We start from the raw sequence: 57,671 nt of genomic DNA, 5'->3' as shown, positions 1-57,671 counted from the left end.
TGAGCCTCGCCGGCGTGGCGCTGACGACGCTCGCCATGGCCGGAGCCGGCCATCCTGCCCCGGCCCTGCTCGGCGCGGCCTTGCGGGGAGCGGCCGGGGTGTTCAGCGCCTGGGCCCTCGTCTGCGCCAGCGGCTGGTGCCTCGCCGAGCTCGCCCGGCGGCAGGCGCCGCGTCTCGGCGCCTGGATCTATACCGGTGTCGGCCTCGGCATCGCGCTCGCCGGGATTCTGGCTTGGCTCGGCGGGCGCCAGCCGGCGGCGCGGCTGTGGCTCGAGCTCGGGGTGGTGGCCGCCCTCGGCGCGCTCATCGTCGGGCTCCTGTCGCGCGGGCAGGGCGCCCACCCGCCCGGCCTCGCGGAGCGCGAGGCCGCCGCCGGCACCCGGGGGGCCGGGCAGGGAGCCCTCATCCTGTGCTACGGCACCTTCGGCTTCGGCTACATCGTGCCGGCGACGTTCCTGCCGGCGATGGCACGGGAGCTGACCCCCGACCCGCTGGTCTTCGGCCTGGCCTGGCCGCTCTTCGGCCTCGCCGCCATGGTCTCGGTCGCCGTGGCGGCGCGCCGCCTCGCGGGTGTGCCGCGCCGGCGGCTCTGGGCGGCGGCACAAGGGATCATGGCCCTCGGCACCGTCCTGCCGCTCACGGTCCACGCCCTCTGGGCGGTGGCGGCCTCGGCGCTCCTCGTCGGCGGCACCTTCATGATCGCCACCATGGCGGGGCTGCAACTGGCCCGCGAGGCGCGGCCCGACGCGCCGACGCCGCTCTTGGCCCGGATGACCGCCGCCTTCGCGGCCGGGCAGATCCTCGGCCCGCTCCTGGTGCGCGCCTTCGGGCCCGGGCGCTGGGCCGGCTTCGACGCCCTCGACCTGACCGGCGCCCTCGCGACGCTGCTCCTGGTGCTCACGGCGTTCTGGCTGTGGCGGGCCGGCCGCGCCCCGGCCTGAAGGAGGGCCAGAAACGAGAACGGCGCCCGCGAGGGGCGCCGTCATCCCGTGCCGGTCATCGGCGGCGCTGGATGCGCCGCCACACCGGATCACGCGTCGGACTTGACCTTCAGCACCTGGCGACCGCGATACATGCCGGTCTTCAGGTCGATGTGGTGCGGGCGGCGCAGCTCGCCGGAATCCTTGTCCTCGACATAGGTCGGGGCCTTGAGGGCGTCGGCGGAGCGGCGCATGCCGCGCCGCGACGGAGAGGTCTTTCGCTTCGGAACGGCCATTGGAACTACTTCCCGTGCAACAAAACAGGCGCGAGGCCGCCCCTGCGGGGGAGCCGCGCGCGTCGCGATCCTGATCGGAGCGGGGTCTATAGAGGAGACACGCCGCCTTGGCTAGGGGACCCGCTCCGGAAAACCGTAGACGAAAACCGTTCGCTGCGACACGGATCCATTAAGCCGCCGTTCAACGGCGAAGGCCGCATGATGGCCTTGCCGCTCCGGTCCCGAGACCCGAACCCGAGGGCGGCACGATCGGAGTGTCCCGATGACGCGCCTTCTCCCCCGCCTGACCCGCGCCCTCGCCGTCGCCGCCCTGCTGGGCGCCGGCCCCGCCCTGGCCCAGACGCCCGCACCCGCCACACCGACGACCCGGCCGGCGCCGACCGCACCGGCCCCCGCGGCGCCGGCGGCCCCCAAGGCACCCGAGGCCAAGGCACCCGAGGCCCCCAAGGCCGCGCCCGCCGGCAAGCCGGCCCTCCTCGACCTCAACAGCGCCTCCAAGGAGGAGCTGGAGACCCTGTCGGGCATCGGGCCGGCGCGCTCCGAGGCGATCATCAAGGGGCGGCCGTATCGCGGCAAGGACGAACTCCTGTCGAAGAAGATCGTGCCGTCGAACGTCTACGAGGGCATCAAGGACAAGGTCATCGCCCGCCAGAAGTCCTGAGCCGTCCGCATCCTTGCCGGCTCAAGGGAGGGGTGATAGGCGCCGGGGAGCCTCTTGACGCTTCCCCGGACGCTCCTCCCATGCCCCACCGCCTGCATCGCGGCGACCTGCCCGACGATTACGTGCCGGGCCCGGCCATCGCGGTCGACACCGAGACCCTCGGCCTCCAGCCCCACCGCGACCGGCTCTGCGTGGTGCAGATCTCCCGCGGCGACGGCGAGGCCGACCTGGTGCAGATCCCGCGGGTCGGCCCCGAGCCGGTGGTTCTGAAACGGGTGCTGGCCGACCCGGCGGTCACCAAGATCTTCCACTATGCGCGCTTCGACCTCGCGGTGCTCTCTCACCGTCTCGGCGTGATGCCGGGACCGGTCTACTGCACCAAGATCGCCTCGCGGCTCGCCCGCACCTATACCGACCGGCACGGCCTGAAGGACCTGGTGCGCGAGCTGATCGGCGTCGACCTGTCGAAGCAGCAGCAATCCTCGGATTGGGGCGCCGAGACCTTGAGCCAGGCGCAGATCGACTACGCCGCCTCCGACGTGCTCCACCTCCACGCCCTGCGCGAGAAGCTCGACATGATGCTGGCCCGCGAGGAGCGCACCGCCATCGCCCAGGCCTGCTTCGACTTCCTGCCGACCCGCGCCCGCCTCGACCTGCTCGAATGGGACGAGACGGACATCTTCGCGCATAGCTGAGGCGTACAGCCCGTGCGGCGCTTGAGCGAAGCCGGTTTCCGCATGGCGAAGCGATCCATCGGAAGCCGTGTGATACCGCCACGCCTTCGCATCGACGTGTCGACGCGAAGGCGTGGCGGTATGAGAGCATCGAGACGAAGCGTCGCCGTTCTGTTAACCTGCCGGCCATAACTTCGACACCGGGCCGGAGCAGGGAGGGAGCGCGAAACCCGCGCATTCCGCGCCGGGCCTCGGCACGATGCAGGTGGCCACGACCTTGCTGCAAGCTTCCTCGCTCGATGCGCTTCCCTCCGCGGCCGGCCCGGGGCTCGATCCACGGCGGCTGCGCGCCCATGCGAGGGCGCGCCGGCACAGCGCCCTGGTACGCTGGCTGCGGCGCGCCATCCCCCTCGGGGCGGGGGCGGCGGGGCTCGCCATCGTGGTCGGCACCTGGCTCAATCCCTTCGCCGATCTCGGCGTCTCGGTCAGCCTCGGCTCGATCGGCGTCTCGGGTTCGAAGGTGACGATGGAGAGCCCGCGCCTCTCGGGCTACCGCTCGAAGGACAACCGCCCCTACGTGGTCACCGCCAAGGCGGCGCTCCAGGACGTGCGCAAGCCCTTCGTGATCGAGTTGCAGAACATGCTCGGCCGCCTCACCACCGACGAATCGGGGGGCTTGGCCCATATCGAGGCGACCGCCGGCATCTTCGACACCCAGAAGGAGGCGCTGGACCTGAGCCAGCACATCCGCCTGTGGACCGACAAGGGCCAGGAGGCGCGGCTGACCTCGGCCCATGTCGACTTCAAGGCCGGCGCGATGTCGTCGCGCGAGGCCGTCACCGTCACGATGCCGACCGGCTCGATCAAGGCCGACGGGCTCGAGGTGACCGAGAGCGGCAAGACCATCTCGTTCGTCGGCAACGTCAAGGCGGTCTTCTCCCAATCCACGCCGTCGCAAGACTCCTCGGAGCAGGATCCGCCGCTGCGGACCACCGAGGCCCAGATCAAGGACGATTGAGCCCGTGCGTCCCCGTCTCCCGGCCCTCGCGGCGCTCGGCTGCCTCACCCTCGCGGCCCTCGCCCTTCCATCCGTCCCGCGGGCCGAGACCCCGGCTGCGCCTGCCGCCGAAAAATCCGCCACGAAGAAGAAGGAGGCCGGCTCCGGCTTCGGCGCCTTCGGCAGCGGCGGCGGCAAGGAGCCGATCAAGATCGACGCCGACCGGCTCGACGTGTTCGACCGCGAGAACAAGGCGATCTTCGCCGGCAACGTCGTGGCGGTGCAGGGGGAGAGCACCATCCGCTGCTCCAGCATGACGGTGCACTACCAGCGCAAGGAGAAGGACCCGAAGGGCAAGGCCGCGGAGACCAAGGGCGCGGAGACCAAGGGGGCCGAGACCAAGGGCGCCGAGGTGAAGGCCTCCATCGCCCAGCCGGCGGAGGCTAAGCCCGTCGAGAAGGCGGTGAAGGTCGAGGCGAAGCCCGAGCCCAAGGCTGAGGCGAAACCCGAAAAATCCTCCGACCCGACCGACGGCAGCGCGATCCGCCAGGTGGTCTGCGCCGGCCCGGTCACCGTGGTGTCGAAGGACCAGGTGGCGAGCGGCGACAACGCGGTATTCGACCGGGTGGCGAACCGGGTCGTGCTGACCGGCAACGTGGTCCTGAGCCAATGCCAGAACGTCACCCGCGGCTCGCGCCTCGTCTACGACATGAATACCGGCCGGGCGAACATGGACCCGGTCGCTGGCGGGCGCGTCTCCGCGATGTTCGTGCCCGGCGGCAAGGACGACAGCGCCAAGGGCAAGCAGGCGGGATGTGCGCAGCCGGCGGGGCAGGCGGGGAAGGCGGCGCCGAAGCCGAGGGGGTAGGCGGGGCGTCGAGGGGGATTGATCCCTGACGGGACACCCGGTCTGAAACCAGAAAGCTCGGCCATGCGAATGGCTGCCACGGCAAGCTTGTCTCGACCGGCGCATTGGGTGCGGGGGCTTGCCTCTCCCTGTCGGGTCTCCTGGCTACGTGTTCGACACGGCGGACGTGACAGCCTGCCAGGGGAAGATGTGCGATGGCCGCTTGGGTAGGGAGCGGCCCTCGGCTTTGCTCGCCGATAGCGGCCGTTCGACCGTGAACAAGCTGCGCATGCTGCCTGTCGAGGGGTCATCCGCGACGCCACCATCACCCGACGGCTCAGGACGCTGGCGATGATGGCGAGATGCGGTTTAGAGGGTTCGCCTCTGCCGCCAGGTGAGACAGCTTGTCCGGGTTCCTGACGATGTAGATCGCGGTGATCCCATCCTCGCGGATATCGAGCGCGGTCGTCTGAAGCACGCCGCCTCGATCGAGGCTGACATAGCCTGGCAGGCCGTCGATGGTGACGACGCGAAGCAGCGTCGGCGATACGGAATTCTTGCGACGCAGCCCGGCGAAGAGGCGCAGGACCCGCTCGATGCCGTGGATGACATTGCGGAAGGCGAGGACCTTGCCGCCGCCATCGGCATGGATCTCGACGTTCCTCGCCAGCAGCGCCGACAGGGCCGCAACGTCCCCGTCGCGTGCGGCGACGAAGAAGGCGTGGGTGATCCGCTCCGCATCCGACGGTGCAATTTTGAACCGGGGACGCGCCGCCTGCACGTGCTTGCGGGCGCGCGACGCGAGCTGGCGGACCGCGGCCGGCTCGCGGTCGAGAGCGATGGCGACCTCGGACAGCGGCACGTCGAAGATGTCGTGCAGGAGGAAGGCCGCTCGTTCCAGGGGCGACAAGCGCTCCAGCGCCAGCATCAGCGTGACCGTGATATCGTCTGAGACCGTCTCGTCCGGTTCCACGGACCCGACCAGCGGATCGGGCAGCCAGGGGCCGACATAGGTTTCCCGCCGCCCCCGTGCCGAGCGGTGCCGGTCGAGGCAGAGACGCGTGACGATGCGGGTGAGATAGGCAGGAGGCGAATCGATGACGCCTTCGGCTCCGACCCACCTCAGCCATGCGTCCTGCACGACGTCCTCCGCGTCGGTGAGCGAACCCGTCATCCGGTAGGCCAGTCGTGTCAGGCGCTTGCGCTCCGCCTCGAAATCGGCGGTCCGTCGATCCTCCATCGCCTCAACCCGCACCATCTCCGCTGTCCCGATCGCTCGGGCGTCCCGATCCCAAGGACAAGACGATCGGACGGGCCTGAATGTGACATCGACCGCGGCGAGCGGAAATGCTGCGCGGCATGTCACACCTGATCCGGTTGGCTCGTCATGGCTTCGAACGTCGATCTCCGCCGTTCCGAGCCTAGAGATTCGTCATGAGCGAGAACACACGGCTGGTCTGGAACGAGGTGGCGCCGCAGGGTGCGAAGGCACTGTTCGGCATCCACCACTACATCACCACGGGCACCGACCTACCCCACGAACTGATCCACCTCGTCTTCCTGCGCGTGTCGCAGATCAATGGCTGCGCGCACTGCATCGACCTGCATACCCGTGACCTCCTCAAGACGATGCAGTTCGAGAAGGTTGCCCTGGTCCCGGTCTGGGCCGAGGTGCCCCACCTCTTCCCCGACCAGTACCGCGCCGCGCTTGCATGGGCGGAGGAAGTCACGCTGGTCAGCGAGACCCGCGCTTCCGACGAAGCCTATGCGGCCGCAAGCGCGGCCTTTACGCCCAAGGATCTCGTGGACCTCACGATCGCCATCGCGGCGATGAACGCGTTCAACCGGCTTGGCGCGCCCTTTCGGCTTCCGGTCATGGCAAAGGCCTGATTCGCGTCTTCGCGCGGTCTTCGATCAGGCAATGGCAGCGTTCCGGGCCCCTCCAACGATGAGCGGACCGGACGCTCTCCACCTGCGCCGGTCGTGGCCCATTGTCCACTCCACTGCCGACAGGCAGACCTTCCGGACGGTGGTGAAGGGTCGAGGTCGAATCCGCAATCGATCAAGCTGATGGGGTTTGGGCCCGGATTCCGGGTGTCGCGGTTCTCTCTCCCGTACGGGAGAGACAACAGCGCATCACGTTGCAATGTCCTTGCAGGATGGGACGGCCCGGCGATCGTCTCGCCGGGCCTGTGTCGGCCCGATTACGCCGACACCAGCGGCGTCCCCGCCTCCGCATTGCTGTCGGCCTCGACGGTCAGCACCTCCTGCCCCTGCGCCTCGACCACGGCCGCGGCCGTGATGTTGACGATGCCGCGCGCGGTCACCGACGGGGTGAGGATGTGGGCGGGCCGCGCCGGCCCGAGCAGCAGCGGGCCCACCGGCAGCGCGTCGGCGAGCATCTTCGAGAACTGGAACGCGATGTTGGCCGCGTCCAGGTTCGGCATGATCAGCACGTTGGCCTCGCCCTTGAGGCGCGAGCCCGGCAATACCTTGTCGCGGATCGCCTGCGACAGGGCGGTGTCGGCCGCCATCTCGCCGTCGACCTCGAGGTCGGGGGCGCGCTCGCGCAGCAGGGTGAGGGCGTGGCGCATCTTGCGGGCCGACGCCGTGTCGAACGAGCCGAAATCGGCGTGGCTGACCAGCGCGATCTTCGGCGACAGGCCGAAGCGGCGGGCGGTGTCGCCGCAGGCGATGGCGACGTCGGCGATCTCCTCGGCGCTGGGGTCGGGCCGCACATGGGTGTCGGCCAGGAAGTAGGCGCCCTTCGAGGTGACGATCAGGCTGAGCGCCGCGAAGTCCCGGGCGCCCGGCGCGAGCCCGATGATGTCGCGGATCACCCGCAGCTTGCTCTCGAACCGGCCTTCCAGGCCGCAGATCAGCGCGTCGGCCTCGCCCCGGCGCACGGCGAGCGCGCCGATCACCGCGTTGTTGGTGCGCACCAGCGTGCGGGCCGCGTCCGGCGTGATGCCGCGGCGCCCGGCGAGGTCCATGTAGGTGGCGACGTAGGTGCGGTAGCGCGGGTCGTCGTCCGGGTTGATCAGCTCGAAGTCCTGGCCGGCCCGGATGGCGAGGCCGAAGCGCTTCAGGCGGGTCTCGATCACGTTCGGACGGCCGACCAGGATGGGCTTGGCCAGCCCCTCCTCGACGATCGCCTGGACGGCGCGCAGCACCCGCTCGTCCTCGCCCTCGGCGTAGATGACCCGGCGCGGATCCTCCTTGGCCGCAGTGAAGACCGGCTTCATGATGAAGCCGGAGCGGTGCACGAACCGGTCGAGGGACTCGGTATAGGCCTGCACGTCCGGCAGGGGCCTCTTGGCGACGCCGGACTCCATGGCGGCCTGCGCCACGGCGGGCGCGATGCGCAGGATCAGCCGCGGATCGAACGGGCTCGGGATCAGGGAATGGGGGCCGAAGGGCCGCGCCTCGCCGCCATAGGCGCGGGCGACGACGTCGGACGGGGTCTCGCGGGCGAGCCCGGCGATCGCCTTCACGGCCGCCGCCTTCATCGCCTCGTTGATCGTGGTCGCCCCGACATCGAGCGCGCCCCGGAAGATGTAGGGGAAGCACAGGACGTTGTTGACCTGGTTCGGGAAGTCCGACCGGCCGGTGCAGATCATCGCGTCCGGCCGCTTCTCCTCGGCGAGATTCGGCATGATCTCCGGATAGGGGTTGGCGAGCGCCATGATCAGCGGCTTCTCGGCCATCCGCTCGAGCATCTCGGGCTTCAGCACGCCGCCGGCCGAGAGGCCGAGAAAGACATCCGCCCCCGGGATCACCTCGGCCAGCGTGCGGGCCTGGGTGTCCTGGGCGTAGACCGCCTTCCAGCGGTCCATGAGCGTGTCACGGCCCTTGTAGACCACGCCCTCGATGTCGGTGACGAAGATGTTTTCGCGCCGCGCCCCGAGCGACACCAGCTGGTTGAGGCAGGCCAGAGCCGCGGCGCCCGCGCCCGAGGTGACGATCTTGACGTCGGCGATCCGCTTGCCGGCGAATTCGAGGCCGTTGAGGACTGCGGCCGCCACGATGATCGCGGTGCCGTGCTGGTCGTCGTGGAAGACCGGGATGTTCATCCGCGCCCGGCAGCGCTCCTCGACCTCGAAGCACTCCGGCGCCTTGATGTCTTCCAGGTTGATGCCGCCGAAGGTCGGCTCCAGGGCCGCCACCACGTCGACGAGCTTGTCGACGTTCTTCTCGTTGAGCTCGATGTCGAAGACGTCGATGCCGGCGAACTTCTTGAACAGGACCGCCTTGCCCTCCATCACGGGCTTGGAGGCGAGCGGGCCGATATCGCCGAGGCCGAGGACCGCGGTACCGTTCGAGACCACCGCGACGAGGTTCTGGCGCGCCGTTAGGGTCGCGGCCTCCTCCGGATCGGCGGCGATCGCCTCGCAGGCGGCGGCGACGCCCGGGGAGTAGGCGAGCGCGAGGTCGCGCTGGTTGCCGAGCGGCTTGGTCGGCTGGATCTCCAGCTTCCCGGGTCTCGGATGACGGTGATAGAACAGCGCGCCGCTCTTCAGATCGTCCGAAATGTTGCTGCTCACCGCGTACTCTCCCCGGATCGCCCGAAAGCTCGGGCCCGCCGCCCCGCCCGCGACTCACGACGGTGCCCGCGGGTGAAGGATTTCCTGCACCGCCTGCGGCAGGGGCGCAACCCTCACAACGAGACCCGCCTGCATCTGGCCAAGCTCGCCGCCCGCTACGGCTTCCAGATCGGTCCGTACTCCTACGGCAGGCCGAAGATCCGCTTTCCGGAATCGGGCGCGCGACTGTCGATCGGCCCCTATTGCTCGATCGCCGACAAGGTCGAGATCCTGCTCGGCGGCAACCACCGCACCGACTGGGTCTCGACCTATCCGTTCGCGGCGATGCGGGGCCTGTGGCCCGACCTCGACGCACCGGAGGAGTACCATGCGTCCCGGGGCGACGTGGCGATCGGCGCCGATGTCTGGCTGGGCTCGGGCTGCCTGATCCTGTCGGGCGTCACGGTCGGCCCCGGCGCCGTGGTGGCGGCCCGCGCGGTGGTCACCCGCGACGTGCCTCCCTACGCCATCGTTGCCGGCAATCCCGCCCGGGTGATCCGCCACCGCTTCCCGCCGGAGATCGTGGCGGCCCTGGTCGAGACCGCCTGGTGGGCGCTGCCGCCGGAGCGGGTGCGGTCCCTGGTGCCGCTCCTCCAGGGCGGCGAGGCGGAGGCCCTGGTGCGGGCCCTGCGGGCAGGGGATCCGGTATCCCGGGATCCGCGGCCGCGAGCCCGGGGGTGACACGATCGCCCCGGTCCGGCAGGGTCGCCCTCCCGCCCGCGAAGGACGCCGATGAGCCGCCGCCCCGATCCCGCGCCCCGTCGCGCGCTCCCCACCCGCCGCGAGGCGGTGGAGGCGGCGCTCTCCCGCCTCGCGCCCCGGGTGCCGGATTTCGAGGCGGAGGCGATCGTCGACCGGGCCTTGGCGAGCCCGGGCCTGCGCGGCGCGGCGCCCGAGACCGCCGCCTGGCTCGGCCTGGTGTCCTACGCCCGCCACGTCTTCACCGAGTACGATTCCCTCCTGGAGGAGGGCTACGACCAGGACAGCGCCCGCCACTTCATCCTCGACGACCTCAATGCCGTCCTGGCCGAATGGGGCGTGCGGCGGCGCATCGGCGAGGACGAGGAAACGCCGGGATCCGGGGCGCACGGATCCGCGGCGGCCGGGGGCGAGCCGGCGTGACCGTTCCTATATGAACGGACGATGCCGTCCGCTCCGAAGCCCCGATGACCGCCCCGATCGCCGACGTCCTGATCCCGCTCGCCCTCGACCAGGCCTATAGCTACGCCGTGCCGCCCGAACTCACCCTCCAGGAGGGCGACGTGGTGCAGGTGCCGCTCGGGCCGCGGGAAACCGTCGGGGTGGTGTGGTCCCTGCGCGACGGCGCCGGCTCCAACCTGCGCCGGGTGAGCGGCCGGATCGGCGTCGAGGCCCTGAGCCCGGCGCTCCGCCGCCTCGTCGAGTGGATCGCCCGCTACACCCTGGCGCCGAAGGGCTCGGCGCTCGCCATGGCGCTCCGCCTGCCGGAGGAAAGCCGCACCGAGACCGCCCGGATCGGCGTGCGGGCGACCGGGATGCCGCCGAGCCGGATGACCCCGGCCCGGGCCAAGGTGGTGGCGGTGGCGGCCGACGGCGTGGTGCGGGGCAAGCGGGCGCTCAGCCTGGAGGCCGGGGTCAGCGCCGGGGTGGTCGACGGGCTCATCGACGACGGCGTGCTGGAGACCGTGGCGCTGGCGCCCGAGCGGGTCGCCGAGCCGCCCGATCCCGACCACCCGCACGACGCCCTCTCCGAGCCCCAGGCCGAGGCGGCGCGCGCGCTGATCGCCACCCTGACCGCGCCGCCCCCCGGCGGAGGCGCGGCGGGGGAGGGCGGCGTGACGCTGCTCGAAGGCGTGACCGGGTCGGGCAAGACGGAGGTCTATTTCGAGGTCGTGGCCGAGGCCCTGCGCCGGGGCGTGCAATCCCTGGTGCTGATGCCGGAGATCGCGCTGACCGCCCAGTTCCTCGACCGCTTCGCCAAGCGCTTCGGCGTGCGGCCCGCCGCCTGGCATTCCGGGGTCGGCGGGCGCCGGCGCGAGCGCATCCGGGCCGGCGTCGCCTCGGGCGAGGTGCAGGTGGTGGTGGGCGCCCGCTCGGCCTTGTTCCTGCCGTTCCGCAAGCTCGGCCTGATCGTGGTCGATGAGGAGCACGAAGGCGCCTACAAGCAGGATGATGGCGTCTGCTACCACGCCCGCGACATGGCGGTGGTGCGCGGCAAGCTGGAGAACGCCGCCGTGGTGCTGGCCTCGGCCACCCCCGCGATCGAGACCCGGGTGAATGCCGAGCGCGGCCGCTACCGCCGGGTGGTGATGCCCGAGCGCTTCGGCGGAAGGCGGCTGCCGGAGATCCGCGCCATCGACATGCGCACCGAGAAGGTGCCGCGCGGGCGCTACCTGTCGCCGAGCCTGGTCTCGGCCATCGCCGAGACCAACGCCCGGGGGGAGCAGGCGCTGCTCTTCCTCAACCGTCGCGGCTACGCGCCGCTGACCCTGTGCCGGGCCTGCGGCCACCGCTACCAATGCCCGAACTGCTCGACCTGGCTCGTCGAGCACCGCTTCCGCCGGGCGCTGGTCTGCCACCATTGCGGCCATGCCGAGCGGCGGCCCGAGGCCTGCACCGAGTGCGGCACCTTCGACAACCTGACCGCCTGCGGGCCGGGCGTCGAGCGCATCGCCGAGGAGGTCGCCGCCACCTTCCCGGACAAGCGGGTGATCGTGCTCTCAAGCGACTTTCCCGGCGGAGCCGAACGCTTGCGGGCCGAACTCCAGACCGTGGCCGAGGGCGGCTGCGACATCGTCGTCGGCACCCAGCTCGTCGCCAAGGGCCACAACTTCCCGCACCTGACCCTGGTCGGCGTGCTCGACGCCGATATCGGCCTCACCTCCGGCGATCCGCGCGCCGCCGAGCGCACCTTCCAGCTCCTGCAGCAGGTCACCGGCCGCGCCGGGCGCGGGGAGAAGCCGGGCCGGGCCCTCGTCCAGACCTACCAGCCCGAGCACCCGGTGATCGCCGCACTGATCTCGGGCGACGCCGAGCGCTTCTATGCCGAGGAGACGGCGGCGCGCGAGGTCGCCGGCCTGCCGCCCTTCGGGCGCCTCGCGGCCCTCGTGATCTCCTGCACCGACCGCGAGGCCGCCGAGGCCCATGGCCGGGCGCTCGCCCGCGTCGCCGAGCCGCCGCCCGGCGTGATGGTGCTCGGTCCCGCCGAGGCGCCGCTGGCCCTGGTGCGCGGCCGTTATCGCTTCCGCCTGCTGGTCAAGACCGAGCGCGAGATCGACCTCCAGAGCTACCTGCGCGACTGGCTCGCCCGGGGGCCGAAACCGCGGGGGAATCTGAAGGTCGGGATCGACGTCGACCCGCAGAGCTTCCTGTAGCCGTCACGGCGGCCTGGCCGCCGCACTTGCCGACCGGCCCCACCGCTCCCGCCGAGCCGCCGGTCCACCGCCGCGTCGCGCTGCGGGTCGCGCCGCTCCGTCCCGTCAGGCTTGGCGAAGGCCACCTCGACCCGACAATGCTTCGCGCGGCGCAGCCGGCGTTGAAGGCCGCACTTCTCCGGCACGGACTCGCCGCCGATCGTCATGCGGGCCCTGGATGGTCGGTTTTATGCCACCCGCTTCGGCGCCGCGATCCCGCCGCGGCCATGCACGCGCTCGAACAAGTCGTTGAGCTCGCTGCCGACGGTACGGGCGATGCGGGTCGAGGCGGCCCCCTCGCTCTGGTCCGTCACGATCGCCCGGAGCGCGTCCGCGGTGCGCTTCTCGATGGCGTAGAACAGGCTCTCGGCCGCCTTGGCGTTGGCGCTGAGCAACACCGAGGCGAGATCCTGGTAGGCCTCCTTGAGAAGATGGTGGGCCAGGCGCTCGGCTGCCTGTTCCTCCGTTAGCGCATCATGGCTCACGGCGCGATACCTCCTGTCAGTCACTCTGGAGCGTGCCTCCGCTGGATTGTGCCGGGCTTGTGTGCCGCTACGTCAGTTCGTCCGGCCCGAGGGTCGTGCGGTCCGTGCGGCCGGGCACGGACCGCCAGAGCCGCCGCCATCATCGTTCGGCGAGCGGCGAGCGGCGAGCGGCGCCCGCGCACCCGTCCGCGAGTTCGGCAGCATAGCAGTATGCGAAACGATGCGTTTCGGTCGTTTCCATTTTCAAGTGGAATGCAAGGCCTCAAGGTAGGGCCGTTCGGACGCACCCGGCCCGACACGATGCATCGGGCGCCGCGAGAAGGAGCATGAGCGATGAGCTGGCACAGTGCCGACGACCCGGTCCCGGGCGACCGCTTCAGCTGCGACGCGATCCAGACCCTGATCGTGCCGCGCTCGCGCGACCTCGGCTCGTTCGCGGTGAGGCGGGCGCTGCCCTCGACCCAGTGCCGGATGGTCGGCCCCTTCATCTTCTTCGACCAGATGGGCCCGTCGGAATTCCTGCTCGGGCAGGGCATGGACGTGCGGCCGCATCCGCATATCGGCCTCTCCACCGTCACCTACCTGTTCGACGGCGAGATCATGCACCGCGACAGCCTCGGCACCGAATTGCCGATCCGTCCGGGCGAGCTGAACTGGATGACGGCCGGGCGCGGCATCACCCATTCGGAGCGCACCGGCGGCGCCCTGCGGCAGACGGGCTCGCGGCTGTTCGGCCTCCAGAGCTGGGTCGCCCTGTCGGCGCAGGACGAGGAGACCGCCCCGGCCTTCGAGCATTACGACGCCGCCTCGCTGCCGATCGTCTCGGCCGAGGGCAAGACCGTCCGGCTGATCGCCGGCGAGGCCTATGGCGCGCGCTCGCCGGTGCGGACCTCGACCCCGATGGTCTATGCCGACGTGGCGCTTCAGGCCGGCGCCGTCCTGCCGCTCGACCCCGATTACGACGAGCGCGCGATCTACACGGTGTCGGGCGCGATCGAGATCGCCGGCGACGGCTTCGGCCCCGGCCAGCTCCTGGTCTTCCGCCCCGGCGACCGGATCAGCGTGCGGGCGACCGAAGAGTCCCGCTTCATGGTGCTGGGCGGCGAGCCGATGGACGGGCCGCGCCATCTCTGGTGGAACTTCGTCTCGTCGCGGCCGGAGCGGATCGCGCAGGCCAAGGAGGATTGGCGCCAGGGCCGGTTCGACACGGTGCCGAACGACGCCGAGTTCATTCCGCTGCCCGAGGACCCGCCGCCGGTGCGCTACCCGTAAGGGATGGGGCTCGGCGGGGCCCCGTCGGCTTCCGCGTCGCATAGGGACCCGTTCGTCGCCGCCGGGCTCACCGTCACGCCGCGTCGCGCGCCACGCCGTCGCGCGCCGGCTCCAGCGCCGCCGCGAGCACCTGGGCGACGTGGACAGCCTCGCGGCCGAGCCCGTCGCGGATCTGGTGGCGGCAGCTCGTCCCGTCGGCGACGACGAGGTCGGCGGGACCGGCGGCGCGCAGGGCCGGAAAGAGCGCGAGCTCGGCCATGGCGCGGGAGACCTGCTGCGTGTCGGCCCGGTAGCCGAAGGCGCCGGCCATCCCGCAGCAGCCCGACTCGATCACCCGCACATCGAGGTCCGGCACGGCGCGCAATACGGCCTCGACCGCGCCCATCGCCCCGAAGGCCTTCTGGTGGCAATGGCCGTGAAGGTGCGCGACCCGCCCGCCCTGAGGCGCGAGGGGCAGGGCGACGCGGCCCCGCGCGAGGTCGGCGGCGAGGACCTCCTCGAACAGCAGGGCCGCCTCGGCCAGCGCCCGGGTCTCCTCGCCCGGCAGGAGCGCCGCGACCTCGTCGCGGAAGGTCAGCAGGCAGGCCGGTTCGAGCCCGACGATCCGGGCGCCGGCCCGCACGAAGGGCAGGAGCGCGTCGCGGCTGCGCCGCGCCTCCGCGCGGGCGCGGTCGGTGTCGCCCGTCGCCAGGTAGGTGCGCCCGCAGCAGAGCGGCCGCGCCCCGCCCGCGGCGGCCACCCGGTGAAGCCGGTAGCCGGCGGCGCGCAGCACCCTGTCTGCCGCCTCCAGCGTCTCGCGCTCGAAGGCGCGGTTGAAGGTGTCGCCGAACAGGACGAGGTCGCGGCCGTCGCCCGCGACGTCGCCGGGATGGGCGATTTCGCCCGCCTCGCGCCAGGGCCGGCGCCAGCGCGGCAGCGGGCGCGCGGCGGAGAGCCCCAGCACCCGCTCCGACAGGCGCGCCAGCGCCGGCACCCGGTCGCGCAGGTTGAGGAGGGGAGCCAGCGCCGCGGCGGCCCCCGCATAGGCCGGCAGGTGGGCGAGCACGCGCTCGCCGAGGGAGCGCCCGTGGCGGGCATGGTAGTGGTGCAGAACCTCGATCTTCATCCGCGCCATGTCGACGCCGGTCGGGCATTCGCGGCGGCAGGCCTTGCAGGAGACGCAGAGGTCGAGCGCCCGCTTCGTCTCCGGCGCGGTGAGCGCGTCGGGCCCGAGCTGGCCCGAGAGGGCGAGGCGCAGGGTGTTGGCGCGGCCCCTTGTCAGGTGCTCCTCGGCCCGGGTGACCCGGTAGGACGGGCACATCGCCCCGCCGGCGAGCGTCCGGCAGGTGCCGTTGTTGTTGCACATCTCGACCGCGCCGCCGAGCCCGCCCCAGTCCGACCAGTCGAGGGCGGGTTCCGGCGCGGCGATCCGGTAGCCGTCCGAGAAGCGCATCAGGCTGCGGTCGTCCATCCGGAGCGGACGGACGATCTTGCCGGGATTGAGCCGGTTGCCGGGATCGAAGGCGTCCTTGACCGCCTCGAAGGCGCGGGCGAGGCGGGGGCCGAACATCGGCGCGACGAACTCGGAGCGCGAGATGCCGTCGCCGTGCTCGCCCGAATACGAGCCCTTGAAGCGGCGCACCAGCTCCGCCGTCTCCTCGGCGATGGCCCGCATCGTGGCGACGCCGCCGGCGCGCTTCAGGTCGAGGATCGGGCGCACGTGCAGGCAGCCGACCGAGGCGTGGGCGTACCAGGTGCCGGTGGTGCCGTGGCGGGCAAAGCACGCCGTGACCGCGTCGGTGTAGTCGGCCAGGTGCTCGAGCGGGACGGCGCAATCCTCGATGAACGACACCGGCTTCGCGTCGCCGCGCATCGACATCATGATGTTGAGGCAGGCCTCGCGCATCTCCCAGATCGTCCGCTGGCGTGCGGGCTCGCGGACCTCCACCACGGCGTCGGGAAAGCCGTGATCGGCCATGCAGGCGTCGAGTCTGCGCAGGTCCGCGGCCAGCGCCGAGGCCTCCTCGCCCGCGAACTCGACGAGCAGCAGGCAGTCCGGCTGCCCGCGAGTGATGTCGGCGAGGGTCGCGCGAAAGAGCGGGATGTCGGCGCCGAGCACCAGCACGTTGTTGTCGACGAGCTCGACCGCCGCAGGTCCCAGGGCGACGAGGGCCGTCACCGTCTCCATCGCCGCGCGGAAGGAGGGGAAGTGGCACACCCCCATGACCCGGTGGGCCGGCAGGCGTGCGAGCTTGAGCGTCACCGCGGTCGTCGCCGCGAGCGTCCCTTCCGAGCCGACGAGGAGATGGGCGAGGTTCGGGTGGGCACCAAGGAGCGCGTCCAGGTTGTAGCCGCCGACCCGGCGCTGCACCTGAGGGAACATCCGGAGGATCTCGTCGCGCTCGTCTCGCGCCAGCGCCAGCATGCGGCGCGACAGGTCTTCGATGCCGGACACGGCCTGCGACGAGAGCCGGAACGCGGTCCCGTCGGCGAGGAGCCCGTCGAGGCCGAGCACGTTGTCGACCATCTTGCCGTAACGCAGCGAACGGGCGCCGCAGGAATTGTTGCCGGCCATGCCGCCGATCGTGCAGCGGCTCGCCGTCGAGGGCTCGACGGGGAAGAACCAGCCGTCGGCCTTCAGGCGCGCGTTCAGGCGCTCCAGCACCGTGCCGGGCTCGACCGTCACCGTGCCGGCCTGCGCGTCGTAGGCGAGCACCCGGTCGAGGTGGCGCGTGCAATCGACCACGATGCCGTCGCCGATCGGCTGCCCGTTCTGCGAGGTGCCGCCGCCGCGCAGGATCACCGGCACGTCCTCGGCCGCGGCGACTGCCAGCACGGCCGCGACCTCCTCAGGGTTTCGTGGCAGGACCACGGCGCGGGGAAAGATCTGGTAGATCGAGGCGTCGGTGGCGTAGCGGCCGCGGTCGAAGCGGCTCGTCAGCACCTCGCCCGAGACGGCGCCGCGCAGGGCCCGCTCCAGGGCGCTCCCGTCGGTGGCGCCGGCTGGGTCCAGGGTCCCGTGCATCGCGGCCTCCCCTCTCGGCCTCTCTGCGGGCGGGCGTCGGGCCGGCTCCCGTCTTGTCTGGTCTTCATGATACAGGATTCGCGCCGTTACACAGCGGCGGAACGCGGCGTCGGTTCCGGGCGGCTCATGGCGTGCTCGACGGGCCGCCGGTCTCCTCGCGCAGGAACCGCGCGAAGCGCGGATCACCCAGATACGCGACGTTGACCCGCATCATCGGCGGGCCGGCCGCGCCCTCCGGCAGAAAAAGGCCGCCCGGCGCGATCAGGATGCTGCGCGCGGCGGCCCTGCGCGACAGGGCGTCGAGATCGCACGCCTCCGGCAGGCCGCACCAGAGATAGAAGCCGCCCCGGGGCTCCCCGAAGACCGGCAGGCCGAGGCCGTGCAGGACCGCCCGGCCCTGGAGCGTCGCCGCCTCGATCCGGCCGCCGAGCCGGCGCAGGTGGCGGCGGTAGCGCCCGCTCTCGATCAGGTCGTGGACGACCCGCTCGACGAAACCCGAGCTGTTGACGCTCGTCAGCATCTTGAGGTCGCGCAGGGCTTCCCGCACCTCGGGCCGAGCCGCAACGTAGCCGCAGCGCAAGCTGGCCGAGAGGGTCTTGGCGAAGGTGCCGACGTAGATCACCCGGTCGAGCTGGTCGAGGGCGGCGAGCCGGGGCTGCGCCGCCGGCAGCACGTCGGCGAAGGGATCGCTCTCGACGATCCGGAGATCGAGGGCGCCGGCGCGCTGGAGCAGCCGGTGGGCGACCGGCAGGGTGAGCGAGCACCCGGTCGGGTTGTGGGCGAGCGAGTGGGTGAAGAACAGCCGCGCGCCACTGGCCCGTGCCATCGCCTCCAGATGGGCGACGTCCGGCCCGTCCGGGTTGCGCCGCACCCCGACGATCCGGGCCTTGGCGAGCCGCAGCTTGCCGAAGAGCGGATAGTAGCCGGGCGAGTCGACCAGCACCGGCTCGCCGGGCGCCACGAACTGGCGGATGATCAGGTCGAGGGCGTGGTTGGCGCCCGCGGTCAGCAGCACGTCCTCCGGGGCGGCGTGGATCGACCGCTCGGCGAGCCGCAAGGCGAGGCTCCGGCGCAGCGGCAGGTAGCCGTCCGGGCTGCCGTAGCTCTCGCTCGCCGCATGGCGCGACGGCCTCGCATGGCGGCCGACCTCCGCGCTCTCCATCCAGGCCGGCGGCGGGCGCCCGTCGCCGACGCGCACGTCGTAGTGCCGGTCCAGCTGCTCGCGCAGCAGCCAGATGCTGTCCACCGCTTGGAGCGGGACAGGCGGCGGCGGCGCGACCGGGGCTGGGCGGCGCCCCGAGACGTAGAAGCCCGAGCCCGGCCGGCTCTCGACCCGGCCCGAGGCGACGAGGCGCTCATAGGCGTTGACGACGGTGTTCTTCGACACCGCGAAGGCGGAGGCCGCCGCCCGGATCGAGGGCAGGCGCTCGCCTTGGCGCAGGAGCCCGCGGTCGATCCGCTCCGCCAGCCCGGCGACCACCTGCTCGACCCGGGTCCGGGGCTCGGGCGTCACGATCGTATCCATCGGACTGAGGGTACGGTCACTCCGGAAAAGGCGCAAAGCGTTCCTTGTGGGGAGGATACGGATGGGTACGGTGCAGGCAACGGGCAGGTTCTTACAAGCCCGGACGAGGGAGAGCGACGCCCCGGCCACCGTGCCCCATCCGGGCCTCCGGGGTCCCCCTCGTCCGGCGCGTGCGGACCGCCCGATCGCGATGCCGATCGACGAGACACCCCATGCAGGACACGACCCGGGCGAACCGCACCTCGCGCATCGCCGGCTTCCATAAGAAGACCCCGCGCGAGCGCCTCGACCTCGTTGCCGCCTTCGCCGACCTCTCGGAATCCGAGGTCGCGCATCTCGCCGAGTTCGGCAACCTCGCCCCCGATCTCGCCGACCGGCTGATCGAGAACGTCGTCGGCACCATGAACGTGCCGGTCGGCATCGCGACCAACATGCGGATCGACGGCGAGGACGTGCTGATCCCGATGGCGACCGAGGAATCCTCGGTGGTGGCCGCGGTCTGCAACGCGGCGCGCCAGGTCTACGAGGACGGCTTCACCACCTCGGTCTCCGGCAACCTGATGATCGCACAGGTGCAGGCGGTCGGGGTCAGCGATCCTCACGCGGCGCGCCTGCGCATCCTGGAGCAGCGCGAGGTCTTGCGCGCGCTCTGCGACGCCTGCGATCCGGTGCTGGTGCGCCTCGGCGGGGGCCTGCGCGACGTCGAGGTGCGGGTGCTCGACAGCTTGAGCGGCCCGATGGTGGTGACCCACCTGATCGTCGACACCCGCGACGCGATGGGGGCGAACGCCGTCAACACCATGGCGGAGGCGGTGGCGCCTCACATTGCCGGCTGGAGCGGGGGCCGCGTCTACCTGCGCATCCTCTCGAACCTCGCCGACCGGCGCCTCGCCCGCGCCCACGCCGTCTGGCGCACCGACGCGATCGGCGGGCCCGAGGTGCGCGATGGCATCATCAGCGCCTACCACCTCGCCGAGGCCGATCCCTACCGCGCCGCGACCCACAACAAGGGCATCATGAACGGGATCGACGCCGTCGTGCTCGCCACCGGCAACGACACGCGGGCGATCGAGGCCGGGGCGCACGCCTACGCGGCGCGCTCGGGCCGCTATACCAGCCTCACCCGCTACGAGGTCACGGCCTCGGGCGACCTCAGCGCCTCGATCGAGCTGCCGCTGGCCGTCGGCCTGGTCGGCGGGGCGACCAAGCTCCATCCGACCGCGCAGGCCTGCCTGAAGATCCTCGGCGCGACGACGGCCGAGCGCCTGGCGCGGATCATCGCGGCGGTCGGGCTGGCGCAGAATTTCTCCGCCCTCAAGGCGCTCGCCACCACGGGCATCCAGAAGGGCCACATGGCGCTGCATGCCCAGAACATCGCCATGATGGCCGGCGCGGTCGGCGAGGAGATCGAGGCGGTGGCGCGGGTGCTGGTCGAAGGCCATCGCGTCCGCCTCGACGTGGCGCAGGAGGTGCTGGCCGGGATCCGGCGGGGGTGAGGGGCGCATCGCCCTCTGCCGCAGCCCTGTCCAGCCCGCGGCCTCGTCCTGAGGTGTCAGCCGATTGAACATCGACTGACCCCGAAGGAGGTCTCCAGATTGCGCCGAGACTTCTGGACCCTCCTTCGAGGCCTCCGCTTTGCGCGCGATATTCGATCGCCTGCACCTCAGGATGAGGTTGCGGGTGGGGCAAGCAGGGCCTTTCAGGCCTGCAACAAGATCCGAGCAGCCACCGATCCGCCAATCAACAAACACCAGAACGGGAGGAGAACCATGCCGAAAGCCAGCCGCACCCGAACCGCCCGCCTCGCCGCCCGCCTGCTCGCCGGCGCCGCCCTCCTCGTCGCGGCCGGTGCCGCCCGCGCCGAGGTGAACGTGGTGAAGCTCGGGGTGCTCACCGACCTCAGCGGATTCGCCGCCGATTCCACCGGCGAAGGCTCGGTGGTCGCGGCCCGGCTCGCGGTGGAGGACTTTCTCAAGGAGCAGCCCAGGATCAAGGTCGAGGTGATCCAGTCCGATCACCAGAACAAGCCCGATATCGGCTCGGCCACCGCCCGCCGCTGGATCGCCGAGGGCCAGGTCGATGCCATCCTCGACGTGCCGTTCTCCTCGGTGGCGCTCGCCGTGCAGGAGGTGGTGCGCGACTCGAAGGCCGCCTTTATCGCCTCGGGCCCCGGCACCTCGGACCTGACCGGCCCGAAATGCTCGGCCAACACCGTGCACTGGACCTACGACACCTGGGCGCTCGCCCACGGCACCGCGCTCGCGCTCGTGCGCGCCGGCAAGACCAAGTGGTTCTTCCTCACCGCCGACTACGCCTTCGGCCACGCGCTCGAGGCCGATGCCGCGCGCGTGGTCAAGCAGGAGGGCGGCACGGTGGTCGGCGGCGTGCGCCATCCGACGGCGGCGGCGGATTTCTCCTCGTTCCTGCTCCAGGCCCAAGCCAGCCGCGCCCAGGTGATCGCCCTGGCCAACGCCGTCGGCGACACGGTCAACTCGGTCAAGCAGGCCGCGGAGTTCGGCATCACCGGCGGCGGCCAGGACCTTGCGGCCCTGCTGATGCAGCTCTCCGACGTGCACGCGATCGGCCTCAAGGACGCGCAGGGGCTCTACCTGACGGAAGGGTTCTACTGGGACACCGATCCCGGCACCCGCGCCTTCGCCGACCGCTTCGCTCAAGCGATGAAGGGCCGCCGGCCGACCGCCAACCAGGCCGGCGTCTATGCGGGCGCGCTCGCCTATCTGCGCGCCGCGGCGGCGTCCGGCAGCACCGACGGGCGCACCGTCGTCGCCCGGATGAAGGCGGAGCCGACCAACGACCCGCTGTTCGGCGAGGGCCGGGTGCGCGAGGACGGTCGCCACATCCACCCGATGTACCTGTTCCAGGTGAAGACCCCCGCCGAGTCGAAGGGCCCGTTCGACTACTACAAGCGCGTGCAGACGATTCCCGCGGCCGAGGCGTTCCGGCCGCTGGCCGAGGGGCGCTGCCCGCTGGTCAAGGCGCCGTGACCCTCCCGTCCCGGGTCCGGATCGTCGAGGTCGGTCCGCGCGACGGGCTGCAGAACGAGCCCGTCACGGTGCCGGTCGCGGTCAGGGTCGGGCTGATCGAGCGCCTGCGCGCCGCGGGCCTGACGTCGATCGAGGTCGGCAGCTTCGTCTCCCCGCGCTGGGTGCCGCAGATGGCCGACACCGCCGCGGTGATGGCCCGGCTGCCGCCCAACCCGGGCGGCCGCTACACCGTGCTGGTGCCGAACCTGAAGGGGTTCGAGGCGGCGCGGGCGGCCGGCGCCGACGAGGTCGCGATCTTCGCCTCGGCCTCCGAGGCGTTCTCGCGGGCCAACATCAACTGCTCGATCGCCCAGAGCCTGGAGCGGTTCGTGCCCGTGGCGGAAGCGGCCCGCGCCGCCGGGATCGCCTTGCGGGGCTACGTCTCCTGCGTCCTCGGCTGCCCCTACGAGGGGGCGGTGGCGCCGCAGCCTGTGGCGTCGGTGGCCCGCCGGCTCGTCGAGATCGGCTGCCGCGAGGTCTCGCTCGGCGACACGATCGGGGCCGGCGCGCCGGATCAGGCCCGGGCCTGCGTCGCAGCGGTGGCGGCGCTGGTGCCGCCGGAGCGGCTCGCCCTGCATTTCCACGACACGCGGGGCCTGGCGCTCGCCAATATCCGCGCCTGCCTCGACCTCGGGGTGAGCGTGGTCGATGCCGCCGTCGCGGGCCTCGGCGGCTGCCCCTACGCGGCCGGGGCCACCGGCAACGTCGCCACCGAGGGCGTGGTGGCCGACCTCGCCCGCCTCGGCATCGACACCGGAATCGATGCCGCCCGTCTCGCCGAGGCCGGCCACTTCATCACCGACCATCTGGCCGAGGCCCGTGCCGATGCGGTGCGGCCCGCGGGCATCCGGTAGAGGGTTGGGAGCGGAAGCGTTGCGGCGATGCGAGCCAGGCGGCCGGACCCGGTCACGACAGCTCCAGGACCAAGGTGGACCTGACCCGACCGGGCAGGCTCGACCCGCCGGAGGCCTCTGGGCCGGAGGCCTACGGGATGGAGCGGCGCCGGGCGCCGCCGACGCGACTCGGGGCCTGCCCCTGCAACCACTCCGCCAGCTTCGTGAAGCGCGGACGCGCCCCGGCCCGCACCGCGATCGCCACGGCCCGGCTCTGCGCCACCAGCACCACCAGCCGTTTGCCCCTCGTCACGCCCGTATAGAGGAGGTTGCGAGCGAGCATCGTGTAGTGCTGGAGCGCCAACGGGATCACCACGGCGGGGTATTCCGAGCCTTGCGACTTGTGGATCGTGATGGCGTAGGCGGGGCTCAAGGCGTCGAGCTCCTCGAACGGCCAGGTCACCTCGCGCAAAGTCACGTCCGGGCCCTCGAAGCCCGCGACCAGCAAACCCTCCTCGGGATCGACCCGCAAAACCACTCCGAGATCGCCGTTGAACACCTCGCGGTCGTAGTCGTTCTGCCCCACCATCACCCGGTCGCCCGGGGCGAAGACCCAGCCGAAGCGCTCGACCGAGACCGGCGGGTTCGGGTTCAGCACCCGCTGGAGCGCCTGGTTGAGGTGGCGGCTCCCCAAGGCGCCGCGGGTCATCGGGCAGAGCACCTGCACGTCCTTGACCGGGTCGAGGCCGAAGCGGCGCGGGATGCGCTTCGCGACGATCTCGACCAGCTTCTCGGCCCCGGCCTCCGGATCGTCGATCTTCACCACGAAGAAGTCGCCCTCCGGCGTGTCGGCGCCCTCGGGCATTTTGCCCGCGTTGATCCGGTGGGCGGCCGTGACGATCCGGCTCTCGGCGGCCTGGCGGAAGACTTCCGTCAGGCGCGCCACGGCGACGCGGCCGGAGGCGATCACGTCGGCGAGCACCCGGCCCGGCCCGACGGAGGGGAGCTGGTCGACATCGCCGACGAGCCAGAGGGCGGCGTGGCGCGGCAGGGCCCGGGTGAGGGCGTTCATCAGCGGCACGTCGATCATCGAGGCCTCGTCCAGGACCAGCAGGTCGCAGGACAGCGGGCTGTGCTCGTTGCGCTGGAATCCGCCGTGGCGCGGATCGATCTCGAGCAGGCGGTGGATGGTCCTGGCCTCGCGCCCGGTCTGCTCGCTCATCCGTTTGGCCGCGCGGCCCGTCGGGGCGGCGAGCAGCACCTCGGCACCCGCCTCGTCCAGCATCCGCAGCAGCGCGTCGAGGGTGCTGGTCTTGCCGACGCCGGGCCCGCCGGTCATCACCGCCACCTTGGCGTTGAGCAGCGTCGCCGCGGCGGCCCGCTGCGAGGGCGAGAGCGGCCGGCCGGTCCCGGCCTCGACCGTCGCCAGCGCCGCCCCGGTGTCGATCTCGTCCCAGGGCAGGGGCGCGTCGTCGAGGGCGATCAGCCGCTCGGCGATGGCCTGTTCCGCCGCGTGCAGGCCGCGCAGGAAAAGGTGGGGCACGTCGGAAATCGTGTCCATCACCACCGACTCGCCGCCGACCTCCTCGACGAGGGCGGTGCGCAACAGGCCCGCATCGACCGCCAGCAGCTCGGCCGCGCGGGTAATCAAGTCCGGCACCGGCAGGGCGCAGTGGCCGTCATCCATCGCCGCCTGGAGCGCGTAGGCGAGGCCGGCGCGCAGGCGCTCGGGCGCGGTCGGCGACAGGCCGAGCCGGGCCGCGATGGCATCCGCGGTGCGAAAGCCGATGCCGCGCACGTCGCGGGCGAGGCGATAGGGGTCCTCGGTCATCACCGCGACCGAGTCGGTGCCGTAGGTCTTGAAGATCCGCACGGCCCGGGCGGTGCCGACGCCGTGGGCGTGCAGGAACACCATGATCTCCCGCACGGCCTTGTGCTCGGCCCAGGCCGCCGTGATCCGCGCCGCCCGGGTCGGGCCGATGCCCGACACCTCGGTCAGGCGCTCCGGCTGTGCCTCGATCACCCCGAAGGTGTCGGCCCCGAAGGCCGCGACGATGCGCTTGGCCATCTCCGGCCCGATCCCGCGCATCTGGCCCGAGGCGAGGTAGCGGGCGATGCCCTCCACGCCGGTGGGCGGCGTCGCCGCGAGCGTGTCGGCACGGAACTGCAGCCCGTGCTCGCGGTCGCTGACCCAGGCGCCCGTCGCGGTCACCCATTCGCCCGCGGCCACCGCCGGGGCGTGCCCGATCACCGCCACGAGGTCGCGCCGGCCCCGCGCCTTGACCTTCAGGACGCAGAACCCGCTCTCGGCATTGTGGAAGGTGACGCGCTCGATCGACCCGGCGAGGGCGTCGGGCGAGCGGGAGCGCGGGGGAGCGGCGAAGGCGGCCATCGGCACGCCCTCAGATCGGAAAGGAGCGGGGGCGCCGCAAGGGCCGGCCCGCTACCCCTCCCGCTCGAAGATCAGGTTCAGCCGCGTCTTGGCGATGCGGCGGTAGCCGTGGCGGGTGAGGAGGGCGTCGAGGTCGGTCTGCCACAGGTCGGTGCCGTCCTCGACGACGAGGAGGCGCGGGTGCAGGGATGGCGGCGCCTGGCGCAGGAAGGGCTCGAGGATCAGGTCCTCGGCGCCCTCGACGTCGAGCTTGATCGCGTCGATCCGGGTCAGGCCCTCGCCGCGCACCAAGTCGAGGAGCGGGACCGCCGGCACCCGGATCGCCGCCCCCTCGTTGGTGCCCACCACCTTCAGGCTCGATTCGCCCCGGTTGCGGGGATCGACGAACAGGGTCATCTCGCCGGCCTTGTCGGCCACCGCGCAGGCCACCGCCTTGACGCTGCCGAACGGGTTCTGGGCGATGTTGAAGGTGAGCTTGTCGAAGATGTCCGGCTGCGGCTCCACCGCCAGGATCCGCGCGCCCGGACCGGCGGCCGCCGCCACGAACAGCGCGTAGGCGCCGACATTCGCCCCGATATCGAGGAAGACGCAGTCCGGCCCGATCCGCTCGGCCAGGATCCGTCTCTCCAGCGGATCGAAGAACTGCGGGGTGAAGAGCACCTTCTTCTCGCAGTTGTTGTTGTAGGGGTGCAGCCGCATGCGCGCGCCGTAGCGCTCGACGTCGAGGGGCCGGCCGCGCAGCAGGCGGATGGCGCAGCGGCGCAGGAACAGGGCGAGGCGCCGGGCGCGCCAGCTCTCGTCGGGCAGGCGCTCGGTGCGCGAGAGGATCCAGCGCACGAGCCCGGCGGGCGCGAAGGTGCCGAAGGGATGGGTGGTCTGTGTCATCGGGCCGGTTCGAAGCCGCGGCGCACCGCGGCCGCCCCGCGCGACGGCGAGGCGGGTGAAACATCGTGACGTCAAAGTCTCTCGGCGCGCCTCATGCCACCGGTCGGCGCGGGCGGCAATGCGCGCGGCGTCAGGCGAGGGGGCCGGGGATCGCCTGCTCGGCCTCGTGGGTCAGCCGCGCCTCGTGCCGGCGCACGAACAGCCACAGGGCGATGCCGCCGAACACCACGAAGGCCAGGAGGCCGAGGCCGATCGGCCCGACGACGTGCTCGATCGAGCGCCCGCACAGATAGGCGCCGAAGCCCATCAGCGAGGCCCAGGCGATGCCGCCGGCGGCGTTGAACAGGAAGAAGCGGCGGGCGTCGAACTGGTTCACCCCGGCGAGCAACGCCGCGTAGGCGCGCAGCATGGCGGTGAAGCGGCCGAAGAACACGATCTTGCCGCCGTGGCGCTGGAACAGATACTGGCCGAGCTTGAGCCGGCGATGATCGAGGGCGATCTTCGCACCGTGCTTGAGCAGCAGCGGCATGCCCCAACGCCGGCCGACCCAGTAGCCGACATTGTCGCCGATGATCGCGGCCGCCGCCGCCGCCAGCACCACGAGCCCGATGCGCAGCTGCCCGGTCGAGCCGGCATAGACGGCCGCCGAGATCAGCGCGGTCTCGCCCGGCATCGGCACGCCCGCGCTCTCGAGGGTGATGACCAGGAAGATCGCCCAATAGCCGTAATGGGAGATCAGGTCGGCGACCGGCAGGTCGTGGAGAAAGTGCATTCTGGTTCCGCTGGCACGCGATGCAGGGCGGCGCCATGTCGCGCCCCGATCCCCTGAGATAAGGGGATCGATCGTGGCTCTTCCAGGGCAGCGCGCGGGCGTCGTTCAGCAATCGTGAGGCAACATGGTCGTCGTACTGGCGACGCATTGCCGTGCGGAATGCCTGCGGGGGCCCGCGTCCGCGGGCGACCGGTCGGAAGGCGACGTGCCGCAGGCGCAAGTCTGCCCGGTCGGCACGACATGAGGGGCGTCGCGGGGGCGAGGTTGGTGTTTCCAGGTCCGGGCTGTCCAGATCGATGAACGAATTGTCTCCCATCCGGACCGACGACGCGGTCGAGGCGCCACCCCGCCGGCGCGGTCGCGGGCTGGTCTGGTTCCTGGTGCTGCTGGCGCTCGCCGGCGGCGGGTACTGGGCTTACCGGACTTACTTTCCCGACGGGTTCAGGAAGCCCCAGACGCAGCAGGCCGGTGCCGGCCGGCGCGGCGGCGGTCGCCGGGGCGCGGGCGGGGAGGGACCGCAGGCGGTCGGCGTCGCCACCGTGCAGAAGGGCGACATGCCGGTGGTGCTGTCGGGCCTCGGCACGGTGACGCCGCTCGCCACCGTGACGGTGCGCTCGCAGGTGAGCGGCTACCTGACCCAGATCGGTTTTCGCGAGGGCCAGACCGTCAAGGCCGGCGACTTCCTGGCCCAGATCGACGTGCGCCCCTACGAGGCTTTGCTCGCGCAGTACCAGGGCCAGCTCCTGCGCGACCAGGCATTGTTGCAGAACGCGCGCCTCGACCTCGTTCGCTACCAGACCCTGAACCGGCAGGACTCGATCTCGAAGCAGAACGTCGACACGCAGGCCGCCACGGTCAAGCAGTACGAGGGCGTCGTCGCCTCCGACCAGGCGCAGATCGACCAGCAGAAGCTCAACATCCAATACGGCCGCATCACCTCGCCGGTCGAGGGCCGGGTCGGCCTGCGCCAGATCGACCAGGGCAACTACGTCACCGCCGCCTCGACCGGCATCGTCGTCGTGACGCAGCTCCATCCGATCTCGGTGCTGTTCACCCTGCCGGAGACCGTGCTGTCGCGGGTGATGGACCGGCTGCGCGCCGGCGCCACCCTGCCGGTGCGGGTCTTCGACCGCTCCGACACCACCGAGATCGCCCGCGGCACCCTCGACACCGTCGACAACCAGATCGACGTCACCACCGGCACGGTGAAGCTGCGGGCGCTGTTTCCCAACAAGGACGACCGGCTGTTTCCCAACCAGTTCGTCAATGCCCGCCTCGACGTCGATACGGTGCGCGACGCGGCGTTGGTCCCGGCGGCGGCGGTCCTGCGCGGCACGCCCGGCACCTACGTCTACCTGCTCACCGGCGAGGACAAGGTCGCGGTGCGCCCGATCGAGATCGGCGAGAGCGACGGGGTGCGGACCGTGGTGACGAAGGGGCTGGCGGTCGGCGACCGGGTGGTGGTCGACGGGACCGACCGGCTGAAGGACGGGGCGCAGGTGCGGGTGACCGGCGGCCGGCCCGAGAAGGCGGCCGGGCCGGAGGCGGAGGCGAAGCCCGTGCAGCCGACGGAGGGGGAGGGCGCCGCCCCGCCGCGTCAGGACGGGCAGCGCCAGGAGGGGCCGCGTCCCGAGGGTGAGCGCCCGCACCGCCGCCGGCAGCAGAGCCAGAACCCGTGACTTTGACGTGGCACGCCGCCGAGAACCCTCCCCCCTCTGCGGGGGAGGGTGCCCCGCGGAGCGGGGCGGGAAAGGGGAACCCCGTTTCCGGGAAGGTCGCGCTTGTTCTGATGGGCGCCATCTGGAGCAGCGTCACGCTGCCCCTCTCCCGGTTCACTGCGTTCGCCACCCTCCCCCGCAGAGGGGGGAGGGTTAGGGGCGGCGCGCCCTTCGAGGGGGCCGCCCGATGAACCCGTCCCGCCTGTTCATCCTGCGGCCGGTCGCCACCACGCTCCTGATGCTGGCGATCCTGCTCACCGGCCTGATCTCCTACTTCAACCTGCCCCTCTCGGCCCTGCCCTCGGTCGATTACCCGACGATCCAGGTCCAGACCTTCTATCCCGGTGCCAGCCCCGAGGTGATGACCTCGGCGGTGACGGCGCCGCTCGAGCGGCAATTCGGCCAGCTCGCCAACCTCAACCAGATGACGTCGCAATCCTCGGCCGGCGCGTCCGTCATCACGCTCCAATTCAGCCTCGACCTCGGCATCGACATCGCGACGCAGGAAGTCCAGGCCGCCATCAACGCCGCCGGCAACCTCCTGCCGAGCGACCTGCCGGCCCCACCGGTCTACGCCAAGGTCAATCCGGCCGACGCGCCGATCCTGACGCTCGCGCTCACCTCCAAGACCCTGGCCCTGACGCAGGTCCGCGACCTCGCCGAGACGCGGCTCGCGCAGAAGATCAGCCAGGTCTCGGGCGTCGGCCTCGTCTCGATGGCGGGCGGGCAGCGGCCGGCCGTGCGGGTGCGGTTCAACGCGACGGCGCTCGCGGCCTACGGGCTCAACATCGACGATCTGCGCACCACCATCAACAACCTCAACGTCAACACCCCGAAGGGCTCGATCGACGGGCCGACCCAGTCCTTCACCATCAACGCCAACGACCAGATCCGCGACCCCAAAGCCTATCGCGACGCGGTGATCGCCTACCGCAACGGCGCGCCGGTGCGGCTCTCGGCGGTGGCCGAGGTGGTGGAGGGGGCGGAGAACACCCAGCTCGGCGCCTGGATGGACACGACCCCGGCGGTGATCCTCAACATCCAGCGCCAGCCCGGCGCCAACGTCATCGCGGTGGTCGACCGGATCAAGGCGCTGCTGCCGCAGCTCCAGGCAACCCTTCCGGCCGCGATCCAGGTGACGCCGCTCACCGACCGCACGGTGACGATCCGCGCCTCCGTCGAAGACGTGCAGGTCGAGCTTCTCCTCGCCATCGCCCTCGTGGTGCTGGTGATCTTCCTCTTTCTGCGCTCGCTGTCCGCCACCCTGATCCCGAGCCTGTCGGTGCCGCTTTCCCTCGTCGGGGCGCTCGCGGTCATGGACCTGTGGGGCTTCTCCCTCGACAACCTGTCCCTGATGGCGCTCACCATCGCGACCGGCTTCGTCGTGGACGACGCGATCGTGGTGATCGAGAACATCGCCCGACACGTCGAGGAGGGCGACAGCCCGATGGAGGCGGCCCTCAAGGGCTCGCGAGAGATCGGCTTCACCATCATCTCGCTCACCGTGTCGCTGCTCGCGGTGCTGATCCCGCTCCTGTTCATGGGCGAGGTGGTCGGCCGGCTCTTTCACGAATTCGCCATCACGCTCGCCGCGACCATCGTGATCTCCGGCGTGGTCTCCCTGACCCTGGTGCCGATGCTGTGCGCGCGCCTGCTGCGCCACCAGCCGCCCCAGGCCCGCGCCGCCGGGCGGATCGCCAGCGCCGGGCGCCGGCTGATGGAGGGCGGCATCGCGTTCTACGGCCGGACGCTCCGGGGCGTGCTGGCCTGGCAGGGCCTGACGCTTCTGGTGGCCTTGGGCACGCTCGTCGTCACGATCTACATGTACGTCGTGATCCCGAAGGGCTTCTTCCCGGTCCAGGATACCGGGCTGATCCAGGGCATCACCCAGGCCGACCAGACCGTGTCGTACCGGGCGATGGCCGAGCGGCAGCAGCGCCTGGCGGAGGAAGTCCTGAAGGACCCGGACGTGGTCAGCCTGTCGTCGTTCATCGGCGTCGACGGCCAGAACGTGACGCTCAATTCCGGCCGCTTCCTCATCAACCTCCGCCCGCGCGAGGAGCGGGCGGAGAACGCGAGCGCGATCATCCGGCGGATCAACGCCCGGGTCGCCGACGTGCCGGGCATCGCCCTGTTCATGCAGCCGGTCCAGGACCTCACCATCGACACGGCGGTGAGCGCCACGCAGTACCAGTTCATCCTGGAGAACCCGGATCTCGGCGCCTTCGACATCTGGGTCCCGCGCCTCGTCGAGCGCTTGAAGCAGATCCCCGACCTCGCCGACGTGGCGAGCGACCGGCAGGCAAGCGGGTTGGCGGCCTACGTCACCATCGACCGCGCGACGGCGGGCCGCTACGGCATCACCCCGGCCTCGGTCGACAACGCACTCTACGACGCCTTCGGCCAGCGCATCATCTCGACGATCTTCACCCAGTCGAACCAGTACCGGGTGATCCTGGAGGCCGATCCGGACCTGCACCGGACGCTCGATTCGCTGTCGCGGATCTACCTGCCGTCCTCCACCGCCACCAACGGCCAGGTGCCGCTCACCGCGATCGCCCAGGTGAGCGAGCGCCGGGCGCCGCTCCTGATCAGTCATCTCGGCCAGTTCCCGGCGACCACGATCTCGTTCAACCTCGCCCCCGGCGCCTCGCTGGGTCCGGCGGTCGCGGCGATCAAGGCGGCGGAGGCGGAGCTCGGGATGCCCGACAGCTTCCGGCTGATCTTCCAGGGCTCGGCGCTGGCCTTCCAGGCCTCGCTCGACAACACCCTGTTCCTGGTGCTCGCCGCCATCGTCACGGTCTACATCGTGCTCGGCGTGCTCTACGAGAGCTTCGTCCACCCGATCACGATCCTGTCGACCCTGCCCTCGGCCGGCATCGGGGCGCTGGCCGGCCTGATGCTGTTCAACCACGACCTCGACATCATCGGCATCATCGGCATCGTTCTGTTGATCGGCATCGTGAAGAAGAACGCCATCATGATGATCGACTTCGCGCTCCAGGCCGAGCGCGAGGAGGGCATGAGCCCGCGGGAGGCGATCTACGAGGCCTGCATCCTGCGCTTCCGCCCGATCATGATGACGACCTTCGCGGCCCTGTTCGCGGCGGTGCCGCTCATTCTCGGGACCGGCACCGGCTCGGAGCTGCGCCAGCCGCTCGGCATCTCGATCGCCGGCGGCTTGATCGTGAGCCAGGTGCTGACGCTCTACACCACGCCGGTGATCTACCTCGCCTTCGACCGGCTCGGGCGCCGGTTGAGCGGACGGCGCCGGAGCGGGCTGGCGCCCGGGGAGGCGGTGCCGTGAGGGGCACGAGGCCTGAGCGCATGAACCTTCCCCCCTCCGCGGGGGAAGGTGGCGAGCGAAGCGAGCCGGGAGAGGGGCAGCGCGACGCTTATCCAGCTCGCGCCCGTCAGAACGGTTCAGTCCGTTCCGGAAGCGTGGTTCCCCTTTCCCGCCCCGCTCTGCGGGGCACCCTCCCCCGTGGAGGGGGGAGGGTTGTTGGCGGTGCGCCCGGGGTCCACCGCCCGTGAACCTCTCCGCCCCCTTCATCCTGCGCCCGGTCGCGACCACCTTGCTCACCCTCGGGGTGCTGCTCGCCGGCCTGTTCGCCTTCGTGCGGCTGCCGGTGGCGCCGCTGCCGCAGATCGACTTCCCGACCATCCTGGTCCAGGCGCAGATGCCCGGCGCCAGCCCCGACACCATGGCGACCACCGTGGCCGCGCCCCTGGAGCGGCGCCTCGGCCAGATCGCCGATGTCGACCAGATGACCTCGACAAGCTCGGTCGGGTCGACCCGGATCGTGCTGCAATTCGGGCTCGACCGGGACATCAACGGCGCCGCCCGCGACGTGCAGGCGGCGATCAACGCGGCGCGGGCCGACCTGCCGACGGCGCTCCGCTCCAACCCGACCTACCGCAAGTTCAACCCGGCCGATGCGCCGATCCTGATCCTCGGCCTCACCTCCAAGACCCTGAGCCCCGGCGCGCTCTACGATTCCGCCGCGACCGTGCTCGCCCAGAAGCTGTCGCAGCTCGAAGGGATCGGCAATGTCGAGATCGGCGGCTCGTCGCTGCCGGCAGTGCGGGTCGAGCTCGATCCGCACGCCCTGTTCCATTACGGCATCGGGCTCGAGGGCATCCGCGCGGCGCTCGCCAGCGCCAACGCCAACTCGCCGAAAGGCGCGATCGAGGCCGGCGAGCGGCGCTACCAGCTCTACGCCAACGACCAGGGCCGCAAGGCCGCGGATTACCAGGACATCGTCGTCGCCTACCGCAACGGGGCGGGCGTCCGCCTGCGCGATGTCGGCCAGGTGGTCGACGGCGTCGAGGACCGGCGCAATCTCGGCCTCGTCAACGGCCAGCGCGGCGTGCTCTTGATCGTCTACAAGCAGCCCGGCGGCAACGTCGTCGAGACGATCGACCGGCTGAAGGAGGCGCTGCCGCAGCTCAAGGCGGCGCTGCCGGGCGACACCGAGCTGATCGTCACCGGCGACCGCTCGCTCACCATCCGGGCGTCGCTGGCGGAGGCCGAGCGCACGCTGATCATCTCGGTCGGCCTCGTGATCCTGGTGGTATTCTGTTTCCTGCGCTCGGCCCGGGCCACCCTGATCCCGGCGGTGGCGGTGCCGATCTCCCTGGTGGGCACCTTCGCCGCGATGTGGCTGTGCGACTACAGCCTCGACAACATCTCGCTGATGGCCCTCATCATCGCGGCCGGCTTCGTCGTCGACGACGCGATCGTGGTGCTGGAGAACATCCAGCGCCACATCGAGGACGGGCGCTCGCGGGTCGAGGCGGCTCTGCTCGGCGCCCGCGAGGTCGGGTTCACGGTCCTGTCGATGAGCCTGTCGCTCATCGCGGTGTTCCTGCCGATCCTGCTCGCCGGCGGCCTGATCGGGCGCTTCTTCCAGGAATTCGCCGTCGTCCTGTCGCTGTCGATCCTGATCTCGCTCGTCGTCTCGCTCACCACCACGCCGATGATGTGCGCCCGGTTCCTGAAAGCCGAGGTCCCCGGCGCCCGGCCGGGCCTGCTGGCGCGGATCCTGGAGGGGGCCTTCTCGGGGCTGCTCGGCTTCTACCGCGTCACCCTCGACCGGGCGCTCCGCCACGGCGTGACCGTGATGCTGGTGCTGCTTGGGGCGGTCGTCCTCAACGTCTACCTCTACGTGATCGTGCCCAAGGGGTTCTTCCCCCAGCAGGATACCGGCCAGATGATCGGCGGCATCCAGGCCGACCAGCGCATCTCGTTCCAGGCGATGAGCGCCAAGCTGCGCCGCGCCGCCGCGATCGTCCAGGCCGATCCGGCGGTCGAGAGCGTGGTCGGCTTCACCGGCGGAAGAGGCACCAACTCGGCCAACGTGTTCGTGGGCCTGAAACCCTTGGGACAGCGCGACCCGATCAGCGACGTGATGGGCCGCCTGCGGCCGAAACTCTCAGGGATCCCGGGCGCGCGGCTCTACCTGTTCCCGCGCCAGGACTTCATGGTCGGCGGGCGCCAGAGCTTCTCGCAGTACCAGTATACCCTCCAGGGCGACACCAGCGAGGACCTCTACACCTGGACCCCGAAGCTGCTGGAAGTGATGCAGAAGGACCCGACCTTCACCGACGTTACCTCCGACCAGCAGCAGGGCGGGCTGGAGACGCGCCTCGTCATCGACCGCCCCACCGCCTTCCGCTACGGCCTGACCCCGGACCAGATCGACAACACCCTCTACGACGCCTTCGGCCAGCGCCAGGTCTCGACGATCTACAACCCGCTGAACCAGTACCACGTCGTGATGGAGATCGCGCCGCGCTACCTCGACAACCCCGAGACCCTGAAGCTCATCTACGTCTCGACCTCCGGCGCGCGGGCCCGCGGCGCGGCCACCACCAACGCGGTGGCCGGCACGGTCGCGAGCGCCGCCACCGCGACCACCGACGCGAACGCCGCCGCCGCCCAGGTCGCCACCGATTCGGCCCGCAACGCCGCCACCAACTCCATCGCCTCGGCCGGGCGCTCCAGCGCCTCGTCGAGCGCCGCGGTCAGCAGCGCCAAGGAGACGATGGTGCCGCTCTCGGCGTTCGCCAGCTTCGAGGCCGGCTCGACCCCGGTCCAGGTCAGCCACCAGGGCCTGTTCGTGGCGACCACGCTGTCGTTCAACCTCGCGCCGGGCAAGAGCCTGAGCGACGCCACCGCGGCCATCGACGGCCATATGCGCGACCTGCGGATGCCGGCGACCATCCACGGCGAGTTCGCCGGTGCGGCGAAGAGCTTCCAGTCCTCGTCCTCGCGCCAGCCGCTGCTCATCCTGGCGGCCCTGCTCGCGGTCTATGCCGTGCTCGGCATCCTCTACGAGAGCTGGGTCCACCCGCTGACCATCCTGTCGACCCTCCCGTCGGCCGGCATCGGGGCGATCCTGGCGCTGATGATGGCCGGCGAGGAGTTCGGGGTGATCGCGCTCATCGCGGTGATCCTGCTCATCGGCATCGTGAAGAAGAATGCGATCATGATGATCGACTTCGCGCTCGACGCCGAGCGCACCCGGTCCTTGAGCCCGCGGGAGTCGATCCGCGAAGCCTGCCTCTTGCGCTTCCGGCCGATCATGATGACAACCCTGGCCGCACTCCTCGGAGCTTTGCCGCTGATTCTCGACGGCGGCGAGGGCTCCGAGCTGCGCCGTCCCCTCGGCATCGCCATCGTCGGCGGCCTCATCGTGAGCCAGGTCCTGACCCTCTACACCACCCCCGTCGTCTACCTGTACCTCGACCGGTTCCGGCTCTGGGTCGGCCGCCGCCGGGGCTCCGCCACGCGGGCGCTGCCGGCCGAATGACCGCTCTTTCCGATTTCATTGTCCTGAACGATCGCGCGCAGCCGAACCCTCTTCCCACGGATCTCGGGCTTGCCCGAGATCCGCATCCACGTGCCCAAGCCGGGCAAGCCCGACTTGGGTCGGGGGAGGGTGCCCCACGAAGTGGGGCGGGAGAGGGAACCGCGACGCTGATCCAGCTGGCGTCCTTCATGAAGCGCGAGCCCTCACCGGAAGCGCCATCCCCTCTCCCGATCCGGCCTCACGGCCGGGCCACCCTCCCCCGAAGAGGGGGGAGGGTGGGTGGTGGCGCCCCGCATCTGGCGGCAGCGACCCTGCTTCCCCTTCTCCTCGCCGGCTGCCTCGTCGGGCCCGACTATGCCCGTCCCACCGTCGAGACGCCCCCCGCCTTCAAGGAGGGCGGCGCCCGGCCGATGCCGCCGCGCAACTGGCGGCCGGTGCGGCCCCTCGACGAGGCGGAGCGCGGCGACTGGTGGCGGGTGTTCCGCGACCCCGCCCTCGACCGGCTGATCCGCCTGATCGACGTCGACAACCAGAACCTGCGCGCCCAGGTCGCCGCCTACCGGCAGGCCCGCGCCCTGGTGCAGGAGGCCCGCGCCCAGCTGTTTCCCACGGCGCTCGGCGCTCCTTCGATCAGCCGCGCCAGCACCGGCGGGGTCGAGCGCACCACCCTGACGCTGCAAGGCTCGGCAACTTGGGAACTCGACCTGTTCGGGCGCATCCGGCGCACGATCGAGAGCGACGTCGCCGCCGCCCAGGCCAGCGCCGCCGACCTCGCCTCCGTGCGCCTCGCGCTGCAGACGCAACTCGCCACCGCCTACTACCAGCTCCGCTACCAGGAATCGCTTCAGAGCCTGCTCGAGCGCACCGCCCAGGCCTATCAGCGCTCGCTCGACATCACCCAGAACCAGTACAATGCCGGCGTCGCCGCCCGCTCGGACGTCATCACCGCTCAGACCCAGCTCCAGACCACCCAGGCCAATGCCATCGCGGTCGGGCTGCAGCGGGCGAACCTGGAGCATGCCATCGCGACGCTGATCGGCCGGCCGCCCTCCGAGGTGTCGCTGGCCCGCGGCGCCCTGCCGATGCGGCCGCCCGCCGTGCCGGTCAGCCTGCCCTCCGACCTGCTGGAGCGCCGGCCCGACATCGCGCTCGCCGAGCGCACCGTGCAGTCGCAGAGCGCCCAGATCGGCGTCGCGGTGGCTGCGTTCTTCCCGACCGTCACCCTCTCGGCGAGCGGCGGCATCGCGGGCGATCCGGCGCGCAACTTCTTTGCCGCCGCGAACACGTTCTGGTCGGTGGCGGCCTCCGGCAGCCAGGTGCTGTTCGACGGCGGCGCCCGCACGGCGGCGCTCCAGGCCGTCGAGGCGGCCTACGACTCGGCGGTCGCCAATTACCGGCAGACGGTGCTCGCGGCCTTCCAGCAGGTCGAGAACGGGCTCGCCGGCCAGCGCATCCTCGCCCGCCAGCAGGCGGCGCAGGAACTGGCGGTGCAGTCGTCGCGCCGGGCGGTCGAGATCGCGCTGAACGAGTATCGGGCCGGCACCCAGAACTACACCACCGTCGTCACCGCGCAGGCGCTGGAACTCAACAACGAGGTCACGGCTTTGCAGGTGCGGCTCAACCGCTTCACCAACGCGGTGTCGCTGATCGGCGCGATCGGCGGCGGCTGGGACACGCGCAGCCTGCCGAGCGGCGAGGAGCTGAAAGCCTTCCGGCCCCTGCCGATCGACAGCGGCCAGGCACCGCGGGTGGACGAGTAGGGCGGTTGTTTGCGCGCGCCTGGGAATGACCTACACCGGTTCCCCGGCGCTCCGCCGCCCTAGCACTGAGCCGATGACCGACCCGCTCCTTTCCGTCCAGGATCTCTCCGTCGCCTTCCGCCAGGGCGGGCGCGAGACTCGCGCCGTCGAGCGGGTGTCCTTCGCCATCGCGCCGGGCGAGACCGTGGCCCTCGTCGGCGAGTCGGGCTCCGGCAAGTCGGTGACCGCGCTGTCGATCCTGCGCCTCGTCGACGGCGCGACGCCGGAGGGGCGGATCCTGTTCAAGGGCCGCGACCTGCTGACCCTCTCCGAGCCGGAGATGCGCGCGGTCCGCGGCGCCGACATCACCATGGTGTTCCAGGAGCCGATGACCTCCTTGAACCCGCTGCACCGCATCGCCGAGCAGGTCGGCGAGGTGCTGCGGCTGCACAAGGGGATGAGCGGCGAGGCGGCCCGCGCCCGCACGCTGGAACTCCTGAACCTCGTCGGCATCCGCGACGCGGAGCGGCGCCTCGGCGCCTATCCGCACGAATTGTCGGGCGGGCAGCGCCAGCGGGTGATGATCGCGACGGCGCTCGCCTGCGAGCCGGACCTGCTGGTGGCCGACGAGCCGACGACCGCCCTCGACGTCACCGTCCAGGCCCAGATCCTGGCGCTGCTCGCCGACCTGAAGTCGCGCCTCGGCATGGCGATGCTGTTCATCACCCACGATCTCGGCATCGTGCGCCGCGTCGCCGACCGGGTCTGCGTGATGCTCCAGGGCCGCATCGTCGAGACCGGTCCGGTCGCCGCGGTATTTTCGGATCCACAACACGACTACACCAAGCGCCTGCTCGCCGCCGAGCCGAAGGGCCGCGGCAACCCGGTTCCGGACGGCGCCCCGATCCTGGTCGAGGCCGGGCCGATCCGGGTGCATTTCCCGATCAAGACCGGGCTCCTCCGGCGCACCACCGGCCACGTCAAGGCGGTGGACGGGGTGGCGCTCAGCGTGCGCGAGGGCGAGACCGTCGGGGTCGTCGGCGAATCGGGATCGGGCAAGACCACGCTCGGCCTCGCCATCCTGCGCCTCATCGCCTCGGACGGACCCGTGGTCTATCTCGGCCGGCGCATCGACGGGCTGTCGGCCCGCGCCATGCGGCCCCTGCGGCGCGAGATGCAGGTGGTGTTCCAGGATCCCTACGGCTCGCTCTCGCCCCGGATGTCGGTGGCCGAGATCGTCGCCGAGGGGCTGGAGGTGCAGGGGAAAGGCCGCAGCGATGCCGAGCGCCGCCGGACCGTCGCCCGGGCGCTCGACGATGTCGGGCTCGATCCGGCGGCGATGGACCGCTACCCGCACGAATTCTCCGGCGGTCAGCGCCAGCGCATCGCCATCGCCCGCGCCATGGCGCTCGATCCGCGCTTCGTCGTCCTCGACGAGCCGACCTCGGCCCTCGACATGTCGGTCCAGGCCCAGATCGTCGAGCTGCTGCGCGAACTCCAGCGCCGGCGCGGCCTCGGCTACCTGTTCATCAGCCACGACCTCAAGGTGGTCCGGGCGTTGGCCAACCGCGTGATGGTGATGCAGGGCGGCCAGGTGGTGGAGGAGGGCGCGGCGGAGGAGATCTTTTCTGCGCCCCGCACCGAATACACCCGCGCCCTGTTCGCCGCCGCCTTCGACATGGCGGCGGCCCCGGCCGGGGCGGTCAGCGAATGAGCCGGGCGCTCCTCATCGTCCTCGATTCGGTCGGCATCGGCGGCGCCCCGGACGCGGATGCATTCGGCGATGCCGGCGCCGACACGCTCGGCCACATCGCCGAGGCCTGCACTGACGGGCGCGGCGACCGGGCGGGCTTGCGCGCCGGCCGGTTACGCCTGCCGCACCTCGCCGGCCTCGGCCTCGGCCTCGCCGCGCGAGGTGCCAGCGGACGGATGCCGCCCGGCCTCGCCCCTTCCGGCCCCGTCGAAGGCGCGTGGGGCCACGCGGTCGAGAGCGCGCAGGGCAAGGATACGGTGTCGGGCCATTGGGAAATCGTCGGCGTGCCGGTGGACTTTGCCTGGGGCCGCTTCCCGGCGACGCGGCCGGCTTTTCCGGCCGAGCTGACCAGGGCCCTGATCGAACAGGGCGGGCTGCCGGGCATTCTCGGGGATTGCCACGCCTCCGGCACCGCGATCATCGAGGAGCTGGGCGCGGAGCACGTCCGGACGGGGAAGCCGATCTGCTACACCTCCGTCGACAGCGTGTTCCAGATCGCCGCCCACGAGGAGGCATTCGGGCTCGACCGGCTCTATGCCCTCTGCACCATCGCCCGCCGTCTCTGCGATCCCTACCGCATCGGCCGGGTCATCGCCCGGCCGTTCACCGGCGACCAGGCCTCGGGTTTCACCCGCACCGCCCACCGGCGCGACGATGCGGTGCCGCCGCCCGCCGACACGCTCCTCGACCGCCTGAATGCCGCCGGCCGGCCGGTGGTGAGCGTCGGCAAGATCGGCGACATCTTCGCCCATCGCGCGACCGGCCGCGAGATCAAGCCCGGCGGCAACGATGCCTGCCTCACCGCCGCCCTCGACGCCCTCGCCGGCCTGCCCGATGGCGGCCTCGTCTTCGCCAACCTCGTCGAGTTCGACACCGAGTACGGCCATCGCCGCGACGTGCCGGGCTATGCCGCGGCTTTGGAGCGCTTCGACGCGCGGGTGCCGGAGATCCGGGCAGCGCTGAAGCCCGGCGACCTCTGCCTCGTCACCGCCGATCACGGCAACGACCCGACCTGGACCGGCACCGACCACACCCGCGAGCAGGTGCCGGTGATCGTCTTCGGACCGGAGGTAGCCCCCGCATCCCTCGGCCGGATCGGCTTTGCTGAGATCGGCCGGATGGTGGCGCGCCATCTCGGCGTGGCGGAAGCGGAGCGGCTCGCGTAAATCTTGCGGGGTCCGTCCCGTCACGTCGTTCGGGCGCCCCCGGAGACCCCCCTTGTCCGAGTCGCCCCCTTGTCCCTGACGGCTCCCGACACGCGGCCCGGTTACGCGCCGCCGGTGCCGGCCCTCGCCGAGCGGGTCGGCTGGCTCAGGCTCCTCGGCGCTTTTCGGCGCAACACTCTGGAGGCGTTTCCCCGCGCCTGCCTCGACGCGCCGGCGGTGACCATTCCGCTGCCCGGCGGCCGTATGGTGCTGCTCTCGACCCCGGCCGGGGCGCGCCACGTCCTGCTCACCGCCACCGACGACTTCGTGCGCCTACCCGCCGGCCGGCGGGTGATCGGGCCGATCGCCGGGCGCGGCCTCGTGCTCGCCGATGGCGAGGCCTGGCGTCACCAGCGAAAGGTGCTCGCCCCCGCCTTCACGCCCCGCACCCTGCCCCTGATGCTGCGTTTCGTCGCCCGCAGCGCGGAGGAATCCTGCTGCCGGCTGGAGGCCGGCCTCGGCGCGCCCGCGGATCTCCGGGGCGAGATGCAAAGGGTCGCCCTCGACATCGCCACCACCTCGATGTTCTCCCTGGAGACCGGGGCGCTCGGCGCCGAGATCCGGGCGCTGGTCTCCGGCTATCTCGACCGGCTGGGCAAGCCGACCGTGACCGATTTCCTGTTGCCGCCGGGCTGGCCGACCCCGTCGAGCCCGCGCCGAGCCCTGTTCCGCCGCCGGTGGCTCCGGCTGGTGGGGGCGGTGCTGGAGGCGCGGCGCGGGCAGGGGGCCCAAGGACAGGGGGCCTGGGGCGCGCCGCGCGACCTGTTCGACCTCCTGATCGAGGCTCATGGCGACGCGCCGGGCGGTCTGCTCGCCGACGAGGTCGGCACGCTGATCGTCGCCGGCCACGAGACCACCGCCTCGACCCTGTTCTGGGCCTGCACCCTGCTCGCCCGCGAGCCGGGCATGCAGGACGCGCTCGCCGCGGAAGCGACCGGGCTCGATCTGTCCGAGGCGGGCGCCGCCGCAGCGCTGCCGTCCTTGCGGCTGGCGAAGGCGGTGGCGCAGGAGACCTTGCGGCTCTATCCGCCGGTCTACGTCATCGCGCGGCGCGCCGCGCGGGCGAGCGTGGTCGAGGGCACCACGATCCCGGCCGGCAGCATCGTGATGATCCCGACCTGGGTGCTCCACCGCAACCCGCGCTGGTGGGACCGGCCGGAGGTGTTCGACCCCGGGCGCTTCCTCGACCGCCCGGAGCCCGACCGCTTCGTCTACCTGCCCTTCGGCGCCGGGCCGCGGATCTGCATCGGCGCGCAGCTCGCGCTCGCCGAGGCGACCCTGGTCCTCGCCCGGCTCGCCCGCGCGTTCCACCTGCGGCTTGCCGACGACCGGCCGGTCCTGCCGGTAGCGACCACCACGGTGCGGCCGGACCACGTGCCGCGCTTCCTTCTGAAGCGACGCGCGGGTTGAGCCTGCCGCCCGCGAAAAAATGCTCTATGGGGCTGTGCAGGCGGCCGATTCCGGCCCCTTGATCAAGAGACAGAGACACGGTGCGACCCTGGCGCAGCGGCCCGTCCGACCGGCGCGGCTACCATCACGGCAACCTCAAGGAGGCCCTGATCGAGGCCGCGCGCCGCTTCATCGCGGAGCGCGGGATCGGCGGCTTCACCCTGGTCGACGCGGCGCGCCTCGTCGGCGTGTCCCCGGCGGCGCTCTACCGCCATTTCCGCGGCCGCGAGGCCCTGCTGGAGGAAGTGGCCGAGCGCGGCTTCACAGAGCTCGCCGCCCGCCTCGCCCGGGCGCTGCGTGGGCCCGGCACGCCGCTGGAGCGCTTCACCCGCATGGGCGAGGCCTACCTGACCTTCGCCGAGGAGGAGCCGGGCTACTACGCGGCGATCTTCGAGGCCCGGCCGATCGGCCCCGACGGCGGCCCGCCCGCGCAGGCGCCGCGCGACCGCGACGCCTTCGGGCTCCTGGTCGAGGCCCTGCGGAGCACCTTCCCGGACGGCTTCTCGGCGAACGTCGATCCGCGCTTCGTCGCCCTGGAGGTCTGGGCGCTGTCCCACGGCATCGCGACGCTCGCCGCCGCCGGCCGGCTGCCGACCGGGCCCGGCCTGCCGACCAAGTACGACCTCCTGCGGGCCGGCGTGCTCGCCATGGTGCACGGGGCGACGGCGCGGGCGGGGTAGAGGGCTCGGCGCCCCATCCGTGTCGCCCGTCATGCAGACGCTCTCACCCTCCATTCAGGATGAGATCCTGAATGGGCGTCTCGACCCGCAGCGGCGAACTGGCTCCCTCCCGCGGGCGAGGCCGATCATGCAGCAGCCGACCGGACAGGCCCGCATCGTCACCGAGCGCGACGGGAGTGCGGGCGCCGCGACCGCGGCCGAGATCGGCGCCCGGTTCTTCCGCCTGGATGTCGGCCGGAAGAGGACTGGCTGCGCCTCGCCGATGCCATCCTGACGCCGATCTGGGAGCCGATGCTCGGGAGGGGCCCGGGCGCGAGGCGCGGATGGCGGCCCTCGTGGCCGATACCCCGCTCGAGCGCTTCGGGCGTCCGGAGGAGATCGCGGCGGTAGCGGCGATACTCGCCTCGGACGAGGCTGCTGACATGACGCGGGCCGAACTCAACCTGGATGGGGGGCTGGCGGGATCGGCGGCGAGCCCGGGGTGACCTGGCTCCCGCAGCGGCTCGCAGATGGCCGTGACAGGTGAACCTTGCGCATCGCGCCCACCGGGGAGTGGTCAATCCTTGGGGTGGAGCGTCGAATGCATGAGACCGCGACGCATCCTCCCAACGGAAAAGGGGCCGCCTCGCGGCGACCCCCTCCCGTCTCTCGGGACTGGCTGGCGAAGGACTTAGAAGTCCATGCCGCCCATGCCGCCGCCCGGCATGGCCGGAGCAGGGCTGTCCTTCTTCGGGGCGTCGGCGACCATCGCCTCGGTCGTCACCAGCAGGCCGGCCACCGAAGCGGCGTCCTGCAGGGCGGTGCGCACGACCTTGGCCGGGTCGACGATGCCGGCCTGGATCATGTCGACGTACTCTTCGGTCTGGGCGTTGAAGCCGTAGGTCTCCGAGTCGCCCTTGTCGCTGATCTTGCCGACCACGATCGAGCCCTCGACGCCGGCGTTGCTGGCGATCTGGCGGATCGGGGCCTCAAGGGCCTTCAGGACGATCTTGATGCCGGCCTGGACGTCGGCGTTGTCGCTCGTGAGAGCGGCCACGGCCTTCTTGGCGCGCAGGAGCGCGGTGCCGCCGCCGGGGACGATGCCTTCCTCGACCGCCGCGCGGGTGGCGTGGAGAGCGTCGTCGACGCGGTCCTTCTTCTCCTTGACCTCGACCTCGGTCGCGCCGCCGACGCGGATCACCGCGACGCCGCCGGCGAGCTTGGCCAGGCGCTCCTGGAGCTTCTCGCGGTCGTAGTCCGAGGTCGTCTCCTCGATCTGCGCCTTGATCTGCTGGACGCGGGCCTCGATGTCGGCCTTCTCGCCGGCGCCGTCGATGATCGTGGTGTTCTCCTTCTCGATGCGGACGCGCTTGGCGCGGCCGAGCATCGGGAGGGTCACGTTCTCGAGCTTGATGCCGAGGTCCTCGGCGATCATCTGACCCTGGGTCAGGATCGCGATGTCCTCGAGCATGGCCTTGCGACGGTCACCGAAGCCCGGCGCCTTCACGGCCGCGACCTTCAGGCCGCCGCGCAGCTTGTTGACCACCAGGGTGGCCAGGGCCTCGCCCTCGATGTCCTCGGCGACGATCAGCAGCGGCTTGCCGGTCTGGACGACGGCCTCGAGCACCGGCAGCATCGCCTGGAGCGACGACAGCTTCTTCTCGTGGATGAGGATGTAGGGATCCTCGAGCTCGGCGATCATCTTCTCCGCATTCGTGATGAAGTACGGGGAGAGGTAGCCGCGGTCGAACTGCATGCCCTCGACGACGTCGAGCTCGGTCTCGGCGGTCTTCGCCTCCTCGACCGTGATCACGCCCTCGTTGCCGACCTTCTGCATGGCATGGGCGATCATCTCGCCGATGTCCTTGTCGCCGTTGGCCGAGATCGTGCCGACCTGGGCGATCTCCTCCGAGGCCGACACCTTCTTGGCGCGGCTCTGGATGTCCTTCACGGCGGCCTGGGTGGCGAGGTCGATGCCGCGCTTCAGGTCCATCGGGTTCATGCCGGCGGCGACGTACTTGGCGCCCTCGCGGACGATCGCCTGGGCCAGCACGGTCGCGGTGGTGGTGCCGTCACCCGCGATGTCGTTGGTCTTCGAGGCCACTTCGCGCACCATCTGGGCGCCCATGTTCTCGAACTTGTCGGCGAGCTCGATCTCCTTGGCGACGGTGACGCCGTCCTTGGTGATCCGCGGCGCGCCGAAGCTCTTCTCGATCACGACGTTGCGGCCCTTCGGGCCGAGCGTGACCTTCACGGCATCCGCCAGGATGTCCACGCCGCGCAGCATCTTCTCGCGGGCGTCGGAGGCGAAACGAACGTCTTTCGCTGCCATGGTGAATCCTCACTTCAGATCGGTGTTGCAGGGAAAACCCTCCGGCGTCAGCTCCCGGTCGGGGCGCCGCCGTCAGGCTTCGGGGCTGGTCAGGGGGTGGCGATTACGCCAGCACGCCCATGATGTCGGACTCCTTCATGATGAGGAGGTCCTTGCCGTCGATCTTGACCTCGGTGCCCGACCACTTGCCGAACAGGACGCGGTCGCCGGCCTTGACGTCGAGGGGGTTCAGCTTGCCGGACTCGTCGCGGGCGCCGGGGCCGACGGCGACGATCTCGCCCTCTTGCGGCTTCTCCTTGGCGGTATCCGGGATGATGATGCCGCCCTTGGTCTTCTCCTCGCTCTCGATGCGACGGACGACGACACGGTCGTGCAGCGGACGGAATTGCATGTGCTGCCCTCTTGCTTCGCAGAACGCATTGCGGTTGGTGCTGGCGCCGAAGCCGCCTTCCAACCCGGGCATTAGCACTCTCGTGAGGTGAGTGCTAAGGCTGGCGTGGAGATAATCGGGGCGCGGGTTTGAGTCAAGACTCTGGTGTGTGGCCTCCACGGCACGCTCCGCGCCGTGTCCCACCCTTCGGCCCCACCCTTCGGACCCCACCCTTGGCCGCCCCCTCTGCCGCCCTCAGGAGCCCACCCTTCGCATGATCACGCTGCACGGCTCGGAGGGCGTCGTCGCCGAGGGCCAGGATTGCGCGGCGCGGCCCCTGCCGGCCCATGGCACCTGGCTCGACCTCGACGACCCGAGCGAGGCCGAAACCGCGCTCGCGGAGACGGTGACCGGCCTCACGGTCCCATCCCGCTCGGCGCTCAGCGAGGTGCAGAACTCGCGCCGCCTCAACCGGCGCCGGGACGCGTTCTACTTGAGCACCCCGATGGTCTCGTTCCGCGACGACGACCTGAGCCTGCGCCCCCTCGGCTTCGTGCTGACGCCGGAGCGGCTGCTGACCGTCCGGTTCCAGCCGCTCGCCGCCTTCGACACCGTCAAGGCGCGCCAAGCGGAGCGGGACGGACCGGCCTCCAGCGTCGAGACCTTCCTGGCGCTCGTCGAGGAGCTGATCGACCGCCTGGCCGACACCCTCGAGACGCTGAGCGACGAGCTCGATTCGCTCTCGACCCGGATCTTCACCTTCGACACCAGCGCCAACGGCAACGGCCGCCGCGAGGAATCGGGGCCCAAGAGCTTCGCACCCAAGCGCCGCGACCTCGCCCTGCGGCGCCTGCTGCGCGCCATCGGCCGGCGCGGCAAGGCCCTGTCGAAGCTGCGCGCTGCGCTCCTCGGGCTCGGCCGCATCCTGCCATACGTCGCCGGCGAGGCGGAAGGCTGGTTGAAGCCCGAGGAGAGGGCCCGCTGCGAGAGCCTGCGCCTCGACGTCGCCTCCCTCGACGAGTTCGAGACGCGGCTGTCCGAGACGGTGCAGTTCCTGCTCGACGCCACCCTCGGCCTCATCAACATGGAGCAGAACAACACCTTCCGGGTGCTCACGGTCGTCTCGGTGATCGGCATTCCCCCGACCCTGATGGCCTCGGTCTACGGCATGAACTTCAAGCACATGCCGGAGCTGGACTGGACCTTCGGCTATCCGTTCGGGCTCGCGGTGATCGCGGCGAGCGCGCTGGTGCCGGCTGTTTATTTCAAGCTGAAGGGGTGGTTCTGACGCCCGCTCACCGCCGCGCCGCCAGCGCCGACCCGGCCAGGATCAGACCCGCACCCCCCAGCGTCGCCACCCCCGGCACCTCCCCGAAGGCGACGTAGCCGAGGCCGATCGCCCAGAGGAGGGCGGTGTATTCCATCGCGGCGAGGCGCGACGCCTCGGCCTTGGCGTAGGCCCGGCTGAGCACCAGGTGGCCGGCGACGCCGAGCATGCCGACGAGGACGAGGAGCGCCCAGTCGGGCGTGGCGACCGGAATCCAGGTCCAGGCCGCGGGGGCGGCCAGCATCGCGGCGGGGCCGGCATTCTGGATCGCCACGATGGTCACCACCGGGTCGTGACGGGCGCGGGCGCGCAGCAGCACCATCGAGAGCGCGTAGGTGAGGGCGGAGGCGAGGATGGCGGCGATGCCCCAGGCCGAGCCGGCCGCCCGGGGCGCGTCCGTCCCGACCTGTCCCGCCACCACGATCCCGACCCCGGCGAAGCCGACGAGGAGCCCGGCCCAGACCGGCGGCCGCACCCGCTCGCGCAGCAGGAGCGCGGCGAACAGCGCGATGAAGATCGGGCTCAGGAACGACAGGGCCAGCGCCTCGGCGAGCGGCAGCACCGACAGGCCGTGGAAGAAGCAGAGCGCGGTCGCGACCACCAGCACCGCCCGCAGGCCGTTCGTGCGCCAGGTCTCGGCCGAGGGCCAGCCGGGCCGCAACACCGCGAGCACGCCCGCCATCACGAGGGTGCCGACGAGGTAGCGGGAGAAGGCGATGCCGGTCACGCCGTATCGGTCGGACAGGCCCTTGATGGTGGCGTCCATCAGCGACAGGAGCCCGATGCCGAGGGCGGCGAGCAGGATCGCGGAGGCGGAGGAGGAGGGGGAGCGCATGGTGCAAGCCGGATGGCCCGGGGAGGAGCGCGGCGCAAGGCCGGTGGGCTCGGGGCGCTTAGGCGTTTCCTAAGGGGTCGGCTCCATCGTCGGCCTCGGATCCGCGTCGTCCGAAGGGAGCCAGACCGATGCTGCACGATGGTCCCGGCCGGCCTCGCGGGGGGCGTGGATGAGAATCGTCCTCGTCGCCGACCACGCCTCCATCAATGGCGGCCAGGCCAAGGTCTCGCTCGAGAGCGCGATCGGGCTCGCCGGCCGTGGCCACGAGGTCGTGCTGTTCGCGGCCGTCGGCCCGGCCGATCCGCGCCTGGCCGAGGCCGGGGTGCGCACGGTGCTCCTCGGCCAGACCGACGTGACGCAGGCCCGCTCCCTCGCGCGGTTCGGGGTGCAGTGGCTGTGGAACGGGACTGCTGCGGCCCAGCTGCGGGCCCTCGTCGACGAGTCCGATCCGCGCGACACGGTGGTCCACGTCCATGCCTGGGCCAAGGCCCTGTCACCGTCGATCGGGCCGGTGCTGCGGGGCTGCGCCGCGCCGGTGGTCTACACCGCGCACGAATACTACCTCGCCTGCCCCAATGGCGGCTTCTACGACTATCCCGTGGCCGCCGCCTGCCACCGGATTCCGAACGGGCCGGCCTGCCTCGCCCACAATTGCGATTCACGCACCTATCCGCGCAAGCTGATGCGGGTCGCCCGCCACGAACTGATGCGCCGCACCGGCCTCGTCGCGGGCATCGACGCCATGATCACCATCAGCAAGCTCCAGCGGGAGGTGCTGGCGCCGCACCTGCCGAAGGCGATGCGCTACTACGACGTGCCGAACCCGGTCGATGCCGAGCCCCTCGGCCACCGGGCCGGCCCGCCGGGCGACTTCGTGTTCGTCGGCCGCCTCTCGCCCGAGAAGGGCCCGGGGCTCTTCGCCGAGGCGGCGCGGCTGTCCGGGATGCGGGCAATCTTCGCCGGCGACGGACCGGCCCGGGCGGAGCTGGAGGCGCGCTACCCGGAGGCGCAGTTCCTGGGCTGGCAGAGCCCCGACCAGGTGAAGGCGGTCCTGCGCGGGGCCCGCGCCCTGGTCTTCCCGTCGGTCTGGTACGAGGGCCAGCCCCTCACCGTGCTCGAATCCTTAGCCCTCGGCACCCCGGTCCTCGTCAGCGACGTCTGCGCCGGCCGCGAGGCGGTGCGCCACGGCGAGAGCGGTCTGTGGTTCCGCTCGAACGATCCGCGCTCGCTCGCCGACGCCATGGCCCACCTCGCCAACGACGCGACGGCGATGCGGATGGGACGGAGCGCCTACGACCTGTTCTGGGCCGATCCCCTGACCCTGGAGCGGCACCTCGACGGGCTGGAGCGGGTGTACCGGGACGTGGCCGGGCGGGGAGGGCGGGCGACGCCGCCAGTGCGGGCAGTGGGGTAGAATCGTGAGCTCTGCTTCATGAAGAAGCCCGTGCTCCATACTCACACCGTTTTTCCAAGCAAATCCGCCCGAACCACGCCGTACGCCCGGCCTCTCGCACGAGCACCCACCCCAATGGCGGTCATCGCGGCCTTCGTGGTCAACGCGGTCATGAACCTGGCCCTCGGCCTGCTCATCGCGCAGATCCTGGGGCCGGCGGGGTTCGGCCGCTTCGCCCTCGGCACCGCCGGGGCGGTGGCGCTCAACACGCTGCTGTTCGAGTGGCTGCGCCTCTCGGCGACCCGGTTCTATTCCGAGCGCGTCAGACAGGCCGAGCCGTGGATCCGCGGGATGCTCGACCGCGCCTACCTCGCCACCGTCGTCGGGCTCGGCGGCGCGGCCCTTCTCGCTCTCGCCGGGCGCTCCCTCGTCGGCGATCCGGCCCTGCTCGCCTCGGCCGCCGCGGCGGCGGCGATCGGGCTTGGCCTGTTCGACTACGCGGCGGCCCTTGCCCGGGCCCGCTTCGTCGGCGGGCTCTACCTTCGCCTCGTCCTGGTCAAGAACAGCCTGTCCCTGCCGCTGATGGTCGGCACCGCCTGGACGACGGCGGACGCCGCCGCCGTGATGCTCGCCGGGGGGCTGAGCCAGTTCCTCGCCGCGCTCCTCGTCCGGCGCGCCTTCGCGGACCCGCCGATCGCCCACGTGGCAGCCCGCCGTCAGGACAGCCTCCGGCTTTTCATGGGCTACGGCCTGCCGATCGTCGCCGCCAACGTGGTCTACCAGCTGATGCCCTTCGCCAACCGCTGGGCCGTCGCGGCGGCGGCGGGCTTCGCCGAGGCGGGCTACTTCTCGCTGGCGGCGGATATCGGCGGGCGGATCTTCAGCACGCTCGGCGCCGCCCTCGACCTCCTGCTGTTCCAGATCGCGGTGCTCGCCGCGGAGACCCACGGCCACGAGGCCGGGGAGGAGCAGGTCGCCCGCAACGGCGCGGTGGTGCTGGCGCTGATCCTGCCGAGTGCCGCCGGATTCTGGGCCCTTGCCCCGGCGCTCGAGGCGATCGCGGTGCCGGAGGCCTTTCGCGGCCACTTCGTGACCTACACGCTCTTGCTGCTTCCGGGCCTCGTCGCCCTGGCGCTGATGAACTTCGCCCTCAACCCGATCTTCCAGATCCGCCGCCGCACCCTGCCCCTCGTCGCGGCGGGAGGTATAGGGGCGCTCGTCAACGGCGTCGCAGCCCTCGCCCTCGCCAGGCCCTTCGGCCCCCACGGCATCGCCGCCGCGCAGTCCCTGGGCTTCCTCGCCGCCATGCTGTTCCTCGGGATCCGTGCGCTCACCGGGCCGGGCCGCCTGCGGATGTCCTGGCGCGATCCGCTCGCCGTGGTTCTCGCCACCGGGGCGATGACCGTCGCGCTCCTCCCGTTGCGCGGGCTCAATCCCTGGCTCGCCCTGCCGGCCTGCCTCGTCGCCGGCGGCCTCGTCTACGGTGCCCTGGTCTGGCGCTTCGACATCGCGGGCTTGCGGACGGCCGTGCTCGCGCGGTTCGGCCGGGTCGTTCCGGCGGGGTAGGAGGTTGCGGCCCGTGCGATCCCTTTGCACGATCGAGCGCGAGGATCGCATGACCGACATTGCCCGCCGTGCCGATGTCGCGGAGGCTCTGAAGCCGCTCGTGTCCCGCATCGTCCGGGACGCGGCTCCGCTCGACATCCGGCCGTTCGGAAGCCGAACCCGGGGCGAGGCGCGGGCCGACAGCGACCGGGATCTGCTCGTCGTGCTCCCCGACGATGCCGACGACGCCCTGCTCGATCCGGTCTTCGGCTGGCGCCTCCAGCGGGACAGCGGGATCCGGGCGGACGTGCTGACGGCGACCCGGGGCGATCTCGACGCGGTCTGGGATGTTCCAAACACAATTGGATCCGTGCTCGCGCGAGAGGGTATCCGCCTGAACCCCGTCTGAGGTCGCCGTCACGACCTCGTCGGCGCGATCGCCGCCTCGACCGGACGCCCCCCCGCTTGCAACCCGCCCCGGTTGCCCGCAATGATCCGCGCCCCAATTCCCCGCGCCCCCGGCGCGGCCCTGTCCGAGCGAGCCCGCGATGAGCATCTACCAGCCCCGGAGCGAGGCGGAGGCCGCGACCCTGATCGGTGGGGCGGCGGCGCGGCGCGAGCGGCTGCGGCTCGTCGGCGGCGGCACCCGGGCGGGGATCGGCCGGCCGGCGCAAGATGAGGCGACGCTGTCGGCGGCGGGCCTGACCGGCATCACCCTTCACGAGCCGGCCGAGCTCGTCATCGCGGCGCGGGCCGGCACGCCCCTGGCCGAGGTCGAGGCGCGCCTCGCCGAGGGCGGCCAGATGCTGCCCTTCGAGCCGATGGACCACCGGGCGCTCCTCGGCACCTCCGGAGAGCCGACGATCGGCGCGGTCGCCGCCGGCAACATCTCGGGGCCGCGGCGCATCGCCGGGGGGGCGGCCCGCGACAGCCTGATCGGCGTGCGCTTCGTCAACGGGCGCGGCGAGGCCGTGAAGTCGGGCGGCCGGGTGATGAAGAACGTCACCGGGCTCGACCTCGTCAAGCTGATGGCCGGCTCCTGGGGCACTTTGGGCTTCCTCACCGAGGTCACCTTCAAGGTGCTGCCAGTTCCCGAGCGGACCGCCACCCTGGTGCTCTCCGGCCTCGACGATGCCCGCGCCGTCGAGGCGATGAGCCTCGCCCTCGGCTCGCCCTTCGAGATCACCGGCGCGGCCCATCTGCCGGAGGGGATCGACGGCCCGGCGCGCACGCTCCTGCGCATCGAGGGCTTCTCCGCCTCGATCGACTACCGCCTCGGCGAGCTGACCCGCCTGCTGCGCCGCTTCGGCAAACCCGACACGCGCGAGGGCGAGCCCGCCGCGACCCTGTGGCGCTCCGTGCGCGACGTCCTGCCCTTCGCCGGCGGCGACGACGCGGTGTGGCGCGTCTCGACCGCGCCGAGCCGCGGCCCGACGGTCACGGCCGCCATCGCGGCGGCCCGGCCGGCGCGCTGGTTCTACGATTGGGGCGGCGGGCTCGTCTGGCTCGCGACGCCGGCGACGGGCGATGCGGGCGCAAGCGACGTCCGGGCGGCGCTCGGGGGCGCCGGCCACGCGACGCTGGTGCGGGCGCCCGATCCCGTGCGGGCGGCGGTACCGGTCTTCGAGCCCCTGTCCGAGCCCCTGATGCGGATCACCGCCGGCCTCAAGGCCGCGCATGACCCCGCCGGCCTGTTCAATCCGGGGCGGATGTACGCCGGGATCTGAAACCTGACATTCATCGTCTTGTCGAGGGAGCGACCTCACGGCCATGAGCGTCATCTCGCATGTCTGCCTCGGCACGGCCGACCTCGCCCGCGCGATTTCCTTCTATGCCGCGCTGTTCGGGGAGCTCGGCCTCACGCTCCGCTTCCACGAGCCGGAGCGCGGATGGGCCGGCTGGATGCCGCTCGACGCCGACCGGCCCCTCGTGATCGTCGGCCGCCCGTGGAACGGCGAGGCCCCCGCTCCGGGCAATGGGCCGATGACGGCCTTCTCGGCCCGCTCGCGGGCGAGCGTCGACCGCTGCCACGCCCTGGCTCTGGCGGCGGGCGGCACCTGCGAAGGGCCGCCAGGGCTGCGGCCGCACTATCATCCGGCCTATTACGGCGCGTATTTTCGCGATCTCGACGGCAACAAGCTCTGCGTGGCGTGTCACGAGGCCGAAGGGGATGCGTGACGGCCCGGTCCGCTGCTACGGGGAAGCCGCCGCGACTCCGGCGCGACGGACCCGATCCCTTCTCATGCGTTCCTGTCCTCGATGATGTTCCGCCTCGCCCACCTCACCGATCCGCATGTCGGACCGCTGCCGCGCCCGCGCCTGCGCCAGCTGATGAGCAAGCGCGCCACCGGCTGGGTCAACTGGAGCCGCGGCCGCAAGCTCACCCACGACATGGAGATCCTGGCCGCCCTGGTGGCCGACATGCGCGCCGCCGCGCCCGACCACATCGCCTGCACCGGCGACCTCTGCAATATCGGCCTGCCGAGCGAGTGGGAGACCGCCCGGACCTTCATGGAGGGTCTCGGCGAGCCCGGCTTCGTCAGCTTCGTGCCCGGCAACCACGACGCCTATGTGCGCGGCTCGCTCAAAGGCCTCCTCGACGCGGTCGGCCCCTGGACCCAGGACGATACCGGCCGCGACAAGGTTTTTCCCTACCTGCGCCGGAGGGGACCGCTGGCCCTCGTCGGGCTGTCCTCGGCGATCCCGACCGCGCCCTTCGTGGCGAGCGGGCGCCTCGGCTCCGACCAGATCCGGGCCGCCGAGCGAATGCTGGCGGCGCTCGCCGCCGAGCCCGAGCGGCCGTGCCGGGTGGTGATGATCCACCACCCGCCCCATGTCGGCGGCGCCAAGGCGGGGCGCAATCTCACCGACGCCCACGCCTTCGAGGCGATGATCGGCCGGGTCGGGGCCGACCTCGTGCTGCACGGCCACAATCATGTCGGCTCGGTCGCCTTCCTGATGGCCCCCGGTGGGCGGCGCGTGCCGGTGATCGGCGCCCCCTCGGCCTCCGCCCGTGGCGGTGCGCTCAAGCACTGCGCCGGCTACCACCTCTACGAGATCGAGCGCAGCGGCACCGGCTTCTCCCTGACCGCCACCCTGCGCGGCCTCCTGCCGGAGGGGGGCCTCGGCGATCTCGGCACCCTGACCCTCAAGGCCTGACGGCACCCGCAACATTTCAGGCGAGCGGGCGTTCTCCCGCCGATGCGCGACCGTTCGCGGCCGCGCCGGTGCTGCGACGGGGCGGTGCGTCCTTCCCGCCCGCGGCGGGGCCTTTCGGGTCCCGAGGAGCGAGGTCACGCGGATGGCGGACGAATCAGGCGGCGTGAGAGCGCAGGTCGCGAATGCGCGGGCGGAGGATGTGGGACGGGGCGTCGCCCGGGTCAGCGCGGCGGTCCTGGCGAGCCTCGGCCTGCAGGAGGGCCAGCCGATCGAGATCATCGGCAAGCGCCACACCACGGCGCTCGCCATCGCGCTCGGCCAGGAGGACGAGGGCCTGAGCATCATCCGGCTCGACGGCCTCCAGCGCGTCAATGCCGGGGTCGGCTCCGGCGACCATGTCGAGATCCGCAAGGCCGAGGTGCGCCCCGCCACCCGGGTGGTGCTGGCCCCGGCGCAGAAGAACCTGCGCCTCCAGGGCTCGGGCGAGGCCCTGCGCCGCACCTTCTACCGCCGGCCGCTGGTCTCCGGCGACGTGATCTCGACCTCGGTCCCGTCGCGCTTCGCCCGCGACCAGGTGCCGGAGGAGCTGCGCCAGATGTTCAGCCTGCCGGCCTACGGCCTGCAGGAGATCCGCCTCGTCGTGGTCTCGACCCAGCCGGCCCGCGGCATCGTCCAGGTCACCGCCGAGACCGAAGTCGAGCTGCGGCCGCTCTACGAGGAGCCGAAGGAAGTCCGCCGGGCCGACGTCACCTACGACGATATCGGGGGCCTCGGCACCACCGTCGACCAGGTGCGGGAGATGGTGGAGCTCCCCTTGCGCCATCCCGAGCTGTTCCAGCGCCTCGGCATCGACCCGCCGAAGGGCGTGCTGCTCTACGGGCCTCCCGGCACCGGCAAGACGCTGCTGGCCCGCGCCGTGGCGAACGAGACCGAGGCGCAGTTCTTCCACATCGCCGGCCCGGAGATCATGGGCAGCCAGTACGGCGAATCCGAGCAGCGCCTGCGCCAGATCTTCTCCGAGGCCCAGCGCAACGCGCCCGCCATCATCTTCATCGACGAGATCGACTCGATCGCCCCGAAGCGCGAGGAGGTCCGCGGCGAGGTCGAGCGGCGCATCGTCGCCCAGTTGCTCACCCTGATGGACGGCCTCGAGCCGCGCCAGAACATCGTGGTGATCGGCGCCACCAACCGGCGCGACGCCATCGACGAGGCCCTGCGCCGCCCCGGCCGCTTCGACCGCGAGATCATCATCGGCGTGCCCGACGAGCCCGGCCGCCGCGAGGTGCTGACGATCCACACCCGCGGCATGCCGCTCGGCGACAATGTCGACCTCGACGAGATCGCCCGCACCACCTACGGCTTCGTCGGCGCCGACCTCTCGGCCCTGGCCCGCGAGGCGGCGATGGACGCGCTGCGCCGCGTCCTGCCGCAGATCAACCTGAAGGACGGCATCCCGCCGGAGATCCTGGAGACGCTCCAGGTCTGCCGCGAGGACTTCCTGAACGCCTTGAAGCGGGTGCAGCCCTCGGCCCTGCGCGAGATCATGATCCAGGTCCCGAACGTCACCTGGGACGATGTCGGCGGCCTGGGCGAGGTGCAGACCAAGCTGCGCGAGGGCGTCGAGCTGCCGCTTCGCAAGCCGGAGGCCTTCCGCCGCATCGGCATCCGCCCGGCCAAGGGCTTCCTGCTGTTCGGGCCCCCCGGCACCGGCAAGACCCTGCTTGCCAAGGCGGTGGCCCGCGAGGCGCAGGCGAACTTCGTCGCCACCAAGTCCTCCGACCTTCTCTCCAAATGGTACGGCGAATCCGAGCAGCAGGTCTCGCGCCTGTTCGCCCGGGCTCGCCAGGTCGCCCCGACGGTGATCTTCATCGACGAGATCGATTCCCTCGCCCCCGTGCGCGGCGGCGGCCTCGGCGAGCCCGCCGTGACCGAGCGGGTGGTCAACACGATCCTCGCCGAGATGGACGGCTTGGAAGAACTGCAAGGGGTGGTGGTGATGGCCGCCACCAACCGGCCGAACCTCGTCGACCCGGCCCTTCTGCGACCCGGTCGCTTCGACGAGCTGGTCTACGTACCGGTGCCGACCATCGCGGGGCGGCGCCACATCCTCGGCATCCACACCCGCGCCATGCCGCTCGCCGACGACGTCGACCTCGACGGGCTGGCCGAGCGCACGACGCGGTTCACCGGTGCCGATCTCGAGGACCTGACCCGCCGGGCCGGCCTGATGGCGCTCCGCGAGAACCTGTCGAGCGAGCGGGTGACCCAGGCGCATTTCGACGCGGCCTTGCGGGAGACCCGCGCCTCGGTGACGCCGGAGATGGAGCAGGATTACGAGACGATGCTGCGCACCCTCAAGCAGGAGGGCCCGCAGCGCCAGCCGATCGGCTTCGTGCCCCTGCGCCAGGCGGCGGAGTAGTCGCATCCCTCCACGCAAGCGGGCGCTTGATGCAAGCCCGGCCGGGCGTCGGCGTGCATGCGCCGGAGGCCCTGCCGTCGACCCGTCGATGGCAGGGCATGACGGCAGGTTGGCCTGTGGCGCGAAAGCACCAAGGGCCTGACGGCGATTGTGTCTGCCCTGTTTTCGCCACAGCCCGGCGGCCAACCCCGTTCGACCACATTCGAACGGGAGGGGGACCATGACCCGTCTGACCGCGCCGCGGCGCCGCTTGAGGCCGCTCTTGAACGCCGCCTTGGCAGCCGCCCTGATCGCCGCCCCGCTGGCCGTGCCGGGGCCGGCCCAGGCCATCAGCCTGCTCGACCGCGGGCCGATCGCCGACTTCCTGACGGTCTTCCGCCAGCAGGGCGTGCCGCGCCAGACCATCGGCTGGAACAGCCCCTACAAGCCCGGCACGGTGGTGATCTCGACCAGCCAGCGCCGTCTCTACTACATCCTGCCGAACCAGGAGGCGGTCCAGTACGGCGTCGGCGTCGGCCGCGAGGGCTTCTCCTGGTCCGGCACCAAGACCGTGACGATGAAGAAGGAATGGCCGTCCTGGCGTCCCCCTGAGCAGATGATCAAGCGCCGCCCCGACCTGCCGCGCTACATGGCCGGCGGCAACGACAACCCGCTGGGTGCCCGGGCGCTCTATCTCGGCTCCTCGCTCTACCGCATCCACGGCTCGAACGAGCCGGAGACGATCGGCGCGGCGGTGTCCTCGGGCTGCATCCGCATGACCAACCGGGACGTGATCGACCTTTACGATCGCGTGAAGGTGGGGACGAAGGTGGTGGTGCTGCCGTAGGAACCTGGAGAACCGCCTGCTCGTGCCCGATGATGGCCGGCGGCTGATGTCGGAGCCGGGCGCGCCGCGGGAAGCGCCGGACGATCACCAGGGGAGGGAGCCAGGATGGCGAAGGTGGCGATCGTCGGGTGCGGGGCCATGGGCTCGGTCTACGCGGCGCTGATGGCATCAGCGGGCCATGAGGTTCATGCCGTCACGCTCTGGGCCGACCATGCTGCGGCGATGCGCGAGCAGGGCTTGCGCGTCGAGGGCGCGAGCGGAGACCGGACCGTGCGGCTCGCGAGTGCCGGCACGACCACCGAGGGGATCGGTCCCTGCGACCTCGTCATCATCGCCACCAAGGCCTTCGACGTCGCGTCGGCCGCCGCCCGCTGCGCGCCCCTGATCGGGCCCGGGACGGTGGTGCAGACGATCCAGAACGGGCTCGGTTCGCCGGAGGTGGCCGCGACCGTGATCGACCCGGACCGGATCGCCGTCGGGGTGGTCGGCGGCTTCGGCGCCTCGATGCGCGGGCCCGGCCACGCGCATCACAACGGGCTCGAGATGATCCGTTTCGGCGCCTTCGCGGGGCTGCCGCGGGAGCGCCTGGAGGCCTCGGCGGCGATCTGGGATGCGGCCGGGTTCAAGGTCAGCCTGTTCGATGATCTCGGCCGGATGGTGTGGGAGAAGCTGATCATGAACGTCACCTTCTCGGGCACCACCACCCTCACGGGCCTGACCATCGGCGGGGTGATGGCCGACCCGGAGGCCTGGCGGGTGGCGAGGGGGTGCGCCGAGGAGGCGATCGCGGTGGCATCGGCGATGGGCGTGACGCTGCAGGTCGGCGATCCGATCGAGCATATCCGCCGGCTCGGCGGCAAGATTCCGGAGGCGCGGCCCTCGATGCTGCTCGACCACCGGGCCGGGCGCCGCGGCGAGGTCGAGGCGATCAACGGCGCGATCCCGCGCCTGGGGCGGCTCTGCGGCGTGCCGACCCCGGTCAACGACACGGTGGTGGCCCTCATCAAGGCGCGCGAGGCCGCCTTTCCGGTGACGAGCGATCCTGAGCGGTGCCCGGCCTGATCGGCCCAGGTCCCGTCAGCCCTCGCAAGCCCGATCGGTCTCCGCGCGCCACGGCAGGCTCGCCTGGCTACCGCGCCGGCCGCAGGCAAGCGCCGCCGCGATGCTCGCCCGCTCCATCGCTTTGCGCAACGGCGCGCCGCGATCGAGCGAGGCGGCCAGCACGCCGACGAAGCCGTCGCCCGCCGCGGTGGTGTCGACCGGGTCGATCGCCCGGGCTGGAACGTGCCAGGCGCCGCCGGCCGTCGCCGCCTCCGAGCCGGCCTCGCCGAGGGTGCGCACCACGTCGATGCCCAGGACCGCGTGCAGGGCCGCCGCCTCCGGCGCGCAGCCGAGGCGCGCGGCGGTCGCCTCCGCCTCGTCCTCGTTGACGACGAGGAGGCCGGCGAGACGCAGGGTTTCGATATCGAGCGGCAGGGCCGGGGCGAGGTTGAGGATGCTGCGCAGGCCGAGTGCCCGGGCCCGGCGCAGGAGAGCGGCGGTCTC

The 57,671-nt window shown here is 71.7% G+C and carries 45 protein-coding genes and 1 pseudogene (2 of these 46 cut by a window edge); 33 read left to right on the top strand and 13 right to left on the bottom strand.

Features of this window, described 5'->3' with window-relative positions:
* Nucleotides 1-941, top strand: the 3' portion of a protein-coding gene (locus DA075_RS23310) for a YbfB/YjiJ family MFS transporter (protein ID WP_244936303.1). It extends 262 nt beyond the left edge of the window; only the last 941 of its 1,203 coding nucleotides appear in the window; its start codon lies beyond the left edge, outside the window; the stop codon is at nucleotides 939-941.
* Nucleotides 942-1,030: 89 nt separating this feature from the next.
* Here the strand turns inward: DA075_RS23310 and rpmF are convergent, their stop codons facing one another.
* The gene (gene rpmF, locus DA075_RS23305; RefSeq protein WP_048425702.1) at nucleotides 1,031-1,216 is read right to left on the bottom strand and encodes a 50S ribosomal protein L32; all 186 of its coding nucleotides are present in this window, start codon (nucleotides 1,214-1,216) and stop codon (nucleotides 1,031-1,033) included.
* 262 nt (nucleotides 1,217-1,478) lie between these two features.
* Between rpmF and DA075_RS23300 the strand changes: the two genes are divergently transcribed.
* The 4 genes from DA075_RS23300 to DA075_RS23285 all read left to right on the top strand — a co-directional run bounded on the left by DA075_RS23300 (nucleotide 1,479) and on the right by DA075_RS23285 (nucleotide 4,416).
* A complete protein-coding gene (locus DA075_RS23300; RefSeq protein WP_099955247.1) occupies nucleotides 1,479-1,877 on the top strand; it encodes a ComEA family DNA-binding protein in 399 nt (132 codons plus the stop codon).
* A gap of 80 nt (nucleotides 1,878-1,957) precedes the next feature.
* Complete coding sequence (locus DA075_RS23295) at nucleotides 1,958-2,572, top strand: ribonuclease D (protein ID WP_099955246.1); 615 nt, start codon at nucleotides 1,958-1,960, stop codon at nucleotides 2,570-2,572.
* Between the two features lie 238 nt (nucleotides 2,573-2,810).
* Entirely contained in the window at nucleotides 2,811-3,569 is a 759-nt protein-coding gene (gene lptC, locus DA075_RS23290) for an LPS export ABC transporter periplasmic protein LptC (RefSeq protein WP_099955245.1), read from the top strand.
* 4 nt (nucleotides 3,570-3,573) lie between these two features.
* Nucleotides 3,574-4,416 (top strand): LptA/OstA family protein, encoded by an 843-nt coding sequence (locus tag DA075_RS23285; RefSeq protein ID WP_099955244.1) that lies wholly within the window; start codon nucleotides 3,574-3,576, stop codon nucleotides 4,414-4,416.
* A 316-nt stretch (nucleotides 4,417-4,732) separates the two neighbouring features.
* Here DA075_RS23285 and DA075_RS23280 read toward each other — a convergent pair whose 3' ends face one another.
* The gene (locus DA075_RS23280; RefSeq protein ID WP_210206999.1) at nucleotides 4,733-5,653 is read right to left on the bottom strand and encodes a sigma-70 family RNA polymerase sigma factor; all 921 of its coding nucleotides are present in this window, start codon (nucleotides 5,651-5,653) and stop codon (nucleotides 4,733-4,735) included.
* Nucleotides 5,654-5,829: 176 nt separating this feature from the next.
* On the opposite strand from DA075_RS23280, the gene DA075_RS23275 reads away from it, so the two are divergent.
* On the top strand, nucleotides 5,830-6,285 hold the full coding sequence (locus tag DA075_RS23275; protein WP_099955243.1) for a carboxymuconolactone decarboxylase family protein: 456 nt from the start codon (nucleotides 5,830-5,832) through the stop codon (nucleotides 6,283-6,285).
* 314 nt (nucleotides 6,286-6,599) lie between these two features.
* Here the strand turns inward: DA075_RS23275 and DA075_RS23270 are convergent, their stop codons facing one another.
* Complete coding sequence (locus tag DA075_RS23270) at nucleotides 6,600-8,939, bottom strand: NADP-dependent malic enzyme (RefSeq protein ID WP_099955242.1); 2,340 nt, start codon at nucleotides 8,937-8,939, stop codon at nucleotides 6,600-6,602.
* Nucleotides 8,940-9,023: 84 nt separating this feature from the next.
* On the opposite strand from DA075_RS23270, the gene DA075_RS23265 reads away from it, so the two are divergent.
* Genes DA075_RS23265 through DA075_RS23255 form a run of 3 tightly spaced genes read left to right on the top strand, consistent with a single transcriptional unit; the run spans nucleotide 9,024 to nucleotide 12,331 of the window.
* Nucleotides 9,024-9,659, top strand: coding sequence for a CatB-related O-acetyltransferase (locus DA075_RS23265; protein ID WP_099956754.1), 636 nt, complete (start codon nucleotides 9,024-9,026; stop codon nucleotides 9,657-9,659).
* A gap of 51 nt (nucleotides 9,660-9,710) precedes the next feature.
* Nucleotides 9,711-10,100: a DUF2293 domain-containing protein gene (locus DA075_RS23260; protein ID WP_099955241.1), complete on the top strand. Its 390-nt coding sequence runs from the start codon at nucleotides 9,711-9,713 to the stop codon at nucleotides 10,098-10,100.
* Nucleotides 10,101-10,144: 44 nt separating this feature from the next.
* Nucleotides 10,145-12,331 carry a primosomal protein N' gene (locus DA075_RS23255; protein WP_099955240.1) on the top strand — a complete coding sequence of 729 codons (2,187 nt, stop codon included), beginning with the start codon at nucleotides 10,145-10,147 and terminating at the stop codon, nucleotides 12,329-12,331.
* A 227-nt stretch (nucleotides 12,332-12,558) separates the two neighbouring features.
* Here DA075_RS23255 and DA075_RS23250 read toward each other — a convergent pair whose 3' ends face one another.
* Nucleotides 12,559-12,855, bottom strand: a complete 297-nt coding sequence (locus tag DA075_RS23250; RefSeq protein ID WP_099955239.1) for a hypothetical protein — start codon at nucleotides 12,853-12,855, stop codon at nucleotides 12,559-12,561.
* A 333-nt stretch (nucleotides 12,856-13,188) separates the two neighbouring features.
* Between DA075_RS23250 and DA075_RS23245 the strand changes: the two genes are divergently transcribed.
* On the top strand, nucleotides 13,189-14,127 hold the full coding sequence (locus DA075_RS23245; RefSeq protein WP_099955238.1) for a pirin family protein: 939 nt from the start codon (nucleotides 13,189-13,191) through the stop codon (nucleotides 14,125-14,127).
* A gap of 73 nt (nucleotides 14,128-14,200) precedes the next feature.
* Here the strand turns inward: DA075_RS23245 and DA075_RS23240 are convergent, their stop codons facing one another.
* Both DA075_RS23240 and DA075_RS23235 read right to left on the bottom strand, forming a co-directional pair.
* Complete coding sequence (locus DA075_RS23240) at nucleotides 14,201-17,131, bottom strand: FAD-binding and (Fe-S)-binding domain-containing protein (protein WP_099955237.1); 2,931 nt, start codon at nucleotides 17,129-17,131, stop codon at nucleotides 14,201-14,203.
* A gap of 124 nt (nucleotides 17,132-17,255) precedes the next feature.
* On the bottom strand, nucleotides 17,256-18,644 hold the full coding sequence (locus DA075_RS23235) for an aminotransferase-like domain-containing protein (protein ID WP_232387363.1): 1,389 nt from the start codon (nucleotides 18,642-18,644) through the stop codon (nucleotides 17,256-17,258).
* Nucleotides 18,645-18,868: 224 nt separating this feature from the next.
* Between DA075_RS23235 and DA075_RS23230 the strand changes: the two genes are divergently transcribed.
* The 3 genes from DA075_RS23230 (at nucleotide 18,869) to DA075_RS23220 (ending at nucleotide 22,554) form a co-directional block, all read left to right on the top strand.
* On the top strand, nucleotides 18,869-20,152 hold the full coding sequence (locus tag DA075_RS23230; RefSeq protein WP_099955235.1) for a hydroxymethylglutaryl-CoA reductase, degradative: 1,284 nt from the start codon (nucleotides 18,869-18,871) through the stop codon (nucleotides 20,150-20,152).
* Between the two features lie 273 nt (nucleotides 20,153-20,425).
* Nucleotides 20,426-21,661: an ABC transporter substrate-binding protein gene (locus DA075_RS23225; protein WP_099955234.1), complete on the top strand. Its 1,236-nt coding sequence runs from the start codon at nucleotides 20,426-20,428 to the stop codon at nucleotides 21,659-21,661.
* Nucleotides 21,658-22,554 (top strand): hydroxymethylglutaryl-CoA lyase, encoded by an 897-nt coding sequence (locus DA075_RS23220; protein WP_099955233.1) that lies wholly within the window; start codon nucleotides 21,658-21,660, stop codon nucleotides 22,552-22,554. Before DA075_RS23225 ends, DA075_RS23220 begins: the two co-directional genes overlap by 4 nt.
* Before the next feature lie 130 nt (nucleotides 22,555-22,684).
* Here the strand turns inward: DA075_RS23220 and recD2 are convergent, their stop codons facing one another.
* From recD2 to DA075_RS23205, 3 genes are all read right to left on the bottom strand, one after another.
* Complete coding sequence (gene recD2, locus DA075_RS23215; RefSeq protein ID WP_099955232.1) at nucleotides 22,685-24,925, bottom strand: SF1B family DNA helicase RecD2; 2,241 nt, start codon at nucleotides 24,923-24,925, stop codon at nucleotides 22,685-22,687.
* Nucleotides 24,926-24,976: 51 nt separating this feature from the next.
* Nucleotides 24,977-25,810: an FkbM family methyltransferase gene (locus tag DA075_RS23210; protein ID WP_099955231.1), complete on the bottom strand. Its 834-nt coding sequence runs from the start codon at nucleotides 25,808-25,810 to the stop codon at nucleotides 24,977-24,979.
* A gap of 130 nt (nucleotides 25,811-25,940) precedes the next feature.
* Nucleotides 25,941-26,582 carry a DedA family protein gene (locus DA075_RS23205; RefSeq protein ID WP_099955230.1) on the bottom strand — a complete coding sequence of 214 codons (642 nt, stop codon included), beginning with the start codon at nucleotides 26,580-26,582 and terminating at the stop codon, nucleotides 25,941-25,943.
* Nucleotides 26,583-26,878: 296 nt separating this feature from the next.
* On the opposite strand from DA075_RS23205, the gene DA075_RS23200 reads away from it, so the two are divergent.
* From DA075_RS23200 to DA075_RS23160, 10 genes and pseudogenes are all read left to right on the top strand, one after another.
* On the top strand, nucleotides 26,879-28,261 hold the full coding sequence (locus DA075_RS23200) for an MdtA/MuxA family multidrug efflux RND transporter periplasmic adaptor subunit (RefSeq protein ID WP_099955229.1): 1,383 nt from the start codon (nucleotides 26,879-26,881) through the stop codon (nucleotides 28,259-28,261).
* A 226-nt stretch (nucleotides 28,262-28,487) separates the two neighbouring features.
* Entirely contained in the window at nucleotides 28,488-31,607 is a 3,120-nt protein-coding gene (locus DA075_RS23195) for an MdtB/MuxB family multidrug efflux RND transporter permease subunit (protein ID WP_099955228.1), read from the top strand.
* A 223-nt stretch (nucleotides 31,608-31,830) separates the two neighbouring features.
* A complete protein-coding gene (locus DA075_RS23190) occupies nucleotides 31,831-35,115 on the top strand; it encodes an efflux RND transporter permease subunit (protein ID WP_099955227.1) in 3,285 nt (1,094 codons plus the stop codon).
* Nucleotides 35,116-35,303: 188 nt separating this feature from the next.
* Nucleotides 35,304-36,875 carry an efflux transporter outer membrane subunit gene (locus DA075_RS23185; RefSeq protein ID WP_099955226.1) on the top strand — a complete coding sequence of 524 codons (1,572 nt, stop codon included), beginning with the start codon at nucleotides 35,304-35,306 and terminating at the stop codon, nucleotides 36,873-36,875.
* A 73-nt stretch (nucleotides 36,876-36,948) separates the two neighbouring features.
* Nucleotides 36,949-38,568 (top strand): ABC transporter ATP-binding protein, encoded by a 1,620-nt coding sequence (locus DA075_RS23180; protein ID WP_099955225.1) that lies wholly within the window; start codon nucleotides 36,949-36,951, stop codon nucleotides 38,566-38,568.
* Nucleotides 38,565-39,773 (top strand): phosphopentomutase, encoded by a 1,209-nt coding sequence (locus DA075_RS23175; RefSeq protein ID WP_099955224.1) that lies wholly within the window; start codon nucleotides 38,565-38,567, stop codon nucleotides 39,771-39,773. Before DA075_RS23180 ends, DA075_RS23175 begins: the two co-directional genes overlap by 4 nt.
* Before the next feature lie 69 nt (nucleotides 39,774-39,842).
* Nucleotides 39,843-41,222, top strand: coding sequence for a cytochrome P450 (locus DA075_RS23170; protein WP_174800112.1), 1,380 nt, complete (start codon nucleotides 39,843-39,845; stop codon nucleotides 41,220-41,222).
* Nucleotides 41,223-41,302: 80 nt separating this feature from the next.
* A complete protein-coding gene (locus DA075_RS23165; RefSeq protein WP_099955223.1) occupies nucleotides 41,303-41,941 on the top strand; it encodes a TetR/AcrR family transcriptional regulator in 639 nt (212 codons plus the stop codon).
* Between the two features lie 127 nt (nucleotides 41,942-42,068).
* Entirely contained in the window at nucleotides 42,069-42,215 is a 147-nt protein-coding gene (locus tag DA075_RS36750) for a hypothetical protein (protein WP_164712466.1), read from the top strand.
* Nucleotides 42,206-42,426, top strand: a pseudogene (locus tag DA075_RS23160) (SDR family oxidoreductase); the annotation flags it as partial. The gene DA075_RS36750 and the pseudogene DA075_RS23160, both read left to right, overlap by 10 nt.
* 185 nt (nucleotides 42,427-42,611) lie before the next feature.
* Here the strand turns inward: DA075_RS23160 and groL are convergent.
* Both groL and groES read right to left on the bottom strand, forming a co-directional pair.
* Complete coding sequence (gene groL / locus DA075_RS23155) at nucleotides 42,612-44,252, bottom strand: chaperonin GroEL (protein ID WP_099955222.1); 1,641 nt, start codon at nucleotides 44,250-44,252, stop codon at nucleotides 42,612-42,614.
* Between the two features lie 103 nt (nucleotides 44,253-44,355).
* Nucleotides 44,356-44,643, bottom strand: a complete 288-nt coding sequence (gene groES / locus DA075_RS23150) for a co-chaperone GroES (protein ID WP_048433003.1) — start codon at nucleotides 44,641-44,643, stop codon at nucleotides 44,356-44,358.
* Nucleotides 44,644-44,896: 253 nt separating this feature from the next.
* Here groES and DA075_RS23145 point away from each other — a divergent pair, with 253 nt between their 5' ends.
* The gene (locus DA075_RS23145) at nucleotides 44,897-45,910 is read left to right on the top strand and encodes a magnesium transporter CorA family protein (RefSeq protein ID WP_099955221.1); all 1,014 of its coding nucleotides are present in this window, start codon (nucleotides 44,897-44,899) and stop codon (nucleotides 45,908-45,910) included.
* A gap of 7 nt (nucleotides 45,911-45,917) precedes the next feature.
* Here DA075_RS23145 and DA075_RS23140 read toward each other — a convergent pair whose 3' ends face one another.
* The gene (locus DA075_RS23140) at nucleotides 45,918-46,784 is read right to left on the bottom strand and encodes a DMT family transporter (protein ID WP_099955220.1); all 867 of its coding nucleotides are present in this window, start codon (nucleotides 46,782-46,784) and stop codon (nucleotides 45,918-45,920) included.
* Nucleotides 46,785-46,953: 169 nt separating this feature from the next.
* Between DA075_RS23140 and DA075_RS23135 the strand changes: the two genes are divergently transcribed.
* From DA075_RS23135 to DA075_RS23095, 9 genes are all read left to right on the top strand, one after another.
* Nucleotides 46,954-48,198, top strand: coding sequence for a glycosyltransferase family 4 protein (locus tag DA075_RS23135; RefSeq protein WP_099955219.1), 1,245 nt, complete (start codon nucleotides 46,954-46,956; stop codon nucleotides 48,196-48,198).
* Nucleotides 48,199-48,312: 114 nt separating this feature from the next.
* Complete coding sequence (locus tag DA075_RS23130; RefSeq protein WP_099955218.1) at nucleotides 48,313-49,743, top strand: polysaccharide biosynthesis C-terminal domain-containing protein; 1,431 nt, start codon at nucleotides 48,313-48,315, stop codon at nucleotides 49,741-49,743.
* Nucleotides 49,744-49,792: 49 nt separating this feature from the next.
* Complete coding sequence (locus DA075_RS23125) at nucleotides 49,793-50,131, top strand: nucleotidyltransferase domain-containing protein (protein WP_099956752.1); 339 nt, start codon at nucleotides 49,793-49,795, stop codon at nucleotides 50,129-50,131.
* Between the two features lie 139 nt (nucleotides 50,132-50,270).
* Nucleotides 50,271-51,449 (top strand): FAD-binding protein, encoded by a 1,179-nt coding sequence (locus tag DA075_RS23120; protein WP_099955217.1) that lies wholly within the window; start codon nucleotides 50,271-50,273, stop codon nucleotides 51,447-51,449.
* Nucleotides 51,450-51,492: 43 nt separating this feature from the next.
* The gene (locus DA075_RS23115) at nucleotides 51,493-51,900 is read left to right on the top strand and encodes a VOC family protein (RefSeq protein WP_099955216.1); all 408 of its coding nucleotides are present in this window, start codon (nucleotides 51,493-51,495) and stop codon (nucleotides 51,898-51,900) included.
* An 84-nt stretch (nucleotides 51,901-51,984) separates the two neighbouring features.
* Complete coding sequence (locus tag DA075_RS23110) at nucleotides 51,985-52,881, top strand: metallophosphoesterase family protein (RefSeq protein WP_099956751.1); 897 nt, start codon at nucleotides 51,985-51,987, stop codon at nucleotides 52,879-52,881.
* Between the two features lie 142 nt (nucleotides 52,882-53,023).
* A complete protein-coding gene (locus DA075_RS23105; RefSeq protein ID WP_099955215.1) occupies nucleotides 53,024-55,300 on the top strand; it encodes a CDC48 family AAA ATPase in 2,277 nt (758 codons plus the stop codon).
* Between the two features lie 220 nt (nucleotides 55,301-55,520).
* A complete protein-coding gene (locus DA075_RS23100) occupies nucleotides 55,521-56,126 on the top strand; it encodes a L,D-transpeptidase (RefSeq protein WP_244936299.1) in 606 nt (201 codons plus the stop codon).
* 105 nt (nucleotides 56,127-56,231) lie between these two features.
* Nucleotides 56,232-57,188, top strand: coding sequence for a ketopantoate reductase family protein (locus tag DA075_RS23095; RefSeq protein WP_099955214.1), 957 nt, complete (start codon nucleotides 56,232-56,234; stop codon nucleotides 57,186-57,188).
* Nucleotides 57,189-57,203: 15 nt separating this feature from the next.
* Here the strand turns inward: DA075_RS23095 and DA075_RS23090 are convergent, their stop codons facing one another.
* Nucleotides 57,204-57,671 carry the 3' portion of a ribokinase gene (locus DA075_RS23090; protein WP_099955213.1) on the bottom strand. The gene runs 417 nt beyond the window's last position, so only the last 468 of its 885 coding nucleotides appear in the window; the start codon falls outside the window, past its right edge — the gene reads right to left on this strand; its stop codon occupies nucleotides 57,204-57,206.

The sequence above is a fragment of the Methylobacterium currus genome (assembly GCF_003058325.1).
GTDB lineage: Bacteria > Pseudomonadota > Alphaproteobacteria > Rhizobiales > Beijerinckiaceae > Methylobacterium > Methylobacterium currus.
This window is presented reverse-complemented; position numbering and strand designations above follow the sequence as displayed.

Excerpts from the sequence above, each read along its gene's own strand:
- rpmF (WP_048425702.1), bottom strand. The coding sequence starts at position 1,216 with ATGGCCGTTCCGAAGCGAAAGACCTCTCCGTCGCGGCGCGGCATGCGC.
- DA075_RS23300 (WP_099955247.1), top strand. The coding sequence starts at position 1,479 with ATGACGCGCCTTCTCCCCCGCCTGACCCGCGCCCTCGCCGTCGCCGCC.
- DA075_RS23295 (WP_099955246.1), top strand. The coding sequence starts at position 1,958 with ATGCCCCACCGCCTGCATCGCGGCGACCTGCCCGACGATTACGTGCCG.
- lptC (WP_099955245.1), top strand. The coding sequence starts at position 2,811 with ATGCAGGTGGCCACGACCTTGCTGCAAGCTTCCTCGCTCGATGCGCTT.
- DA075_RS23280 (WP_210206999.1), bottom strand. The coding sequence starts at position 5,653 with ATGGTGCGGGTTGAGGCGATGGAGGATCGACGGACCGCCGATTTCGAG.
- DA075_RS23275 (WP_099955243.1), top strand. The coding sequence starts at position 5,830 with ATGAGCGAGAACACACGGCTGGTCTGGAACGAGGTGGCGCCGCAGGGT.
- DA075_RS23260 (WP_099955241.1), top strand. The coding sequence starts at position 9,711 with ATGAGCCGCCGCCCCGATCCCGCGCCCCGTCGCGCGCTCCCCACCCGC.
- DA075_RS23255 (WP_099955240.1), top strand. The coding sequence starts at position 10,145 with ATGACCGCCCCGATCGCCGACGTCCTGATCCCGCTCGCCCTCGACCAG.
- DA075_RS23245 (WP_099955238.1), top strand. The coding sequence starts at position 13,189 with ATGAGCTGGCACAGTGCCGACGACCCGGTCCCGGGCGACCGCTTCAGC.
- DA075_RS23240 (WP_099955237.1), bottom strand. The coding sequence starts at position 17,131 with ATGCACGGGACCCTGGACCCAGCCGGCGCCACCGACGGGAGCGCCCTG.
- DA075_RS23230 (WP_099955235.1), top strand. The coding sequence starts at position 18,869 with ATGCAGGACACGACCCGGGCGAACCGCACCTCGCGCATCGCCGGCTTC.
- DA075_RS23225 (WP_099955234.1), top strand. The coding sequence starts at position 20,426 with ATGCCGAAAGCCAGCCGCACCCGAACCGCCCGCCTCGCCGCCCGCCTG.
- recD2 (WP_099955232.1), bottom strand. The coding sequence starts at position 24,925 with ATGGCCGCCTTCGCCGCTCCCCCGCGCTCCCGCTCGCCCGACGCCCTC.
- DA075_RS23210 (WP_099955231.1), bottom strand. The coding sequence starts at position 25,810 with ATGACACAGACCACCCATCCCTTCGGCACCTTCGCGCCCGCCGGGCTC.
- DA075_RS23205 (WP_099955230.1), bottom strand. The coding sequence starts at position 26,582 with ATGCACTTTCTCCACGACCTGCCGGTCGCCGACCTGATCTCCCATTAC.
- DA075_RS23200 (WP_099955229.1), top strand. The coding sequence starts at position 26,879 with ATGAACGAATTGTCTCCCATCCGGACCGACGACGCGGTCGAGGCGCCA.
- DA075_RS23195 (WP_099955228.1), top strand. The coding sequence starts at position 28,488 with ATGAACCCGTCCCGCCTGTTCATCCTGCGGCCGGTCGCCACCACGCTC.
- DA075_RS23185 (WP_099955226.1), top strand. The coding sequence starts at position 35,304 with ATGAAGCGCGAGCCCTCACCGGAAGCGCCATCCCCTCTCCCGATCCGG.
- DA075_RS23180 (WP_099955225.1), top strand. The coding sequence starts at position 36,949 with ATGACCGACCCGCTCCTTTCCGTCCAGGATCTCTCCGTCGCCTTCCGC.
- DA075_RS23175 (WP_099955224.1), top strand. The coding sequence starts at position 38,565 with ATGAGCCGGGCGCTCCTCATCGTCCTCGATTCGGTCGGCATCGGCGGC.
- DA075_RS36750 (WP_164712466.1), top strand. The coding sequence starts at position 42,069 with ATGCAGCAGCCGACCGGACAGGCCCGCATCGTCACCGAGCGCGACGGG.
- groL (WP_099955222.1), bottom strand. The coding sequence starts at position 44,252 with ATGGCAGCGAAAGACGTTCGTTTCGCCTCCGACGCCCGCGAGAAGATG.
- groES (WP_048433003.1), bottom strand. The coding sequence starts at position 44,643 with ATGCAATTCCGTCCGCTGCACGACCGTGTCGTCGTCCGTCGCATCGAG.
- DA075_RS23145 (WP_099955221.1), top strand. The coding sequence starts at position 44,897 with ATGATCACGCTGCACGGCTCGGAGGGCGTCGTCGCCGAGGGCCAGGAT.
- DA075_RS23140 (WP_099955220.1), bottom strand. The coding sequence starts at position 46,784 with ATGCGCTCCCCCTCCTCCTCCGCCTCCGCGATCCTGCTCGCCGCCCTC.
- DA075_RS23135 (WP_099955219.1), top strand. The coding sequence starts at position 46,954 with ATGAGAATCGTCCTCGTCGCCGACCACGCCTCCATCAATGGCGGCCAG.
- DA075_RS23130 (WP_099955218.1), top strand. The coding sequence starts at position 48,313 with ATGGCGGTCATCGCGGCCTTCGTGGTCAACGCGGTCATGAACCTGGCC.
- DA075_RS23125 (WP_099956752.1), top strand. The coding sequence starts at position 49,793 with ATGACCGACATTGCCCGCCGTGCCGATGTCGCGGAGGCTCTGAAGCCG.
- DA075_RS23120 (WP_099955217.1), top strand. The coding sequence starts at position 50,271 with ATGAGCATCTACCAGCCCCGGAGCGAGGCGGAGGCCGCGACCCTGATC.
- DA075_RS23115 (WP_099955216.1), top strand. The coding sequence starts at position 51,493 with ATGAGCGTCATCTCGCATGTCTGCCTCGGCACGGCCGACCTCGCCCGC.
- DA075_RS23110 (WP_099956751.1), top strand. The coding sequence starts at position 51,985 with ATGTTCCGCCTCGCCCACCTCACCGATCCGCATGTCGGACCGCTGCCG.
- DA075_RS23105 (WP_099955215.1), top strand. The coding sequence starts at position 53,024 with ATGGCGGACGAATCAGGCGGCGTGAGAGCGCAGGTCGCGAATGCGCGG.
- DA075_RS23100 (WP_244936299.1), top strand. The coding sequence starts at position 55,521 with ATGACCCGTCTGACCGCGCCGCGGCGCCGCTTGAGGCCGCTCTTGAAC.
- DA075_RS23095 (WP_099955214.1), top strand. The coding sequence starts at position 56,232 with ATGGCGAAGGTGGCGATCGTCGGGTGCGGGGCCATGGGCTCGGTCTAC.